Here is a 43,937-nt window from a genome sequence, read left to right on the forward strand (position 1 = left end):
ACATCGTCGTCGCCGGCCTGCCGATCGCCGCGGCCTTCTTTCGCGCGCTTGACCCCGACGCGTCCGTCGACATGCTGGCGGGGGAGGGCGATCGCGTCGCCGCGGGCGGCGTGCTGATGCGGATCGAGGGCCAGGCGCGGGCGCTGCTTACCGCCGAACGCTCCGCGCTCAACACGGTCCAGCATCTGTCGGGCATCGCGACGCTGACGCGCACCTATGTCGATGCGATGGCGGGGACGGGGGCGACGTTGCTCGACACACGCAAGACGATCCCCGGGCTGCGCCGGCTGGAGAAATACGCGACCCGCACCGGCGGCGCGCGCAATCATCGCATGGGCCTTTGGGACGCGGCGATGATCAAGGACAATCACGTCGCGGTCGCGGGCGATATCGGCGCGGCGGTCGCACGCGCCGTCGCCGCGGGGATCGACGCGGTGATTGTCGAGGTCGACCGGATCGACCAGATCGCGCCCGCGCTCGCCGCCGGCGCGACGCACCTGCTGCTCGACAACATGCCGCCGGCGACGCTGCGCGAGGCGGTGGCGCTGGTCGACGGCCGCGTGCCGACCGAGGCGTCCGGCGGGGTCCGGCTCGACACGATCCGCGCCATCGCGGAGACGGGCGTAACCTACGTCTCGGTCGGCCGCCTGACGCAGTCCGCGCCCGCGGTCGACATCGGCCTTGATTTCGCGCTGCTCTGAACGCGATCCGGCTTGCGCGCGGCGGCGGGCAGGCTAGGCTCACGCCATCATTCCTGTGGGGGAGCCACCATGGTCAAAGCGCCGTCGATCGCACGTTTCGAACAACTCTACTGGGGCAGCGTGGTGATCGGATGGGTCAACACCGCCATGAACTGGCGCACGCAGCAGGCGCTGCTCGAAGCCAATCCGATGCTGGCGAACGCGTCGTGGTTCCTGCCCGTCACGCTGCTGCTGAACGTCCTGATCGCCGTGGCGATCTGGTTCTTCATTGCGCGAAAGGCGAGCGTCGTGGCCAAGTGGATCCAGGTCGTCTTCGCCGCGCTCAGCGTTCTTGGCATCCTGTCGTTGATCTTCCAGCTTGCGACCGGACGCGCGCCTTCCGCGCTGATCGCCGTCCTTGGGATCGTCAGCTGCATCCTCTACGTCGTCGCCGCGACGATGCTGTTCCGCCCCGATGCCAAGGAATGGTTCGGCGAGGGGCGGGATATCGAAGAGGACACGCCGCTCGTATGATCGCGCGCTTCGCCATCAGCGTCGCCGCGTTGCTGGCGCCCTCGCTTGCGGGGGCGCAGGCCTATCAATGCGCCGTCCCGTCGCAGATCCCGCGTCCGCATCCGGACCTGGCGAGCGCGGACCAGCCGCAGCGCGTGCTGCCGATCGGCGGCTATACGCTCGCGATCACCTGGGCACCGGGCTATTGCCGTGCGCACGATCGCGACGCCGGATCGTCGTTCCAGTGCGGCGGCGCCAACAGCTTCGGCTTTACGCTGCATGGCCTGTGGCCGGATGGCGTGGGCAAGGACTGGCCGCAATATTGCAAATCGACCGACCTGCTGCCCCGCGCGGTGATCCAGCGCAATATCTGCGCGACGCCATCGGCGCAGTTGCTGCAGCACGAATGGTCGAAGCACGGCACCTGCATGGCCGGCTACACCCCGGCGACCTATTTCGCCAGGTCGACGGGCCTGTATGCTAAGCTGCGCTATCCGGACATGGACGCGCTGTCACGCGGGCCCCTGACCGCGGGACAGTTCGCCGAGGCGATGGCGAAGGCCAATCCGGGGATGACGGCGGACATGATGCGCGTCACCGCCAGCCGGCAGGGCTGGCTGGACGAGGTCTGGCTCTGTCTCGACAAGGCGTTCCGCTATCAGCGCTGCCCCGCGCATCAGGGCGGGCTGTCGCCCTATGCCTCGCTGAAGATCTGGCGCGGCAAGCGCTGACGCCTGCGTCACCCCGGGCGGCGGCCCAGGGTGACGGCATTCTGGATGCGGTTACGCGGCGGCGAGCGCTTTCGCTTCGACGGGAGCGAGGCGGATCAGGTAATCGAACGCGGCGAGTGCGGCGCGCGAGCCTTCGCCGCTCGCGACGACGATCTGCTTGAACGGCGTCGTCGTCGCATCCCCCGCGGCGAAGATGCCCGCGCGCGACGTCGCGCCGCGGTGGTCGACTTCGATCTCCCCGCGCGGGGTTAGCGCGACCGCATCCGTCAGCCATTCGGTGTTGGGCACCAGCCCGATCTGCACGAACACGCCCTCCAGCTCGACGCGGTGCAGCGTGCCCTCGTTGCGATCCTCGTAGGTCAGGCCGTTCACCCGCTCGCCGTCGCCGTGCACTTCGGTGGTCAGCGCATTGGTGATGACGCGCACGTTGCCGAGGCTGGCGAGCTTGCGTTGCAGCACCGCATCGGCGCGCAGCGCACCGTCATATTCGATCAGCGTGACGTGCGCGACGATGCCGGCGAGATCGATCGCCGCCTCGACCCCTGAATTGCCGCCGCCGATCACCGCGACGCGCTTGCCCTTGAACAGCGGCCCGTCGCAATGCGGGCAATAGGCGACGCCCTTGTTGCGATAGGCCTCCTCGCCCGGCACGTTCATCGTCCGCCAGCGCGCGCCGGTCGACAGGATCACGGTGCGCGCCTTCAACGCCGCGCCATTCTCCAGCCGCACCTCGTGCAGACCGCCCTCTTCGCTCGCCGGCACCAGCGTCACGGCCCGCTGCAGTGTCATCAGGTCGACGTCGTAATCGCGGACGTGGCTTTCCATCTGCGCGACCAGCTTCGGCCCTTCGGTGTAAGGAACCGACGGAAAATTCTCGATCCCCATCGTGTCGAGCACCTGGCCGCCGAACCGTTCGGCGAGCAGGCCGGTGCGGATGCCCTTGCGCGCGGCATAGATCGCCGCCGCCGCGCCTGCCGGGCCACCGCCGACGACGAGCACGTCGAACGCGTCCTTGCCCGCGATCTTCGCCGCGACGCGCGCGCCGCTGCCCGCGTCGAGCTTCGCGACGATCTGTTCGAGCTCCATCCGGCCCTGGCCGAACGGCTCGCCGTTCAGAAACACCGTCGGCACCGCCATCACCTTGCGATCCGCCACCTCGTCCTGGAATAGCGCGCCGTCGATCGCGACGTGGCTGATCCGCGGGTTGAGCACCGCCATCAGGTTGAGCGCCTGCACCACGTCCGGGCAATTCTGGCACGACAGCGAGAAATAGGTTTCGAACGCATAGTCGCCGTCCAGCGCTTGCACCTGTTCGATCAGCTCCTGCGCCGCCTTCGACGGATGGCCGCCGACCTGGAGCAGCGCGAGCACCAGGCTGGTGAATTCATGCCCCATCGGCAGCCCGGCGAAGCGCACGCCGATATCCGTGCCGGCGCGGCGGATCAGGAAGCTGGGCGTGCGCGCATCGGAACCGTCGACGACGGCGATCTGGTCGGACAGTGCTGCGATCTCGCCCAGCAGTTCGCCCATCTGGCGCGACTTCGCGTCCTCGCCCAGGCTGGCGACCAGCTCGATCGGCTGGCGGATATTGACCAGATAGCCCTTGAGCTGTTGCGTCAGGTTGGCGTCGAGCATGCGAAATTCCCGTGTTGATGTCTGGGGCAAAGAAAAGGCCCGGGAGCGGTGGTGCGCCCCCGGGCCGGATCAGTCGTCCCGGGCGGGGCGATCAGATCTTGCCGACGAGGTCCAAGCTGGGGGCGAGCGTCTCTTCGCCCTCTTCCCACTTGGCGGGGCAGACTTCGCCCGGATGCGCCGCGATATACTGCGCCGCCTTGATCTTGCGCAGCAGCTCCGCCGCATTGCGGCCGACGCCTTCCGACGTGATCTCGACCAGCTGGATCACGCCCTGCGGATCGACCACGAAGGTGCCGCGGTCGGCGAGACCCTGGCCCTCGCGCAGCACCTGGAAATTGGTCGAGATGCTGTGGTTCTGGTCGCCCAGCATGAAATAATCGATCTTGCCGATCGCGGGCGAGGTATCGTGCCAAGCCTTGTGGCTGAAGTGCGTATCGGTCGACACACTATATACCTCGACGCCCATCTTCTGCAGCGTCGGATAGATGTCGGCGAGGTCTTCCAGCTCGGTCGGGCAGACGAAGGTGAAATCGGCCGGGTAGAAGAAGAACACGGCCCATTTGCCCAGCACGTCGGCGTCCGAGACGGTGACGAACTTGCCCTGCTTATAGGCCTGGGTGGTGAATGGCTTCAGCTGGCTGCCGATGAGCGACATGATGGGTCTTTCGTTGTGGAACGTATGCCCACCAACTAGGTCGTTCGTGCCGCAGTGCAAAATGAAGAGGTTTTTGGTACGCGATCGAACAAATCGATCAACAAAGTCGGATTTGCGCGGTTCCTGCCGGTTGGCATCCTGCTGGCTGCCGCGACTGCGAACGGATCATTTCGCAAGGACGGTATAGATCGACCACAGGCTGGTGAGCAGCAACAGCGTGCCGACCATCGCCATCAGCGGCCGCGGCGCGATGCGCTTGGCGAGCACACCGCCAAGCGGCGCGGCGACCAGGCCGCCGATCAGCAGCCCGACCGTCTGCAGCGTGAACGCCGCCCAGCCGAGCGAGACGAAAAAGGCGATCGACGCCGTCAGCGTCAGGAAGAATTCCGCGGTGTTGACCGTCCCGATCGTGTGCCGCGGCGTCGAGCCCTGGACCAGCAGGTTCGACGTCACCACCGGCCCCCAGCCGCCGCCACCCGCCGCGTCGAGAAAACCGCCGACGAGGCCGAGCGGCGCGATTACGCGCGGTTCGCGTGGCTCCGTGCGTCCGCGCAGCGCGCGCAGCAGCAGATAGACGCCGATCCCGGCCAGATAGGCCATCACCAATGGCCGCGCGACGGACGCATCCACCGAGCTGAGCAAAGTCGCGCCGAGCACCGCGCCGACCATGCCGGGAATGACCAGCCGCCGGAACAGCCGCCAGTCGACGTTGCGGTTGGCGACATGGCTGATCCCCGACGCCGCGGTGGTGAACGTCTCCACCGCGTGGACGCTGGCGGAGGCGAGTGCGGGGGGCGTGCCCATCACCGTCACCATCAGCGTCGAGTTGACGACCCCGAACGCCATGCCTAGCGCGCCGTCCACGATCTGCGCGGCAAAGCCGATCGCGATGAACGGCAAGATGATCGACCAATCGAGGGCGGTAAGCATGTCGGGCATCAACGTCTCCGGCAGCCGCGACTGCGGCCTGCATCGCGCGCATCGTGGACGCGTCGCGCATATCCCACAACATAGTGCGGGTTTCCGACGGGAAAGCTGGCACGCCGTCCGCGGTGGAAATCGCGGCCGGTCGCGCCTAGATGTTGCGGAACGGTGACGAAGGGGACGCGGATGTTCGGGCGCTTGGCGGCCTATCTCGATTCGATCAGGGCGCGCGATCCCGCCCCGCATTCGCGTCTGGAGATATTGACCTATCCTGGCGTCTGGGCGCTCGGCTGGCATCGTGTCGCGCATGCGCTCTATCGCCGGCGGCTGTTCCTGCTCGCGCGGATGGTCAACCATTTCTCTCGTGCCTGGACCGCGATCGACATCCATCCGGGTGCGCGCATCGGCCGCAATTTCTTCATCGACCACGGGTTCGTCGTGATCGGCGAGACGGCGGAGATCGGCGACGACGTCACCATCTATCAATGCGTGACGCTGGGCGGGACCAGCCCGGACGACGGCATCGCCGGAAAGCGGCACCCGACGCTCGCCGATGGCGTCATCATCGGATCGGGCGCGCAGGTGCTGGGGCCGATCCTGGTCGGTCCGCGCGCACGCGTCGGCGCCAATGCCGTGGTGACGCGCGACGTACCGGCCGGCGCGGTGATGGTCGGGATCCCCGCACGGCCGACGATGGTCGAAGGCGGGGCGGTGGAGGCACCGTCGCGCTTCGTCCCTTATGGTACGCCGTGCAGCGACCTGTTCGATCCGGCGACGCAGAAGCTCGAGATCATGCGTTGTGAGCTCGAATCGATGCGCAAGCGGCTGGATGCGATGCTGGACGCGACGCCCGATGCGGAGCGTGACCGCGCCTGATGGGGATCGTCACGCCCTTTCCGCATGCGCAACAGCCCAATCAGGTCGGCTTCGATCGTCTCGAGCTTGGCCGTATCCTCGACCTGTACGGCCGGATGGTCGCGGCAGGCCATTGGCGCGATTATGCGATCGACCTGGGGCAGGATGCGGCGGTGTTCGCCGCCTTTCGCCGCGCGGCCGAGCGACCGGAGTTCCGGATCGAAAAGCGGCCCGCGCTGCGCAACCGACAGGGGATGTGGGCGCTGCTCGGCGAACATGGCGCGGTGCTGAAACGGGGCCACGAGCTTGGCCCCGTGCTCGCGCCCGTCGAACGGCGGTTGATGAAGCTCGTCGATTGAGGCCGCCGCCCGTGTCGTCACGGGCGGCAAGCATCGTCATGCCGGCTGGTGGACCGGCGGCAGTTTCACGCGCAGCGGTTGCGACAGCCAGCCGACGACCATCGCGCGCATCGGTTGCCAGAAGGCAGAGAGCGTCAGCAGCGCCGACCCGATGACGAAGGCGGTGAATGCCGCGCCGAGTTCGACCGCGCCCGCGCTGCGGAACAGCGAATAGAGCGCATAGAGGACGTAGACGAGGCTGGAGACGAGCAAGGCACGCCGGTCGACCGCGAGCGCCAGTCCCGCGAACAGAAGGTAGAGTGCGATCACGATCACCGCGATCCCCGCGCCGATATCGCCATCGAACACGCCCAGCATCTTGAAGATCGGATGCGCGATCATCGGCGCGGCGGCGAGGTGCAGCCAGAAGGCGACGTCGGCACGGCGCGTCTCGCGCTGGGGGTCGGACATGTCCCAGCGCATCGCCAGCGCGAACACCGCCACGCCGCAGACCAGCAGCAGCGGCCACACGCCCTGGCGGATGCCCGGGATCGCCGCGGTCAGCAGGCCGATCGCGACGACGACCAGCGCCGCCGCGCCCGCCGCGACGGTGATCGGCACCATGAACCGGCGCCAGTGCAGCCATGCCGCACCCGCCGCGATCAGGCCGGTGGCCGCCATCGCCAGTGCGCCCGCGGTGCCGTCGATACGCGGCCAGACACTCTCGATCCCGCCCGCGATCGCGGCCGCCACGCCGCCGACGAAGGCGAGGAGCAGCAGGATGCTGGGCAGCGCCATCCGCCGCCGCGCGGTGAAATAGAGCGCCAGCATCCAGGCCGCCGCCGCGACGAACGCGCCGCCCAGGCCGTGGCTGATGCTGAAGCCGATCTGCCCGAGCGCGGCGAGCAGCAGTGCGATCGCGATCGACACGAAGATGTCGTTGAACCCGGTGAGCAGCCGGAAATGCTCTTCGTCGACCGCCGGCGCGGCCTGTGCCGCCGCGACGTGCCGCCGCAGCGCCGCCGCGGCATCGGACGAAATCGCCCCCGCCGCCACCGCGCCGTCGATGTCGCTCTCGCTGTACATGGACGTTCTCCTTCGTTGAGGAACGGGAAGGGTGCGCCTTGTGTGTTATTTAGTCAATACACCATCTTGTGGCTGGCATCGGTAGGCCGCGATTGCGATCGGTGACCGATTGTCTCGTCGTGCCCGGCAGTCTATCGTCCGTGCGTCCTGCACCGAAGAGGATGAGATGCCGTGTCGCGCCTCCGCCGCTTTCTGCCCTGCCTCCTCGGCATGGCGGTCCTGATGCCCGGGCCGGGCATTGCTGCGCCCGAAGGGCGGATCACCGGGGTCGGTGGCATCTTTTTCAAGAGCAAGGACCCCAAGGCGCTTATGGCCTGGTACCGCGACGTGCTGGGCATCGCGGTGGAGGCTTGGGGCGGGGCGATGATGCGCTACGACGCGCCGGGACACCCGCCGGTCCTGACGCTCAATGCCTTCAAGTCGACCAGCGATTATATGCAACCGTCGTCGCGGGAGTTCATGCTCAATTTCGCCGTCGACGACATGGACGCGTTCCTCGCCCGGTTGCGGGCGAAGGGCGTGACGATCCTGAAGCAGGACGACAGCGACCCCAGCGGTCGATTCGCCTGGATCGTCGATCCCGACGGCACCAAGATCGAGTTTTGGCAGCCGAAAGCCGCCGCCGCGGCCAAATAGCCGGCCGCGCGCTCTATCCGTGCTGTAGCAAGCGGCCGATCGTCATCGCCTGCTCCGCGCCCGTCTTCGGCACGATCTCGCCGGTGCGGTCGATGATGTCGGCCCAGTGCGCCGCGACGCCTTCGGGCGACAGATCTTCGCCGCGGAGCAGCGCGCCCGGCGTCAGAGTGACGTAGCTTGCCTGAAACGCGCCCGCGCCCGCGCCGAGGATGACGTTGCTCGGCGCGTCCTCGCTGACGAGGTAGAGTGCGCCGGGCGCGACCTTTTCCGGGGCGAAGGCATCGAACGCTTCCTTCGGGAACAGCTCCTCCGTCATGCGCGTGCCCGCGGTCGGCGCGATCGTGTTGACGCGGATGTCGTTCTTCGCGCCCTCGATACCCAGCGTTTTCGCCAGCCCCGCGATGCCGAGCTTCGCGGCGCCGTAATTCGCCTGACCGAAATTGCCGAACAGGCCGGAGGACGAGGAGGTCATCAGGACGCGGCCGTAATTCTGGTCGCGAAACGTGTCCCAGCATGCCTTGGTGGCGAAGGCGGAACCGATCAGGTGGACGCGCACCACGAATTCGAAATCGGCGGGCTCCATCTTGGCGAACGTCTTGTCGCGCAGCACGCCGGCGTTGTTGATGAGGATATGGACGCCGCCCCACGCGTCCTTCGCGCGTGCGACCATGTCGGCCATCTGGTCGTAATCGGCGACATTGCCGCCGTTCGCCATCGCCTCGCCGCCGATGCTGCGGATTTCCTCGACCACCGCGAGCGCGGCGTCGGAGTGGCCGGTGCCGTCCCGCGCGCCGCCCAGATCGTTGACCACGACCTTCGCGCCGCGTTGCGCAAGGGACAGCGCATAACAGCGGCCGAGACCGCCACCTGCGCCCGTAACGATGGCGACGCGGCCCTCGAAGTGGATCGGACTGGACATGGAAAAAGGCGCTCCCTCCGTCATGGATGAAGCGCCTTCCATACCCGAGCTTCGAACGGGCGCAATGCCCGCCCGAACCGTCAGGGTCGTTTTAGCGATGCGTGCGGCGCTTCGCCTTGTGCGTCGTCTTGTGGCCGCCATCGCTCGCCTGCTTGCAGCCATCATACTGGCCCTTCTTGCAGATCGGATAGCTGTCCTTCGGCGCAGGCGCCGGATAGGCCTGGTCCGGGGTCGGGGCCGGACGGAACGTCGGCGCGATGTTCGAACCCGGCGTGCCGCCGGTGACGGCGGGCGTGGTCGGCTGGTAGCCGCCGGCCGGCGTGGCGCCAGCGTCGCCGGTGGTCATCGGCGCCTGGGTGTCGGTCTGGCCGGCGGGCGCCGCCATGTCGCTGGCGGGCGCGGGCGTTGTGGCGGGCGCGGCCTGGCCGGCGGGCGTCGCCGACTGGTCCGCCGGCGGCGGCGTCATCGTCTGGTCGGGCGTGCCGGCGGGGGCGGTCTGCGTGGTGGGCGAGCTGGTGCCGGTCTGGCTCGACGTCTGGGCCAGGACGGGGGCGGCAACAAAGGCCGTGGCGGCCAACAGAATGAGCTTCATTGCGAATCTCCTTAAAATCTGATGCGCAAGTTTGCGTAAGCGCCCCCGCCCAACGCCCCATTCCCGACTTGGGTCCTTCGTTTCGCTCCCGATTCTACCGATCCGTTCTCGGCGGTCGGAAAACGCGGATGCGCCACGCGTCCCAATCGCGGTATCACGCGCCCGAGTCGAGCGAATAGCCTGCCGAGCGCACGGTGCGGATCAGGTCCGGCCGGTTGCCGATGTTGATCGCCTTGCGCAGCCGGCGGATATGCACGTCGACGGTGCGGCTTTCGATGTCGCTGTCGTGACCCCATACCGCATCGAGCAGGCGCTCGCGGCTGAACACCCAGCCGGGATGTTCGAGGAAGTGCTTCAGCAGGCGGAATTCGGTGGGGCCGAGCGGCACGACCTCGCCGCCGCGGCGCACCTTGTGGCCGACGGTGTCCATCTCGATGTCGTCGTAGGTCAGCTGCTCGCCGGCCAGCGCAGGGCGCACGCGGCGCAGCACCGCGCTGACCCGGGCGACGAGTTCGCGGGGGGAGAACGGCTTGGTTACATAATCGTCGGCCCCGGTTTCCAGGCCGCGGATGCGATCCTCTTCCTCGCCGCGCGCGGTCAGCATGATGATGGGCACGTTCGCCGTCTCGGGCATGCGGCGCAGGCGGCGGCACACCTCGATCCCCGACAACCCTTCGACCATCCAGTCGAGCAGGACGATGTCGGGCGCCTTTTCCTTGGCGAGCAGCAGCGCCTCCTCGCCGTCGGGCGTGTGCGCGACCTCGAAATCCTCGCGGCGGAAGTGATAGATCAGCAATTCGGCGAGGGCGGCGTCGTCCTCCACCAGCAACATGCGTGCGCGGGCCATCAGCGTTGCTCCTCAGGGGATGGGGAATGGGGGCCGCCACGATGATGGTCGGCCATCTGGGTTCCGGTCGCGGCGAAATAGACCATTTCCGCGACGTTGGTCGCATGGTCGCCGATCCGTTCCAGGTTCTTGGCGACGAACAGCAGGTGCGCGACCTGGCTGATCGTGCGCGGATTTTCGACCATATAGGTGACGAGCGTACGGAAGATGCTGTCGTAGAAATCGTCGAGCGCGGTGTCGCTTTCGACGACGCGGACCGCCATGTCGGGATCGCGCGCGGCGAAGGCGTCGAGCGCCTGGCGCACCATGCTGCTCGCCATCGCGGCCATGGATGGGAGGATGGAGATCGGCTCGATCCGGTGTGCGCCGCCTTCCGCACCCTCGATCATCGGCACGCGGCGCGCGATGTTCTTTGCATAATCGCCGATCCGCTCGACGACGGACGCGATCTTCATCGCCGCCACCACCTCGCGCAGGTCGACCGCCATCGGCGCGCGCAGCGCGATGATGCGCACCGCCAGCCGCTCGACCTCGCGCTCGATCGCGTCGATCGCCTTGTCGTCGGCATCGACGCGGCGGGCGAGCGCGGTGTCGGGGCGTTGCAGCGCGAGGATCGCCTGCGTGATCGCATCCTCCGCCAGCCCGCCCATCTGCGAGATCAGGCCGCGCAGCTGGCCGATGTCGGCGTCGAACGCCTTGACCGTATGGTCTACCATTATCCGTACCTGCCGGTGATGTAATCGCGGGTCCGCTCTTCCCGCGGGTTGGTGAAGATGTCGCTGGTCGCCGCGAACTCGACGAGCTGGCCGAGGTGGAAGAACGCCGTCTGCTGCGACACGCGCGCTGCTTGCTGCATGTTGTGCGTGACGATGACGATCGCGTAGCGGCCCTTGAGCTCGTGGATCAGTTCCTCGATCTTCGCGGTCGCGATCGGATCGAGCGCGCTGCACGGTTCGTCCATCAGGATGACTTCCGGGTCGACCGCGATCGCGCGCGCGATGCACAGGCGCTGCTGCTGGCCGCCCGACAAGGCCGTGCCGCTGTCCGTCAGCCGATCCTTCACCTCGTCCCACAGGCCCGCGCGGCGCAGCGAGCGTTCGACCATTTCGTCGAGGTCGGCGCGCGCCGCCGCAAGGCCGTGGATGCGCGGGCCGTAGGCGACGTTTTCGTAGATCGACTTGGGGAAGGGGTTGGGCTTCTGGAATACCATGCCGACACGCGCGCGCAGTTGCACGACGTCCATGTCGGCGGCGTAGATATCCTCGCCGTCGAGCAGGATCTGCCCCTCTACCCGCGCGCTGGCAACGGTGTCGTTCATGCGGTTGAGCGTGCGCAGGAACGTCGACTTGCCGCAGCCCGACGGGCCGATGAACGCGACGACATTGTCCGGCGCGACGTCGATCGACACATGGTCGATCGCGCGATTGTCGCCATAGAAGACGCTGACGTCGCGCGCCTGGATCTTGGGAATTGCGGTCACCAGCGGGTCTCGAAACGGTTGCGGAGGTAGATGGCGAGCCCGTTCATCGCGAGCAGGAAGACGAGCAATACGATGATCGCCGCCGACGTCTTCTCGACGAAGCCGCGATCGACCTGATCCGACCACAGGAATATCTGCACGGGCAGAACGGTGGCCGGATCGGTGAGCCGCGACGGGGCTGCGGCGATGAAGGCGCGCATGCCGATCATCAGCAGCGGCGCGGTCTCGCCGAGCGCGCGCGCCATGCCGATGATCGTGCCGGTCAGGATGCCGGGCAGCGCAAGCGGCAGGACATGGTCGAACACCACCTGCACCGGCGATGCGCCGACCGCCAGCGCGGCATCGCGGATCGACGGCGGCACCGCCTTGATCGCGTTGCGCCCGGCGATGACGATGACCGGCATCGTCATCAGCGCGAGCGTCAGCCCGCCGACGATCGGCGCGGACCGGGGCAGGTGCATCGTGTTGAGGAACACCGCGAGGCCGAGCAGCCCGAAGATGATCGAGGGCACCGCGGCGAGATTGTTGATCGACACTTCGATGAGGTCGGTCCAGCGATTCCGCGGCGCATATTCCTCGAGATAGAGCGCGGCGAACACGCCGATCGGGAAGGCGAGGCACAGGGTCACCAGCATGGTGAGCAGCGATCCCTTGAGCGCGCCCCAGATGCCGACGCGCGTCGGGTCGGTCGAATCCGCCGCGGTGAGAAAGCCGATATTCCAGCCGACCGACAGCACGCCGCGCGCCTGTAATCGGGCGACGATCGCCTCCGCTTCCGGCGACCCGTCGCGGCGGTAGGCAATATCGATCGCGCCCGTCACCGGCACGTCGATCGTCACAGGGCGGGCGAGCAGGGTCGGATCGCGCTTCACCGCGTCGCGCACGACGATCCACGCGCCGTCGGATAGCCAGTCCGGCCCGTCGGTGCCGTAAGCGGCGGCGGCGGCATGATCGACCGCCGTCTCGAGCCCAGCCCCCGCCAGTGCGAGATCGGCGCCGCGTCCGCGCAATTGCCGCGGCGTCACCGCCAGATGATCGCGCGCCAGGTCGATGGGCAGCGCGATCAGCGTCTGGCGAAAGCCGCCGATCCCCTGCGTCAGCATCGAGGCGAGCAGCAGCGCGAGGAACCCCGCCGACAGCCACACCGCGGCGAGGCCGATCAGGCGGAACCGGCGTTCGGCGGCGTAGCGGCGACGCGTGCGACGCTGCACCGCCGCCGTCTTCCAGTCGGTCGGCGCGCGGGGGAGCGGCTCGTGCCCTTGGGCCGGGACGCCGGCAATCAGCGGCGGCTTATTCATACGATTCCCGGTATCGCTTGACGACGACGAGCGCGACGACGTTGAGCGCCAGCGTCACCGCGAACAGCGTCAGGCCGAGGGCGAAGGCGGCGAGCGTCTTTGCGCTGTCGAACTCCGCCTCGCCGGTCAGCAGGTCGACGATCTGCTTGGTCACCGTGGTGGTGCTGGCGAAGGGGTTGAGCGTCATCGTCGCGACGCCGGACGCGGCCATGACGACGATCATCGTCTCGCCGATCGCGCGGCTGACCGCGAGCAGCACGCCGCCGACGACGCCGGGCAGGGCGGCGGGCAGGATTACCTTGCGGATCGTCTCCGAACTTGTCGCGCCCATCGCCAGGCTGCCGTCGCGCATCGCGGCGGGAACGGCGGCGATCGAATCGTCCGCCATCGACGAGACGAACGGGATGATCATCACCCCCATCACCACGCCCGCCGCCAGCGCGCTTTCGGAACTGGCCCAGCTGACGCCGATCGCCTGCCCGAACTCGCGCACCGCGGGCGCGACAGTGAGCGCGGCGAAATAGCCGTAGACGACGGTCGGTACGCCCGCGAGCATCTCCAGCGTCGGCTTCATCCAGCGCCGCGTCGCGGGCCGCGCATATTGCGTCAGGTAGATCGCGCTCATCAGTCCGAACGGGATCGCCACCGCCATCGCGATCACCGTGCCGATGAAGAACGTGCCCCAGAACAGCGGCAGCGCGCCCAGGCTGGCGCCGGGATGGCGCGGGTCGATCACCTGCGGGCTCCAGTGCGTGCCGAACAGGAACTCGCCGATCGGCACGAGGCGGAAGAAGCGCGCGGATTCGTAGAGGAGCGAGGCGACGATCCCCACCGTCGTCAGGATCGCGATCAGCGACGCGGTGAGGAGCAGCAGCATCACGCCGCGCTCCACCTGCGTCCGTGCGGCGAAATCGGGCCGCACCCGCGTGAAGGCGAGCGCGCCGCCGGCAAAGGCGAGCAGCAGCGCCAGCGCGGTCGCGATCCCGTCATAGCGGCTCTGCGCCGCGGCATAGGCGGGGGCGAGCCGTTCGGCGAGATCGTGGAACGCGCCGTAGCTGCGCCCCGCGCCAAGCTCCCGCGCCTCCGACAGGATCGACGCGCGTTCGAAACCGGGCGGTGGCAGCAGCGCGGCGGCAGGCGTGGTCAGCACCGCATCGGTGACGAGCGCGGGTGCGGTCATCGACCAGATCGCGAGGAAGACGAGCGGCGGCACCAGCGTGCAGATCGCGACGAACCAGCCGTGATGCGCGGGCAGCGCGCTGAACCGCGCGACGCGCGGGCGGCGGAAGGTCGCGGCGCGCATCCGTGCCGCGAGCCAGCCGATCAGCGCGAGGCCGACGACGATGAAGAGCAGGCCGAGCGCGCTCATGCGCCGAGCTCTGACGGGTCGAGCAGCGTCTCGTGCGCGACGATCGCCGCGGCGCGTGCGCGCACCGCGGGCGATGCGGCGATCAGCCCGCGGCGGACCAGCGGCCCGTCCGGCCCCCAGTTGCGCGCATACAGATCGAGGAACGTCTTGAGCCCCGGCACCGCGCGCAGATGCGCCTTCTTGACGTACAGGTAGAGCGGCCGCGAGCCGGGATAATGGCCATCGGCGATCGTCGCATAGGTCGGCACGACGCCGTCGATCGCGACGCCGCGGACCATCGTCTTGTTCTCGTCGAGATAGCTGTAGCCGAACACGCCGATCGCGCCGGGATTGGCGGCGAGCTTCTGGACGATCAGATTGTCGTTCTCGCCCGCGTCGATATAGGCGCCGTCCTCGCGCACGCGGTGGCACAGCGCCTTGAACGCCTCCGGGTTTTCGCTGGCCAGCGCCTTGGCATGCGGGTCCGCCTCTTCGCAGCCGCGCGCCAGGATCAGTTCGGTCAGCGCGTCGCGCGTGCCGCTGGTGCTCGGCGGGCCGTAGACCTCGATCGGGATCGCGGGCAGCACCGGATTGACGTCGCGCCACGTCCGCGCGGTGTTCGGCCGGCCGCCCGGCGACGCGGCGAGCGCGCGGTACAGGTCGGCGGTGGTCAGCGCCATGCCCGGTCCGCGCCGCGATTCGGCGAAGGCGATGCCGTCGATGCCGATCGGCACCTCGACGATCTCGGTCACGCCGTGGCGCGCGCATTCGGCATATTCGCCGCGCTTCAGCCGCCGCGATGCGTCGGCGAGGTCGGGATGCGCGGCGCCCAGGCCCGCGCAGAACAGCTTCAGCCCGGCGCCCGTGCCGGTCGATTCGATCACCGGCGCGCGCGCGCGCGGATCATTGGCGACGAATTGTTCGGCGATGATCGTGGTGAACGGATAGACGGTCGACGACCCGACGACCCTGATCTGGTCGCGCGATCCGCCGCCGCCGCCCTTCGCCTGGTCCTGACAGCCCGCGAGGCACAGCCCGAGAGCGAGTATCGCGATTCGCATTCCAGCCCCGCCCGCAGGCGACTCGCTGCCGCCCCCGGCGCCCTGTGTGACGGTTGCGTTACCCTTTGATGACAGCGGCTTCGGCCGTGGCAGGGGCAGGCTTTGCCGGTTTCGGATCGGCGGGTGGGAAGGCGACGGATACGGTGGTGCCGACGCCGACCTTGCTTGCAATGTCCAGCCGGCCGCGATGCCGCTCGACAATATGCTTGACGATCGCGAGGCCGAGGCCGGTGCCCCCGATACTGCGGCTGCGCCCGGCATCGACCCGGTAGAATCGCTCGGTCAGGCGTGGGATATGCTGCGGCGGGATGCCTTCGCCCTCGTCCGCGACGGTGAAGCGCACCATGCCCGATCCGTCGACCCCCACCGTCGCCGACACGGGCGATCCGGGCCGCCCGTATTTCATCGCGTTGCCGATCAGATTGTGGACCAGCTGCGACAATTGCACCTCGTCGCCGATCACGGCGGGCAGATCGTCCTCGAACCCGATCGACACGTCGACGACGCGCTCGCCGCCGCCCGCGGCCAGCTCCGCATAGACGTCCTCCAACAACTCGCCCATGTCGATCCGCTCGTCGGGAAGGCGATATTTCTCGCCCTCGATCCGCGACAGCGAGATCAGGTCCTCGATCAGCCGCTGCATCCGCTGCGCCTCGTCGAACATCACCTTCAGGAACCGCGCGCGCAGGCCCGGGTCCTCGCCCGCTTCGTCGCTGAGGGTTTCAACGAACCCCAGGATCGACGCGAGCGGGGTTCGCAGTTCGTGGCTGGCGTTGGCGACGAAATCGACGCGCATCTTTTCGGCGGCATAGCGGCCGCTCTGGTCGACCAGATGGACGATCCGCGCGCCGTCGCTGGTTTCGCCGATTCGCATTTCCCAGCGTTGGTCGGGAGTGCCCAGCCCGACCAGCTCGATCGGGCGGCCGGGCAGCGGCGCATCGCCTGCCAGGCGATCGGCCGCGGCGGGGTGGCGGATCGCGATGCGGATGTCCTCGTCGACGATATGGCGTCCCAGCAGCGACCGCGCCGCCTGGTTGGCGCACGACACGCGTTTGCCGCGGACCAGCAGCACGGGTTCGGCGATACCGTCCAGCACCTCGTCCAGCACGCGGTCGACGTCGGGCGCGACGGGGCCGCTGGCGGCCGGCGCTGCGCTGCGGATGCCCATCGCCGCCAGTCCCGCGGCGATACCGCCGACCAACGTCACGGCGGCGGCATCGATCGACGCGCCCACCGTATAAACGGCGGCGGCGGCGACGAGGGCGATTACGAGCGCGCCGCTCAGGCGCTGGACGAATCGTGGCGGCATCAGGCTTCGCTACTCGATTTCCGGCGTGTCCGCACCGGGGCCGAATGTCGCGCGGGCTCGCGCAGGGGCCTATTCCGCGGGGTTCGGGCCGGGGGGCGTCCCGCAACGGCACGGGCGCGCCGCTTGCCAGTGGTTAGCGAATGTGAAAGGCAGTCGGGATAGGACGATGGCGATGCGCGACGATATCCCCTCACGACCCGAAACGCCGCCGGCCGTGCCCGTGCCCGTGCCCGGGGAGGCGACGACGCGTCGCCGCGTACTGGCGCTGGGCGCCGTGACGGCCGGGGCGGTGGTGTCGATCCGTCCGGCGCTGGCGCAGACGACGGGGTCGGTGCTCAATTGCGAGATACCGGTGCCCGACATCACCCGTGCCGGCCGGTACATCGATGCCGACGGCAATGTCGTCGCGGCCGGGACGAAAGGCGCGTTCCCGCCGCCGGGCCGCCCGTTCAAGGGTGAGGACGTCAAGCGCGCGCTGAACGGCGGCATGCTGCCCGGCACGACGGCGGACAGCAATCGCGCTTATGTCGCCTATATCCGCCGGTTGCAGCGCGGGACGGGGGGCTTCACCTGCTTCGCCTCGCTGCAGATGCCGCGCGGCTGAATCGCTTGCGCTACCGCGCCGCGCCGCCGGCGGCGCTGCTCGTCGCGCCGCTCGATTCCTTCACCGCCGTCTATCATCGCGCATCGGGGATCACGCATCTGCTCGTCAGCCCCGCGCCGGAAATCCTCACCGCCCTGCAGGATGCTGCACTGACCGCCGCCGCGCTGCGCGACCGGCTCGGCGAGGCGTTCGACCTCGGCGAGGAGGACGCCGGCGCGCTCGATGCGCGGCTTGCCGAACTCGTCGCCGCCGGGCTGGTCGAGGCGCTGGCGTGAAGCATACGCTGTGCTTGCGCGTCGGCCCGTTCGGCTTCCGTATCGGGTCGGACTGGCGCGCCCCGATCGACACGCTCGCCGACCTCTATCGCGATTATCCGCGCGTCGACGTGCCCGACTACACTGTCCGGCTGGAGGCGACGCGGCCGTGGCGGCGGTGGATCCGCCCGTCGGTGCGCATCGGCGGGGATTACATGCTGCCCGACGCCGCGCCGCTGCCGCTCGAGCAGGCGCTGCTCGCGGCGGAGATGGGCATGAACCTGCAACTCGCGCTCGGCGCGCGGCGGTTCCTGCTGCTCCACGCCAGCGCGGTCGAACGCGATGGGCGCGCGCTGCTGATGACGGGCGAATCGGGGGCGGGGAAATCGACGCTGGCGACGCTGCTCGCCGCCGACGGCTGGCGGTTCATGGGCGACGAATTCGCGCTGATCGAGCCGGCGACGGGCATCGCCTTCGCTTTGCCGCGCCTCGTCAGCCTCAAGAACGAAAGCGTCGACGCGGCGACGCGGGCGTGGCCGCAGGCGCGCTTCGGGCCGCTGCTGCAAGGTACGCCGAAGGGCAATATCCGCCATCTGGTCCCCGATGCGCGCGCGATCGCGGCGATGGACGCGCCCGCCGTGCCGGCACTGCTGCTATTCCCGCAATTCGGCGCGGCGGCGGCGATCCGCACCGTCCCGCCCGCGGAGGCGTTCGTCCGCCTGACGCAGGCATCGACCAATTACGTGACGCTGGGCGAGGCGGGTTTCACCGCGCTGACGACCCTCGTGCGCAAGCTGCCGGCGTTCGCGATCGACTATCCCGACGGGGCGACCGCGCTCGCGCAGGTGGAGGCGTTGTGGCCGACGCGATGATGCTGGCGCGCGCGCTCGCCGATCCGACGGCGTTGCGGCTCGATACCGACTGGACCGGGCTGATCGCCGCGGCGCGCGCCGAGCAGCTGATCGGCACGCTCGCGTGGCGCCTCGCCGGCCTGCCCGTGCCCGAACCCGTCGCGATCCTGCTTGCCGAGGCGCGCGAGGCGGCGGAGGCGGCGCGGCGCACTGCTTTGTGGGAAGCGGAGATGGCGCGCCGCGCGCTCGCGCCGCTGGGCGTGCCGGTGGTGCTGCTCAAGGGCACCGCCTATGTCGCCGCGGGGCTGGCCGCCGGGCAGGGGCGGCATATCGGCGATCTCGACATACTCGTGCCGCGCGACGCGCTCGACGCGGTCGAGGCCGCGCTGATCGCGGCAGGGTGGGAATGGGTGAAGCCCGACCCCTATGACGATTCCTACTACCGACGCTGGATGCACGAGCTGCCGCCGCTGATCCATCGCGACCGCGACCGGATGATCGACGTGCACCACACGATCCTCCCGCTCACTGCCCGGCCGCGTCCCGATGCGGCGGCGCTGATCGCGCAAGCGCGGCCCCTCGGTAACGGGCTGTCGGTACTGTCACCCGAAGGCATGATCGTTCACGCCGCCGCGCATCTGCTCGCGGACGGCGACCTTGCCGGCGGCCTGCGCAACCTGTGGGACATCCACTGCCTGTATGGCGAGGCAGCGGAGGCTGACCCGGATTTCAGCCGAACCCTGATCGAGGAGGCCGCGCATCACGGGCTGGTGCAGCCGACGGTGCGCGCGCTGCGGCTGTCGCACCGCGTGTTCGGCACGCCGATCCGCGACTATACGGCGCCCGCCCGGCTCGACCTGAAACCGCGCCCGGGCGACGGATGGTTCGTCCGCCGGTTGCTGGCTCGCGACGGCTGGGGCCGCCCGACCCGGCCGGCGACGCGATTCGCTTTTTATGTCCGCTCGCACTGGCTGCGCATGCCACCCGCCATGCTGGCGCGGCATCTGTGGATCAAATGGCATAAGCGCGCTCCACTTTCCTGATGGATTGGCGGGCGACGTTCGGCCTAGGCTGCTGCATGTCGAATCGCGCTCGCCAGTGGCTGCTCGTCCTGTCCGTCCTGTCGCTGTCGGCGTGTTCCACGCCCGATACGACGCAGGCGGCGCAGATGGTCGGGCGGTTCCATGCCGCGTACAACGGCGGCCGGATCGACCTGCTGGCGGGGATGACGAGTCCGGCGTTTCGCGCGGCCGGGGGGCCGGGAGCGTTCGAACGCATGATGGACAAGGTCCGCGCCAAGCTGGGCAAGGTGCGCAGCGCCAAACAGGTCAACTGGCGCGTCAACGTCGGTACCGGCGGCGCGACGACGCTGCTCCAGGACGATACCGTGTTCGAGCGCGGCAAGGCGCGCGAAAGCTTCGTCTTCGTCGAGGATCACGGGCATCCGGCGCTCAACGCCTACAACATCAACTCCCCCGACCTGCTCTGACCGGCTTCAGCCGCGGGCTGCCAGCGTCTCCAGCGCGGGAATGAGCGCTGTATAACCATCGATCACCGCGTCGGCGCCCAGTTCCGCGACCGGCTGCATCAGGAAGCCGAAAGAACAGGCAATCGCGGGCAGTCCCGCCGCCTGCGCCGCCTTTACGTCGAAAATCGAATCGCCGACGAACGCCGCGCTGCCGCCGCCGCAGCGGCGGATCATTTCATGGATGGGGGCAGGCGAAGGCTTGGCGTTGCCAGGCCCCATCGTATCGCCGCCGATCAGCGTCGCGAACCGCCCCATCAGGCCAAGGTCGGCCAGGACCGCGCGCGCCAGCGCTTCCAGCTTGTTCGTCACCACCGCGATCCTCACGCCCATCGCATCGAGTGTATCGAGCGCGTCGAGGCAGCCGGGATAGGGATGCGTGTGCACCGCGATATGCGCCTCGTAATAGTCGAGCAGGCGGCGGTGGAGCACGTCCAGCGTCGCCTCGTCGCAGCCGCCCGTCGCGGCCATGCCCTGCGCCAGCATGTGGCGCGCGCCCCCGCCGATCATCGGCTTCACCTGCTCGACGGCGAGTGGCGGCCGCCCGATCGAGGCCAGCGCATGGTTGACCGCGGCGGCAAGATCGCCGCTGGTGTCGAGCAAGGTGCCGTCGAGGTCGAAGCCGACGATGGCGAAAGGCGGGCGATGGGCGGTCATGGCCGTCCGCGTGCCGCGCACGGCTGGAAATGACAAGGCCGCCGTGGCACAGACGCGGCCCATGAGCACGCCCATCGCCGTCATCATCCTTGCTGCGGGCAAGGGTACTCGCATGAAGTCCGACCTGCACAAGGTGCTGCATCCGATCGCGGGCCGGCCGATGCTGCTCCATCTGATCGACAGCCTGAACCGCGCCGGTGCCGGCCGCCGCGTCGTCGTGGTCGGCGCATCGGGCGACCAGGTCGAGGCGGCGGTCGCGGCGACGGGGGTCGAGATCGCGTGGCAGCACGAACAGCTCGGCACCGCGCATGCCGCGTTGCAGGCGAAAGAGGCGCTCGCCGGTTTCGACGGGATCGCGATCGTCTGTTTCGGCGACACCCCCTTGCTCGCGACCGGGACGGTGGCGCGGCTCGCGGCGCGGCTGGAGGCGGCGGACGCGCCGACCGTCGCGGTGCTGGGGTTCCGCCCCGCGGACGCCCGCGCCTATGGCCGGATCGTCGCCGATGCCGACGGCACGATTGCCAAGATGGTCGAGTTCAAGGACGCGAGCGACGCGGAGCGCGCGGTCGACCTGTGCAATTCGGGCGTCACCGCGGTGCGCACGCGCGATCTGTGGCGGCTGCTGGAGGCGGTCGGCAACGACAATGCGGCGGGCGAATATTACCTGCCCGACATCGTCACGCTCGCGATCGCGCAAGGTGGGCGCGCGGTGTGCATCGAAACCAGCGAGGACGAGGTCGCCGGCATCAACAGCCGCGGCGAACTGGCGGCGGTCGAGGTGGGCTGGCAGGCGCAGCGCCGCGCCCAGGCGATGGCGGACGGTGCGACGCTGATCGCGCCGGAGACGGTGTGGTTCAGCCACGATACCGTGCTGGGCCGCGACGTCGTGATCGAACCGAACGTCGTCTTCGCGCCCGGCGTGACCGTGGCGGACCAGGTGACGATCCACGCCTTCAGCCACCTGGAGGGTGCAACCGTCGCCGAAGGCGCCGAGATCGGCCCGTACGCCCGCCTGCGCCCCGGCGCGGTCGTGGGACGCAAGGCGAAGGTCGGCAATTTCGTCGAAATCAAGAAGGCCGTGCTGGGAGAGGGCGCGAAGGCCAATCACCTGTCCTACATCGGCGATGCAGAGATCGGCGCGGGCGCGAACATCGGCGCAGGGACGATCACCTGCAACTACGATGGCTTCTTCAAGTACAAGACGCAGATCGGCGCGGGCGCGTTCATCGGGTCCAACTCCGCTCTCGTCGCGCCGGTCACGGTCGGCGCGGGGGCGATCGTAGGGGCGGGATCGGTCGTGACCGCCGACGTCGAGGCCGACGCCCTTGCGCTCGTCCGTCCCGAACAACGCAGCAAGCCGGGCTGGGCGAAGCGGTTCCGCGAAAGAATGACCGCGCGCAAGGCTGGCAAGTGATATCACGCTGTGATATCACCCGCGCATGCGTACGTTGATCGATCTTCCGGACCGTGACATCGAGCGGCTCGATGCACTGGCGCGTCAACGCAAAGTGTCGCGCGCCTCGTTGATCCGCCAGGCCGTGGAGCGTCACCTCAACGACAACGATGCTAACGGCTGGATTCGGCGTGGGGCGGGCTATTGGCGGAATCGCGACGACATCGGCGATCCGATCGAATATCAGCGCGTCATGCGTGAAGATCGTGACCCGGTTTGATCGTCGCCGGGTTTGATCGTGGCCCAGCCTTTCTTCGACACGAACATCCTGATCGATTGGTTACTGGATCGCCCGCAGGCCAGCGAGGAGCTGGCGCGTTATGCGAGCCATCGGATAAGCCGGATAGTCTGGACGGAGATACTGGCTGGCGAGCCGCAGGCGCAGCGGCCCACTATTCATAGGCTTTTGTCCGGGTTCGAAATCGTCGAGATCGACGCGCAAATCGCGGCGGCGGCGGCGGATATACGGTTCGATACGCGCATGAAATTGTTGGACGCTATGATCCTGGCGACGGCGCGCGTCCACGGCGCCATGCTGATCTCTCGCAATACGAAGGATTTTCCGGCAGGCATGCCGGGCGTCCGTGTCCCCTATACCCTCTGAAAGCAGATCGATCTATGTGTGGCATCGTTGGAATCGTCGGTAACGAAGACGTCGCGGACCGGCTGCTCGACGGCCTGAAGCGGCTGGAATATCGCGGCTACGATTCGGCGGGAATCGCCACCGACGTCGACGGGGCGATCGAGCGTCGCCGCGCGTCGGGAAAGTTGGTCAATCTGGCGAACGAACTCGCCGCCCATCCGCTCGCCGGGACGACGGGCATCGCACACACGCGCTGGGCGACGCATGGCGGCCCGACCACGAACAACGCGCACCCGCATGCGACCGACGAGGTCGCGGTCGTCCACAACGGCATCATCGAGAATTTCAAACCGCTGCGCGACGAGCTGATCGCGCGCGGCCGTGTGTTCACCAGCGAGACGGACACCGAAGTCGTCGCGCATCTGGTCAGCGAGCAGGTCGAGGCGGGGCTCGACCCGGTCGGCGCGGTGCGCACGATTCTGCCGCGGCTGCACGGCGCCTTCGCGCTCGCCATCCTGTTCCGCAAGCACCCGGACATGCTGATCGGCGCGCGTCTCGGCTCGCCGCTTGTCGTCGGGTTTGGCGATGGTGAAACCTACCTCGGCTCCGACGCGCTCGCGCTCGCGCCGCTGACGCAGCGCATCGCCTATCTCGACGAGGGCGACTGGGTCGTCTGCACCCAGGACGGCGCGCAGGTATACGATCGCGACAATAAGGCCGTAGAGCGACCGATCACCATCTCCGGGGTCACCGGCGAGCTGATCAGCAAGGGCAATCACCGCCACTACATGCTGAAGGAGATTTACGAACAGCCGATCGTCGTGGCGCAGACGCTGCGTTCGTACCTGCAGCGGATGGAGGATCGCGTCACGCTGCCGATTCCCGAATTCGACCTCGCCGGCATCAAGCGCGTGACGATCGTGGCGTGCGGCACCAGTTTCTACGCCGGCATGGTGGCCAAATATTGGTTCGAGCAGTTCGCGCGCGTGCCCGTCGACCTCGATGTCGCATCCGAGTTCCGCTATCGCGCGCCGGTGATGGAGCCGGGCGGCCTGATGATCGTCATCAGCCAGTCGGGCGAGACGGCCGATACGCTCGCCGCGCTGCGCCACGCCAAGAGCGAAGGCCAGACGATCGCCGCGGTGGTCAACGTGCCGACGAGCAGCATGGCGCGCGAGGCGGACCTGCTGCTGCCGACGCATGCCGGGCCGGAGATCGGCGTCGCATCGACCAAGGCGTTCACCTGTCAGCTCGCGGTGCTCGCCGCGCTCGCTGCAAACCTCGCCCGCGCCAAGGGCAAGTTTAAGGACGGCGAGGAGCGCGAGATCGTCAAGCACCTCGCCGAGACGCCCGCCGCGCTCAATGCCGCGCTCGCCTATGACGAATCGATCCAGGAGATGGCGGGCGTCGTCGCCGCGGCGCGCGACGTGCTGTATCTGGGCCGCGGCACCGACTATCCGCTGGCACTGGAAGGCGCGCTGAAGCTCAAGGAGATCAGCTATATCCACGCCGAAGGCTATGCTGCGGGCGAGATGAAGCATGGGCCCATCGCGCTGATCGACGAGAACGTGCCCGTCATCGTCATCGCCCCCTCGGGCCCGCTGTTCGAAAAGACCGTCAGCAACATGCAGGAGGTGCAGGCGCGCGGCGGCAAGGTCGTGCTGATCAGCGACTATGACGGCATCCAGGCGGCGGGCGAGAACTGCGTCGCGACGATCACCATGCCCAAGGTCCACCCGCTGATCGCGCCGTTGGTCTATGCCGTTCCGGTGCAGCTTCTCGCGTATCACGTCGCCGTCGCCAAGGGGACGGATGTCGACCAGCCGCGCAACCTCGCCAAGTCGGTGACGGTGGAGTAGCCGCTCGCCATCATCCCGACCCTGCGCTAGGGCCGCGGTGATATCGTGTGCATTTCGAGGATGACCGGGACGTGGAGAGCGCAGCGCCGCTGGTGGCGGGGATCGAACTGGGCGGCACCAAGATCGTCTGCCTGCTCGCGCGCGGCCCGGAGGACATCGTCGACCGCGTCCAGCTTCCCACCGAACATCCGGCAGACACGTTGCCCGCGATCGAGCGCGTGCTTGACGGGTGGCGCGGGTTCGACGCGCTCGGCATCGCGAGCTTCGGTCCCATTTCGATCGACCGCCACGCTGCCGATTACGGGCAGATCACCTCGACTCCGAAGCCGCACTGGGCGGGAACCGACGTCGCGAAGCGCCTCGGCAGTCGGTACGGCGTGCCGACGGGCTTTCACACCGACGTCGTCGGCGCCGCGCTGGCGGAGGCGCGCTGGGGTGCGGCGGCGGGCCTTGCCGACGTCGCCTATGCGACGGTCGGCACCGGCATCGGCGTCGGTCTGATCGCCGGCGGCAAGCCCGTCGATGGGCTGACCCATTCCGAATTCGGCCATATCCGGCCTGCGCGCATGCCGGGCGACGACTGGGTCGGCGTCTGCCCCTTCCATGGCAGCTGCCTGGAGGGGCTCGCCGCCGGGCCCGCGATCGGCGCGCGGACGGGGATCAAGGGCGAGGACGTGCCCGCCGATCACCCGGTCTGGGATGCGGTCGCGCATGTGCTCGGCCAGATGTGCCATATGCTCGTGCTGACCGGCGTGCCGCGGCGCATCGTCATCGGCGGCGGCGTGATGGTCGGCAATCCGCACCTGTTCCCGCGCGTCCGCGCCGCGATGGTGCAGAGCCTTGCCGGCTATATCGCCCTGCCGGAAATCGCAGCGGATGCGTTCGTCGTGCCGCCGTCGCTCGGCAACAACGCAGGGCCACTCGGTGCGATCGTGCTCGGCGCGCAGGCGCTCGCCGAACGCAAGACGTCGTTTACGACGCTTTAACCGCATCCGCTTACCCCCTCGTCATCCTGATCGAGGGGAATGTTTTGATGACCGCCCAGACCCTGCCCGCCGAGGCGAAGCGGCTTCTGATCGTCGACGACGAACCGGCGATGCATGACAGCTACGCGCGCAGCTTCGCGCCCGCGGGCGGCGGCAACGACGGCGCGCTCGACGCGATGGCCGCCGAGCTGTTCGGCGACGATGCGGTCAGCAGCGCGACGGACGACGATGCCCCGCACTTCGCGCTGACGCATTGTCACCAGGGACTGGATGCGGTCGCCGCGGTCGAGGCCGCGCTCGCCGCCGGTACGCCCTATGCGGTCGCCTTCATCGACGTTCGCATGCCGCCGGGCATCGACGGGCGCGAGACCGCGCGCCGCATCCGCGCGCTCGATCCCGAGATCAACCTCGTCATCGTCACCGGCTATTCCGATTTCTCGCCGATCGAGATCAGCAAGGCGGCGGGCCCCGCCGACAAGATCTTCTACATCGCCAAGCCGTTCGAGGTCGCCGAGGTCGTGCAGACCGCGACTGCGCTCGCGCGCCGCTGGGAAGTCGACCGCGAACTGTCCGCCGCACGTGCGTTGCTCGCGCAGCAGGTGATGCAGCTGGAAGAACAGGGGCTCGAACTCGCCGCCAACGAAAGCCGCGCGCTGCACATGGCAACGCACGATTCGCTGACCGATGCGCCCAACCGCCTCGCCTTCCTACGCGCGCTCGGCGAGCGGGCGAAGCGCCCCGGCCTGTTCGCGACCGCGATGTTCGACCTCGACCGGTTCAAGCTGGTCAACGACACGCTCGGCCACCTGGCGGGCGATGCGCTGATCCGCGAGATCTGCACGATCCTCAACGCCACCGCACCCGAAGGCGCGATCGTCGCGCGGCTGGGCGGCGACGAATTCGGCGTGTTGTTCGACACGCCCGGCGAAGAGGCCGCGGTGATGGCCTGCGACCGCATCGTCGCGGCCTGCACCGGCACGCACCAGGTATTCGGCAATTCGGTGCAGAGCGGCGCGTCCGCGGGTGTCGTCGTCGTCGCGGGCGACGGCTGCGACCCGATCGACGCGCTGCGCCGCGCCGACCTCGCGCTCAACGACGCCAAGCGGCAGGGTCGCGGCGTCAGCCGCCTGTTCGACGAAAGCATGGACGAGGGCATCCGCTTCCGCCGCCGCGTCGAGGCGGGCCTGGGCCAAGCGATCGAGAAGGGCGAACTCAGCCTCGTCTACCAGCCGATCGTCAGCCGCGATGCGCTGGAGGTGCTCGGCTTCGAGGCGCTGGTGCGCTGGAACACCGCCGAATACGGCCCGATCAGCCCCGCGACCTTCATCCCGATCGCCGAGGAATCGAACGTCATCCACGAACTGGGCGACTGGATCCTCGACCAGTCGCTGGCGATGCTGAAGATTTTTCCGGGGCAATACGTCTCGGTCAACTTCAGCCCGCGCCAGTTCCGCCGCCACAATTTCGTCGGCCATATCATGGAAAGCGTCGAACGCGCCGGCGTCGTGCCGAGCCGCGTGCAGATCGAGATCACCGAAACCGCGATCTTCGACGATGCCGAGCGCGCTGCCGAGACGCTGTACCGCCTGCGCCAGATGGGTTTCCGCATCGCGCTCGACGATTTCGGCACCGGCTATTCCAGCCTCTACAATATCCGCAAGTTCGCGCTCGACAGCCTGAAGATCGACCGCAGCTTCATCGACGGCATGGGCCGCGAGCGCGAAAGCGCCGCGATTGTCCATTCGATCATCCACCTCGGCCGCGCGCTCGGGCTGGAGGTGATCGCCGAGGGCGTCGAGACGGAGGCGCAGGTGCAGGCGCTGCGCATCGCCGGGGCCAGTCACCTGCAGGGTTATTTCTTCTCGCGGCCCGTTCCGGCCGATCAGGCGATGGCGCTCGCGGAACGCCGTTTCCTCGGCGAGGATCTGTCCGCCGACGCGGGCATGGCGCCGGCGGCGAGCGGAACGCACGGATGACCCGCGCCGCCCGATGGCGGCGCCCGTTCGGCCACGTCCGCTCCCGGCGTGCCGTGGGCCCCGCCTCGCTCGGTGCAAAGCTCGTGCTGATCCTGACGATCGTCGGCCTTGCCGGCGCGCTCGGGATCACCCTGCTGCTCGCCAGCGTCATCACGCCCAATTTCAACGCGCTCGAGGCGAAGGCGATCGAGGGCCATGTCGACCGGACGCGCGCCGCGCTGGCCGATTATGCCAGCAAGGTCGAGAACGCGGTGCGCGACTATGGCGACTGGACGCAGAGCTACGACTATATGGCGCGCCCGACCGCCGCGTTCGAGCGCGACAGCTTCTCGCCGCTCGCGATGAGCAACCTGGGGGTGCAGGGCATGGCCTATGTCCGACCCGACGGCAGCATCCAGATCGCGCGCTGGCTCGACCCTGCCAGCGGTGCGGAACGCGACGACCTGCGCGGCGCGCTGATCCGCACGATCGCGCATACCGACCTTGCCCGTGCGGTCGGTCGCAGCAATTCGGGCCGCTTCTACGCGCGGCTTGGCCCGGCGGTCGCGGCGATCGGCGTCGCGCAGGTGCGCCGCTCCGACGGCACCGGCAGCCCACGTGGCTATGTGCTGATGGCGCGGCAGATCACGTCGACGCAGATGTCGAAGCTGTTGCAGCTCGACGCGCGCATCGACCTCGCCCCCGCCGGCGACACCCCCGTCGTGACGCCGGGCAGCGCCACCGCGCAGATCGCGGTGCCGATCCGCGGCGCGGACGGGCATGCCGTCGCCACCACCCGTTTCCGCATCGTGCGCGACGTGTCGCTGCTCGGCCGGCGTATGCTGCTGCTCGCGGTCGCCGGATCGACGTTGTTGCTGCTGATCGTGCTGATGGTGCTGCGCCGCACGATCGCGCGTCTGGTGCTCGCGCCGCTGCAACGCGTCGAACGCCATATGCAGCGCGTCCGCGCCTCCGGCTCGATGGCGCTGCTGGAGGATGACGGGCGGCGCGACGAATTCGGCTCGCTGGGCCGCAGCCTCAACGCGATGCTGTCGCAGCTCAAGGACTTGCGCGAACAGATCGAGGTGCAGAGCTTCGCGCTCGGCCGCTCCGAAAGCGCGGTCGCGGTGATGCACAACGTGCGCAACGCGCTCAATCCGATCAGCACGATCCTCAGCCAGGGCATCGCGCAGACGCCGCCCGTCGACCGCGCGATGGTCGACCGCGCGCTCGACGAACTGGCGAAGGATGATCTGCCCGCCGGCCGCCGCGCCAAATTGTCCGCCTTCGTCGCCGCCGCGCTCGCCGCGGAAGGGGCCGCGCGCGAGACGATGCGCGGCGAACTGCAGGTCGGGCGCGAGGCGATGGCGCATGTGCTGGAGATCATCGGCCAGCAGCAGAAACAGGCGCACGAGCGCCCGACGCTGGAATTGTGCGATCTCAGCGAAATCATCGCGCGCAACGCGACGATCGCGCGTTATTCGCAGGATGCGTCGATCGCGTTCAGCTTTCCCGCGGACCCGCATTACGCGATGGCGAACCGCGTCATCCTCAGCCAGGTGATCGGCAACCTGCTCGGCAATGCGGCCGAAGCGATCGCGGCGAGCGGACGCGGCAGCGGCTCGATCGCGGTCACCGTCGTCGATGCCGACGATACCGTCACGATCCGCATCCGCGACGATGGCGAGGGGTTCGACGCGGAAACCGGTGCGACTTTGTTCCAGCGCGGCTTCTCGACCCGCGCACACAAGTCGGGGGGGCTTGGCCTTCACTGGTGCGCCAATTCGATGACTGCGATGGAAGGCGCGCTCCGCCTCGAAAGCGAGGGCAGGGGGCGCGGTGCCACCGCCGTGCTGACGCTGAAGCCCGCCGAGGCCGCATTGGTCGCGCGCGCCGCCTGACGCGCGCGCGTCGCCGGCTCAGGCGGCGCGTTCCGCCCGACCCGCGGACCCCATCTCGTCCAGATAGGGCGCGACGATGCCGAGCGCGCGATATCGCCGCTGCGTCGCCTCGGGCAGGTCGGCGAACGGGCCGATCCGCCCGCGACAGCCGGGTGCGCCGCACGCGCAGGCCATCGACCAGTCGCCATCGGCGAGCGTCGTCGAATAATCCCACGCCACCTCCTCGCCCGACTCGATCGTCGCCAGTGCGACCAGGAAGACGCCGTCGTCGGTGAAGCGCAGGCCGGCGTTCGGCGCGCAGCTGTGGTTGATCAGATCGTCGATCCGCCCCGACGGGCCCATGTAGCGGTCGCGCGCGATCTGCAGGAAACGGTCCGCCGCCCCGCTCAGTCGACCCGGCACGCGCGTCGCCGGGACGGTGGGGCCGGAAAAGCGCAGCATCGTCTCGCCTGCCGCGAACCCCTGCATCGCGAACACCGCCTTGCCCAGATGCGTCTCGCGCACCGCGAAGGGGTTGGCGGGGACGTAAGCGTCGAGGATGCGCCGGCCGCCCCGCCGCATGTCGAGCGCGCGCAGCGGGCTGATCGTCGACAGGCCGACCATCGCCCAGACGCTGGCATGGCACAGCAGCTCGACGAGGATGTAGGCATATTCGCCCACCCCGAACCCGTGACTGCGCACCGCGACGAACAGCGCCGCCAGATCGCCGAGCGTCCACAGACCCCAGGCGGGGGAGCGTTCGCGGGCGCGATCCTCCCACACGCTCGCCCAGGTCGGCCAGAAGCCGAGCGGCACCGCCGCGACGACGAGCATGTGCGCCCAGAACGTCTCTTTGAGCGGCAGCCACAGGATGATCGCGGCAAGGCTGGCGGCCATGCATACCGTCTCTGTCGTTGACGGCCGCGTCCAGCGCGACCGCCGCCACATCGCCAGCGTCACGACGATGCATGATATCGCGGAAAAGGCGAAGACCAGCCCCTGCGGCTTGCCGGGGTTGACCGCGAGATAGGTCGCCGCCTCGATCCCCGTCGCCACCGCCCAGATCAACCAGGATGCGCGGCTCGGCTCGACCAGATGCCGGCGCAGCCCGGCCAGATAGATGCCATAGCCCGCCAGGCTGAGCATCATGGCCACGAGGAACCACGGTTCGACCGACATTCGCGTTGTATCTGGCCCCCGCCCGAATTGGTTACCAAATCGTAAACGAGCTTGGCGAATCCGTCGAGGGGGTGCGGGCAAGGCGTACGACGGCGCGGTTCGACATGTCCGAACCGATGTCCCAGCGATGAAACGGCGTGACGTCCTCGTCATTCAGGCCGATGCGGCGGCATCCCGCTTCGTACGCGCTCGCCGGAACGAGCGGTTGCGGATCGGCGCTACAACGGCAGGCTCGGCTGCACAGGCTCCGCTTGCGTCTCGTCGCCCTCGCGCACGATTCCCGACAGCGTCAGGCCGAGCAGCCTGATGCCCCCGGCAACGGGCAATTGCGCGTCGAGCAGGTCCAGCCCGATGCCCAGGAACCTTGCCTTGTCGGGCACCGGCTGGCTTAGCGAGCGGGCGCGGGTGATCGTGTGGAAATCGGCGTGGCGCAGCTTCAGCGTCACCGTCCGCCCGCGCGCCGCGGACCGGTCGACGCGGGCCCAGGCGGCGTCCGCGATCGTTTCCATCGCCGCATGCAGCGCGGCGCGGTCGGACAGGTTGGTCTCGAACGTCCGTTCCGCGCCGATCGATTTCGAAGGACGGTTGGAACGCACCGGCCGATCGTCCACGCCGCGCGCCGCGCGGTACAGATAATCGGCGTATGAGCCGAAATGCGCCTGCAGGAACGCCAGCGGCCGGTCGCGCAGGTCCGCGCCGGTCTGGATGCCCAGCCGCTCCATCTTCTGCGCGGTGACCGGGCCGACGCCGTGGAATCGCTTCACCGGCAGGCTGGCGACGAAGGCCGCACCCTTGTGCGGCGGGATGACGCACAGTCCGTCGGGCTTGTTCTGATCCGACGCCAGCTTCGCGATGAATTTGTTGTAACTGACCCCCGCCGAAGCGGTCAGCCCCGTGTCCGCACGGATGCGGGCGCGGATGTCCTCTGCGATCGCCCTCGCGCTGCCGAGGCCCAGGCGATCCTCGGTCACGTCGAGATACGCCTCGTCGAGCGACAGCGGCTCGATCAGGTCGGTGTAATCGGCGAAGATCGCGCGGATCTGCAGCGAGATCGCCTTGTACACCTCAAACCGCGGGCGGACGAAGACCAGATCGGGGCAGCGCCGGACCGCGGTGGACGACGGCATCGCGCTGCGCACGCCGAACGTCCGCGCCTCGTAGCTTGCCGCGGCCACCACGCCCCGCGCGCGCGACCCGCCGACCGCGACGGGGCGACCGCGCAACGCCGGATCGTCGCGCTGCTCGACGCTGGCGTAGAAGGCGTCCATGTCGACATGGATGATCTTGCGCTGGACGGGCGGGGCGGCGTCTTCGGCCATGTGATCCCGTTTCGTTCCAAAAGCAGCACAGATCAAGGCGGATCGCAGGATCGCTGCTAAGATTCTGGCATGGCAGACAAAACCGGCGGTACGGCGTTGATCGTCGTCGACATGGTCAACGCACTCGCCTTCGACGGCGGCGATCGGCTGCGCAAACCCGCGGAGGCTGCGGTCGCCCCGATCCTCGGCTTGCGCGATGCGGCCGATGCGGCGGGCGTGCCCGTCATCTACGTCAACGACAATGGCGGCGCCTGGCATTCCGAACGCAGCAGATTGATCGAATCGGCACTGGCGGACGAGGCCGCGCCCGGCCATCGCCTGACGCTGGCACTGTGTCCGCGGCACGACGATTATTTCATCATCAAACCGCAGTTTTCGGGCTTTTACGCCACCAATCTACCCGTCCTGCTGCCACAACTCGGCGTCAGCCGACTGGTCCTGACCGGTATCGCCGCCGATATCTGCGTCCTGTTCACCGCGGCGGACGCGCACATGCGTCACTATGATCTTTGGGTCCCCGCCGACGCGGTGGCCGGCGAACACCCGGAACGGACGCGCTGGGCGTTGGAGATCATGGCGAACAGCATGGCGGCGGAAACGCGGCCCACCCGCGCATTGACGCTGAAGGAATGGCTGGACGCGGCCGATTAGCCGGCGCGTCGGCGGCCGCGCCACCATTTGGCGCTGATGGCCAGCAGCTGGCGCGTACCCGCCATGATGCGCATCACGGCAAGGTGTGTTATTCGTATGGCACACATTTCGCATGGGCCTTTCATGCCCTCCGGTCGGGGCGGCGAAAAAAGGGAGCCATGCCGATGCGTACGATCGTTCAACTCACACTGGCCACGTTGACGATGGCCGTGGCGGCGACACCCGCGTTTGCCGGGCAGGCATCACCGCGTCTCTATGCGGCGTCCTATGATGCGCGTCGCGACGTCTATTGCCTCCGCCTCTATGCGGACGGGCAGGCGGCTGATCCCCGACCCAACGTCAGCGGCACGGCGTGCCAGGCGAAAACGGCATGGGCGCGGGAAGGGGTGTTCATCGCTGACGGGCGAGCACCCGCGCGGGTCGCGACACGCTGATTTTCGCGCGACGGCCCCCGTGGGGCAAGATCAATAAATCCGGAGAAATGGTCGGGAAGAGAGGATTCGAACCTCCGGCCCCTGCCTCCCGAAGACAGTGCTCTACCAGGCTGAGCTACTCCCCGACGGAGTCCGGTCGTTCAGCTTTCGGGAGCCGACCGGTTGGCTTGGAGGCGCGCCTATACGCACGCTTTTTTCGGGATGCAAGCGCCGAAGATAGCATCTTGCGCAATCGGCTTCTTGGCCTAGGCATTGACCGGGTGAATGCCCTCGAAGCCTGTGCCGCGGCGCTCGTCGTCGCCAATGTCGCGCTGGTGGCGCGCCGCAGCATGTGGAACTATCCCGTCGCGCTCGTCGCGGTGGCGATCTACGGCATCGTGTTCGCAGAGGCGCACCTGTACAGCGACGCGGCGCTGCAGGGCTTCTTCTTCGCGGCCAACCTCTACGGATGGCGGAACTGGGCACACAGCCGCGCGGAAACGGGCGAGGTCGTCGTCGAACGGCTCGCCGCCCCGGCACGGCGCGCCTGGGCGGGGGGCGGGCTCGCCGTGTGGATCGGCTGGGCGACGCTGATGCACCGGTATACCGACGCCGCCTATCCGTGGTGGGACGCCGCGCTCGCCATCGCCTCCGTCGTCGCGCAGCTGCTCCAGGCGCGCCGCGCGATCGAAAGCTGGTGGCTGTGGATCGCGATCGACCTGGGCTCGGTGCCGCTCTACCTTGCGAAGGGGCTGTGGTTCACTGCCGCGCTCTATGTCGTGCTGCTCGCCATCGCGGTCGCGGGCCTCGTCGACTGGCATCGCGCGCTGCATCGCCGCCATCGCATGGTGCCCGCGTGAGGACGCGCTCGATCTGCCTGCACGGTCCGGAAAGCACGGGCAAGTCGACGCTGGCGCCGCGCCTCGCCAAGCATTTCGACACGCGCTGCATCGCCGAATTCGGCCGCACCTATTGCGAGGCGTTCGGCACCGACCTGACGATGGCCGACCTGGTCGAGATCGGGAAGGGGCATGACGCGAAGGTGCGTGCGGCGCTTGCCGTGCACGACTATCCGGTGATCCTCGACACCGATCCGCTGATGACCGCGGTGTGGGCGGACATGATGTTCGGCCGCCGCGATCCCTGGTTCGCGACATGGCACAATACCGCCGACCTGTACCTGCTGCTCGACATCGATCTGCCCTGGGTCGACGATGGGACGCGCATGTTCGGCACGGCCGCGGCACGGCGGCGCTTCTTCGAGCTCAGCCGCGTCGAGCTGGAGCGGCGCGGCGTGCGCTGGGCGCTGATCGGGGGGCAAGGGTCGCAGCGCTATCTCAACGCGCTGCGCGCGATCGAGACGCTCAGCGGCGACTAGCGCGAAGGGCGGCGGTGCTGCTAGGGCGCCGGCATGACCCCGCTCAAGACCATTCGTAATTTCTCGATCATCGCGCATATCGATCACGGCAAGTCGACGCTCGCCGACCGGCTCATCCAGCGTACCGGCGGCCTGTCGGACCGCGAGATGTCGAGCCAGGTGCTCGACAACATGGAGATCGAGAAGGAACGCGGCATCACGATCAAGGCGCAGACGGTGCGCCTCGCCTACACCGCGAAGGACGGCGAAACCTATACGCTCAACCTGATGGATACGCCCGGCCACGTCGACTTCGCCTATGAGGTCAGCCGCAGCCTGGCCGCGTGCGAGGGCGCGCTGCTCGTCGTCGATGCGGCGCAGGGCGTCGAGGCGCAGACGCTCGCCAACGTCTACCAGTCGATCGAGCACGATCACGAGATCGTGCCCGTCATCAACAAGATCGACCTGCCCGCCGCCGAGCCCGAGATGGTGCGCAAGGAGATCGAGGACGTCATCGGCCTCGACGCGTCCGAGGCGGTGCTCGCCTCCGCCAAATCGGGCATCGGCATCGACGAGATACTCGAGGCGATCGTCACCAGAATTCCGGCGCCAAAGGGCGATCCCGATGCGCCGCTGAAGGCGATGCTCGTCGATTCGTGGTATGACCCGTATCTCGGCGTCGTCATCCTCGTGCGCGTGATCGATGGCGTGCTGAAGAAGGGCCAGCAGGTCACCTTCATGCAGGCGGGCACGCAGCATCTGGTCGACCGCGTCGGGTGTTTCCGGCCGAAGATCGAACAGCTGACCGATCTCGGGCCAGGCGAGATCGGCTTCATCACCGCGCAGATCAAGGACGTCGCCCAGGCCCGCGTCGGCGACACGCTGACCGATGCGAAGAAGCCCGCCGCCGAAGCGCTGCCGGGCTTCAAGGAAGTGCAGCCGGTCGTGTTCTGCGGGCTTTTCCCCGTCGATGCCAACGACTTCGAGAAGCTTCGTGAGAGCATTTCGAAGCTGCGGTTGAACGATGCGAGCTTCAGCTTCGAGATGGAGACGTCCGCCGCGCTCGGCTTCGGTTTCCGCTGCGGCTTCCTGGGCCTGCTCCACCTGGAGATCATCCAGGAGCGGCTGACGCGCGAATACGACCTCGACCTCATCACCACCGCGCCGTCGGTGGTCTACGAGATCGAGCTGACGCACGGCGGCGGGCATATCGAGCTGCACAACCCGGCCGACATGCCCGATCCCAACAAGATCGAGAGCATCGCCGAACCGTGGATCGAGGCGACGATCTACGTTCCCGACGAATATCTCGGCAGCATCCTGAAGCTGTGTCAGGATCGCCGCGGCATCCAGAAGAACCTGACCTATGTCGGCGGCCGCGCGCAAGCGACATACGAGCTTCCGCTCAACGAGGTGGTGTTCGATTTCTACGATCGACTGAAATCGCTGTCGAAGGGCTATGCCAGCTTCGATTATCATCAGATCGGCTACCGCGAGGGCGACCTCGTCAAGATGAGCATCCTCGTCAACGAGGAGCCGGTCGACGCGCTGAGCATGATCGTCCACCGCGGCACCGCCGAGGTGCGCGGCCGCGGCATGTGCGAGCGGCTGAAGGAACTGATCCCGCGCCACCTGTTCAAGATTCCGATCCAGGCGGCGATCGGCGGCAAGGTGATCGCGCGCGAGACGATCAGCGCGATGCGCAAGGACGTCACCGCGAAATGCTACGGCGGCGACGCAACGCGCAAGCGCAAGCTGCTGGAAAAGCAGAAGAAGGGTAAGCTGAAGATGCGCGAATACGGCAGCGTCAGCATCCCGCAGGAAGCGTTCATCGCCGCATTGCGCATGGGTGACGAGAATTGATCGGCCGCCCCGGCCGGCATTGGCCGGGGCGATGATCGCTTACATGTAATTCTGCGGATCGGGGCTGGGCATGGTGCACGCGCGGCTGTGACCGCGCTTGCACGCACGCACCTGCGCGCGCCAGTCCGCCATCGCCATCGCATAGGCGCGCTCGCGATCGACCTGCAGCGCGGCATCGGCGGCAATCACCTGGCGCCGTGCACGCATCGCCGCGCGATAACGGCGCACGTCGGCGCGGTATTGCGCGCTGTCGGCGGCGTTGACTGCGGCAACCGCATTGTCCTGCAACTGGGCCTGTGCGGCGACGTCGGCATTGGCGGCTGCGACGCCGGGCGCCGTCTGCGCGGCGATGGCGTTGCTGCGTGCGCTGTCGTTGTCGCGGCCGAGGTCGGCGTTGAGCGGCGTGCTCGGACGGTCGGCGGGATTGGTCGCCTGCATCTGCGCGAGCGCCGGAGCGGCGGCGAGCAGCGCGGTGGCGAGGAGGAGGGGGCGAAACATGGCGCAAACTCCTTTGTCTGGACTGCCCGCGACAATGGGTAACGGGCCGCGTCGGTTCCCGGATCGGCGCGTCGCGATCGCCGGTGCCGGCGGATCGGCAGCCAGGACATCGTCCCCATCCGGCCGATGCCGGTGGTCGCGCTATCGCTTCTTAAGCAATGCGGATCATAACGGATGGCGAACGGGGGGTTTTGTGGACAATCACAGACGAATGCCGCGTCTGCTGCGTGCGATCGGCAGCGCAGTGGGCATGCCGCAGGATGATGCGGCGCTGCGCCGCGATCTGCTCGATACGATGATGTTGCGTCCCGTCGGCATCCTTACCGCCAGCCTGTGCGTCATGCTGATGAGCGGCGCGGCGGCGTGGACGACGCGGGCGGGCTGGGCCTGCGCATGGTTCTGCGCCGATGCGCTGATCCTGTCGATCCGCATGGTGCCCGCGATCCGTGCGTCGCGATCGGGCGCCCGCGTGCCGGAGGCGACCGCCTACGTCATCATCGTATCCGCCTGCGTCATGTTCACCATCTTCGGCATCGGCTGCGCGGCCAGTTTCATGACCGGGATCGAGGAATTGCGCATCGCCGCGACACTGGCGATCCTGGGGCTGGTCGGCGGGCTGGGGCCGCGCTGGGCGGCGTTTCCGCGGTTGGGCATCGGTCTGGTCGTCGTCGCGTCGGTGCCGATGATGGTGGCGATCGGCACGCTCAGCCTGACCGTCGCCGGCCTGTTCGTCGTTCTCGTCGTCCACGCCGCCTCGCTGACGATGCAGAACAATCGCGCGTTGCGCGCGACCCTGGCGGCGGAGCGCGCGGCGCGGCGCTTGGCGGAAACCGATGCGTTGACCGGCCTGCTCAATCGCACCGGCCTCGACGCCGCGCTCGCCTGCATGCCGCAGACGGCGGCGGCGCTGCTCTTCCTCGACCTCGACGGGTTCAAGGCGATCAACGACCGGTACGGCCATGCCGCGGGCGATCGCGTGCTGGCGGAGGTCGGCGCCCGCCTGTGCGCCGTCGCCCCCGGCCATGCCGTCGCGCGGCTCGGCGGCGACGAGTTCGTGATCGTGCTGTCGGGCGAAGGCGCCGCCGCGACCGCGGCGGTCCGCGCCGCCGCGCGCGACCGCGTGACGCGGCCGATCGCGCTGCCCGAGGGCGACGTGCGCGTCGGTGTCAGCATCGGCGCGGCCGCCGGCTTGCTGGCCGATGGCGCCCAGCCGCTTTTGGCGGACGCCGATGCGGCGCTCTATGCCGCCAAGCGCCGGACGAAAAGGCGGGCGGCGGTGCGCCCCCGCGCTGCGGCGGCATGAGCTCGGGTCGGGGCGGATAACGCAGCGCCGACCGACCTCGAATCAAAAAGGGCGACCCGTGCGTGGTGCCGCCCGGGTCGCCCTATCGACGATCGCTTTCCCGCCGATCAGCCCTTGCGCTTCGGGCGGAACGGCTTCGCCTGATGGCGCGGGGCGCCGCCCATGTTGCCGGCGCGCGGCGCGCGCGCGGCATTGTCGCCGCCGCGCTGGCCACCGCCGCTGCGCTGTGTCGCCTCGCGCGGGGTGCCGTTGAAAGGCTCGATCGTCAGGCTGCCCTCGTCATTGTCCGGGTTGGCGGTGCGGCGGACGCTGGACAGGAAGCGATCGGCGACCCCGCGCGGCAATTCGAACATCGTGTCGTTCGGATTGATGCGGATCGCGCCGATTTCCGACTTGGTCACGTGCCCGCGGCGGCAGATCAGCGGCAGGATCCAGCGCGGATCGGCGTTCTGGCGGCGGCCGATGTCCATGCGGAACCAGACGGTATCCTCGAACCCGGGGCGCGGCCCCCGCTCGCGCGGGGTCTGCGGCGCGGCGCCCGCGTCGAGCAGCTCCTCCGCCTGCGGCAGCGCGGCACGGTGCATGTGAACCAGTGCCGCCGCGATATCCTCCGCCGACTTTTCCGCCATCAATCGCTCGGCGAGTGCACGATCCTCGTCATCCACCTCCACCGGCGCGAACAGCGTGGCGAGCAAGCGCTCTCGGTCGGCTGCGCGGATATCCTCCGCACTCGGCGCCGCGATCCATTCCACCGGGATGCGCGCCTGGCGCAGCATCATGTCGACACGTCGACGGCGCGGGTAGGGGACGATAAGGACCGCCGTGCCCTTCTTGCCGGCGCGGCCGGTACGGCCAGAGCGGTGCTGCAGCGTCTCGGCGTCGCGCGGCAGCTCGACGTGGACGACCAAGGTCAGGCTGGGCAGATCGATGCCGCGCGCGGCGACGTCGGTCGCGACGCAGACGCGCGCACGCCGGTCCCGCAGCGCCTGGAGCGCGTGATTGCGCTCCGATTGCGAATGCTCGCCAGATAGCGCGACGGCGGCGAAACCGCGCTCGACCAGGCTGGCGTGCAGGTGACGGACGTTATCGCGCGTCGCGCAGAACAGGATCGCGGTTTCCGCCTCGTGGAAGCGGAGCAGGTTGATGACCGCATGCTCGATGTCCGCGGGCGCGACGGTGATCGCCTGATAGGCGATGTCGCCGTGGCCGCGCTCTTCGGACATCGTCTCGATTCGCAGCGCGTTCTGCTGATACCGACGCGCCAGCGCGACGATCGGCTTGGGCATCGTCGCGGAGAACAACAGGGTGCGGCGCCCTTCGGGCGTGCCGTCGAGAATCTGCTCCAGGTCCTCGCGAAACCCCATGTCGAGCATCTCGTCCGCCTCGTCGAGCACGGCGACGCGCAGCGCCGACAGGTCGAGCGCGCCCCGCTCGAGGTGATCGCGCAGGCGGCCGGGCGTGCCGACGACGATATGCGCGCCATGGTTCAGGTTGCGGCGTTCCTTCGACGGATCCATCCCGCCGACGCAGGTCGCGATGCGCGCATGCGCGCCGGCGTACAGCCATTGCAACTCGCGGCTGACCTGCAGCGCCAGCTCGCGCGTCGGCGCGATGACCAGCGCGAGCGGCGCGGCGGGGGGCGCGAGCGCGTCATCGACGATGAGCTCGCCCGCCATGGCAAGGCCAAAGGCGACGGTCTTGCCCGACCCGGTCTGGGCGGACACGATCAGGTCGCGGCCGACCGCTTCGGGTTCGATGACGGCGGCCTGGACGGCAGTGGGGGCTTCATAGCCGCGCGCGACGAGCGCCTCGGCGAGCACCGGGGGAAGGGAGGAAAAGGGCATGAGAAGGACCTAAATGGGGGCCGGCGCCTTAGCGGCAAGGGGCGCGGGAGGAAAGGGTATGGTTGCGGCAATATCACCGCAATGTGGCGATGGCAGGGCGGCGATATGACGTTGCCCGCCGCCACGCTGGTCCGCCTCGCACGCGAGGCAGAGGTTGAACAGATGTGTGCGGAGACGCCGGCGCTGCGTCGCGCCTTCGCGCAGCTGTCCGCTGCCTACACGATGCAGGCGCTGCGTCAGAGTGCCTGCGCGGCGGCCCAGCCGCTCGCCCAGGCCCATTGGAAATTGTAACCGCCCAGCCATCCGGTCACGTCCACCGCCTCGCCGATCGCATGCAGGCCGGGGACGCGGCGCGCCTCCATCGTCTGCGACGAGAGGTCGGCGGTGCTGATGCCGCCCACCGTCACTTCTGCCTTGGCGAAGCCTTCGGTGCCGTTGGGATGGAACGGCCAGGCGGCGAGGCGCCGCTCCGCCTCGTCCAGCTTGCGGTCGGGCGTATTGGCGAGCTCGCTCGCCAGCGCGATCCGTTCGGCCAGCACCTCGGCGAGGCGATCGGGCACGTGCTGGCCGAGCTGGCGGCGCAGCGTGCTGCGCGGCTGCGCGCGCTTCGCTTCGATCAGCCAGCCGGCCGGCGCGTCGGGCGCGAAATCGATCGCGATCGGGGTGCGCGGGCGCCAGTAACTCGACGCCTGCAGGATCGCGGGGCCGGACAGGCCGCGGTGGGTGAACAGCGCCGCCTCGCGGAACGCCGCCTTGCCCGCAGATGCGACGACCTCGGTGGCGACGCCCGACAGCGAATGGAACAGCGCCTCGTCCTCGCCCAACGTCAGCGGGACGAGCGCGGGACGCGGCTCGACGACCTTCAGGCCAAACTGCCGCGCCAGGTCGTAGGCGAAACCGGTCGCGCCCATCTTCGGGATCGACGGGCCGCCCGTTGCGATCACCAGTCGTGGCGCGGTGACCGTGCGGCGGGGCAGGGCGACGCGAAACCCGTCGCCATCGTGCGCGACCGACGCGATCGGGCTCGATAGCGCGATCTCGACCCCGCCGATTTCGCATTCCCCCACCAACATCGCAACGATCTGCCGTGCCGATCCATCGCAGAATAGCTGCCCCAGCGTCTTTTCATGCCACGCGATGCCGTGCCGCTCCACCAGCGCGATGAAGTCCGACGGTGTGTAGCGGCCCAGCGCCGACTTGGCGAAATGCGGATTGGCGGAGATATAGCGGTCGGGCGTGGTGCCGATATTGGTGAAATTGCACCGCCCGCCGCCGGAGATAACGATTTTCTTGCCCGCCGATTCGGCATGATCGACCAACAGGATGCGCCGCCCGCGCTGGCCTGCGACCGCGGCGCACATCAGGCCCGCGGCCCCGGCCCCGAGGACGATCGCATCATAACGGTCTGTTGGCATGGCGCGGGCGCTTAGCCGATGCGCGGGGCGGCGTCGATGGCGGCGGCTTGCGGTGTCGGCGCCGCTGCGCGAAGGCAGGGGGAAAGGAGACGGAAGGATGCGGCTGAGATCGCTGTTGTTCGTGCCGGGTGACCGGCCGGAGCGGTTCGACAAGGCGGCGGAAAGCGGCGCGGATGCGATCATCCTCGACCTCGAGGATTCGGTCGCGCCGGCCGCGAAACGTGCGGCGCGCGAGGCGGTGTCGCGCTATCTCGCCGCGCCCGCGCGCGTGCACCGCTTCGTGCGGATCAATCCGCCCGCCGATGGGACGCTCGACATGGATCTCGCCGCGATGCATGGCGCCGACGGCGTGATGCTGCCCAAGGCGCAGGGTGGGGATGACGTGGCGGCGCTGGCCGCGGCGATGGGCGAACACCGGTTGCCGATCCTGCCGGTCGCGACGGAAACGCCCGCGGCGATATTCCGCCTCGGCAGCTATGCCCGCGTCGCCGACCGGCTCGCCGGTTTGACCTGGGGTGCCGAGGATCTTCCCGCCGCGATCGGTGCGCGCAGCGCCCGCGAGGCGGACGGACGCTATACGCCGCCTTACGAGGTCGTGCGGACGTTGGCGCTGATGGGCGCGCATGCCGCGGGCACGCTCGCCATCGAGACGGTCTATCCGGCGTTTCGCGATCTGGAGGGGCTGGCGGCGTATGCGGCGCGCGGCGCGCGCGACGGGTTTACGGGGATGATGGCAATCCATCCATCGCAGGTGCCGACGATCAACGCTGCCTTTACGCCCGATGCCGAAGCGGTCGCGGCGGCGCGTGCGGTGGTCGCTGCCTTCGCCGCCAATCCCGGTGCGGGAGCGCTACAGCTCGACGGGCGGATGATCGATGCGCCGCATCTGAAGCAGGCGCGGGCATTGCTGGCGCGCGCAGGCGAGGGGGCCTGATGCGCGAACAGCGGCCGGCGGATCGTACCGCCGGCCGCCGTCCCTCATTTGAAGCCGAACGGCTTAGCGGCAGCGAACCTTGCCGCGATCGATGTTGCGGCCGAGCAAGGCGCCGCCCCCGGCACCGAGCAGCGTGCCGAGCGTGCCGCCGCCGAGCACGTTGCCGAGCACGCCTCCGCCGACCGCACCGACCACCAGTCCGGTCGTACCGTCGTTGCGGCGGCAGTAAGCGCGCCCGTCACGGCCGCGATAGATACGGTCGTCGCGGGTCAGCGCGCGCTCGCGATAGCGACCCGGACGATAATCGCGCGAGGCGTCCCAATCCTGGCGATCGCCGTGCCATTGATAATCGCGGTTGTAATCCTGCGCCTGCGCGGCGCCGGTCGTCACGGGTGCGGCCAGAGTCACCACCGCCAGCGCGGCAAGAAAGCCAGTCTTCATCGGGAATCTCCTCAGGGGGCGATCCGCGTTAAACCGGTCCGGATGCTTTTGGTTGCTTGGACGCCGCGTGGCGCCATTGCGCTATTTGGTTTTGACCAGCCAGGGTTTGACGCGCCCGGTCGGTTGCCGTGCGCCATCGAGCCGTTCGGCGCGCAGCAGGGCCACCGGTTTCAGCAGCAACTGGCCACCCATGCCGCCGCCCGTCGGCAGCGCCAGGATGCGCCGGACCACCGGCATGCCCGATACGACATGGCCGAATGCCGCATAGCCCGGCGACGTCGCGCTCGCGTCCATGCTGGGCATCGCGCCAACGGTTATGAAGAAGTTGCCGCCCGCCGAACTCGGGTCGCCGCGCCGCGCCATCGAAATCGTCCCGTCGACATGACGCAGCCCGGTCTGCCGCGTCGTCTCGAGCGGAAAGGGAGGGAGGATGCGCCGGGCATCGGTACGGATGCCGCCCTGCACGAAACCGAACTTTGGCGCCAGCCGGCTGCGCGCGCTGCGGTAGAAGCTTGCGCCGTCGAACCGGCCGTCGTCGACATAGGCCAGGAAATTGGCGACGGTCGCGGGCGCGCGGCGCGCCTCCAGCGCAACGACGATCGGACCGTAGCTGGTCGTCAGGCGTACGCGCACCACCGCTAGCTCGCGATGCACCGTTGTCTTTGCCGGCGCAGACGTGGATGCGGCCAGCAGCGGCAGCGATGCAAGGGCCAGACGGCAGCAGAACGAGGTTATCATGGGCTTTGGCGCTAGGCGGCAGACCCTTGGACGACAAGCCCACCCGCACTGGCAGATTGCGTTTGACAAAATGACGGATGCGTTTTTTGCACTTGATCGCATGTGTGCTGCAGTGCACAAAGAGCGGGCCTTTCAGGCATCCTCTCCTAAAAACTTTCCGGCCGGTCGTTGACCGGCCTTTTTTTTGTGCGTACGCCTCTGCCCGCCCAGACCGCGCCGTATAACTATATATGGAGCGGAGCCGCCGGTGAGACCGGCATCGGTACGGTTCGGGTCGGGGGATCGAGCGCGGCGTTCCGCAAGCCGCTGCTCTCCCCCGCCTTTCATATCCAGCGTTACCTTCGCTGATTGCAGCGCATCCGTCTCCGAATCTGTGCCCGACGCTCGGAAGGGGCTGGTGACCCGCCCACTATAGACGCTGTGGCGAGTAGCGGCACGGATATATCCGGCCGGCACCACGCGCGGGCT

Annotated in this window: 47 protein-coding genes and 1 tRNA gene (1 of these 48 running past the window's edge); 26 read left to right on the forward strand and 22 right to left on the reverse strand. The window is 68.6% G+C overall.

Annotated elements, in window-relative coordinates:
• The 3 genes from nadC to DM480_RS11745 all read left to right on the forward strand — a co-directional run.
• Window positions 1-701, forward strand: the 3' portion of a protein-coding gene (nadC, locus tag DM480_RS11735; RefSeq protein ID WP_115379250.1) for a carboxylating nicotinate-nucleotide diphosphorylase. 145 nt of this gene lie to the left of the window's left edge; the window shows 701 of its 846 coding nt (coding positions 146-846); its start codon lies off the left edge, out of view; the stop codon is at window positions 699-701.
• A gap of 69 nt (window positions 702-770) precedes the next feature.
• Window positions 771-1,214, forward strand: coding sequence for a hypothetical protein (locus DM480_RS11740; protein WP_115379252.1), 444 nt, complete (start codon window positions 771-773; stop codon window positions 1,212-1,214).
• Complete coding sequence (locus tag DM480_RS11745) at window positions 1,211-1,924, forward strand: ribonuclease T2 family protein (protein ID WP_115379254.1); 714 nt, start codon at window positions 1,211-1,213, stop codon at window positions 1,922-1,924. The genes DM480_RS11740 and DM480_RS11745 overlap by 4 nt, the downstream gene beginning before the upstream one ends.
• 51 nt (window positions 1,925-1,975) lie before the next feature.
• Here DM480_RS11745 and ahpF read toward each other — a convergent pair whose 3' ends face one another.
• The 3 genes from ahpF to DM480_RS11760 all read right to left on the reverse strand — a co-directional run bounded on the left by ahpF (window position 1,976) and on the right by DM480_RS11760 (window position 5,153).
• On the reverse strand, window positions 1,976-3,559 hold the full coding sequence (ahpF, locus tag DM480_RS11750; RefSeq protein ID WP_115379256.1) for an alkyl hydroperoxide reductase subunit F: 1,584 nt from the start codon (window positions 3,557-3,559) through the stop codon (window positions 1,976-1,978).
• 91 nt (window positions 3,560-3,650) lie between these two features.
• Window positions 3,651-4,214 carry an alkyl hydroperoxide reductase subunit C gene (gene ahpC / locus DM480_RS11755; RefSeq protein WP_115379258.1) on the reverse strand — a complete coding sequence of 188 codons (564 nt, stop codon included), beginning with the start codon at window positions 4,212-4,214 and terminating at the stop codon, window positions 3,651-3,653.
• A 165-nt stretch (window positions 4,215-4,379) separates the two neighbouring features.
• Window positions 4,380-5,153 (reverse strand): sulfite exporter TauE/SafE family protein, encoded by a 774-nt coding sequence (locus DM480_RS11760; RefSeq protein ID WP_115379260.1) that lies wholly within the window; start codon window positions 5,151-5,153, stop codon window positions 4,380-4,382.
• A 171-nt stretch (window positions 5,154-5,324) separates the two neighbouring features.
• Here DM480_RS11760 and epsC point away from each other — a divergent pair, with 171 nt between their 5' ends.
• Window positions 5,325-6,014 (forward strand): serine O-acetyltransferase EpsC, encoded by a 690-nt coding sequence (epsC, locus tag DM480_RS11765; RefSeq protein WP_115379262.1) that lies wholly within the window; start codon window positions 5,325-5,327, stop codon window positions 6,012-6,014.
• Window positions 6,014-6,352 carry a DUF2794 domain-containing protein gene (locus DM480_RS11770; protein ID WP_115379264.1) on the forward strand — a complete coding sequence of 113 codons (339 nt, stop codon included), beginning with the start codon at window positions 6,014-6,016 and terminating at the stop codon, window positions 6,350-6,352. Before epsC ends, DM480_RS11770 begins: the two co-directional genes overlap by 1 nt.
• Before the next feature lie 36 nt (window positions 6,353-6,388).
• Here the strand turns inward: DM480_RS11770 and DM480_RS11775 are convergent, their stop codons facing one another.
• Window positions 6,389-7,417, reverse strand: a complete 1,029-nt coding sequence (locus tag DM480_RS11775) for a hypothetical protein (protein ID WP_115379266.1) — start codon at window positions 7,415-7,417, stop codon at window positions 6,389-6,391.
• Window positions 7,418-7,588: 171 nt separating this feature from the next.
• Here DM480_RS11775 and DM480_RS11780 point away from each other — a divergent pair, with 171 nt between their 5' ends.
• Window positions 7,589-8,053 (forward strand): VOC family protein, encoded by a 465-nt coding sequence (locus DM480_RS11780; RefSeq protein WP_232833978.1) that lies wholly within the window; start codon window positions 7,589-7,591, stop codon window positions 8,051-8,053.
• A gap of 13 nt (window positions 8,054-8,066) precedes the next feature.
• Here the strand turns inward: DM480_RS11780 and DM480_RS11785 are convergent, their stop codons facing one another.
• The 9 genes from DM480_RS11785 to DM480_RS11825 form a co-directional block, all read right to left on the reverse strand.
• Window positions 8,067-8,972 carry an SDR family NAD(P)-dependent oxidoreductase gene (locus DM480_RS11785; protein ID WP_115379268.1) on the reverse strand — a complete coding sequence of 302 codons (906 nt, stop codon included), beginning with the start codon at window positions 8,970-8,972 and terminating at the stop codon, window positions 8,067-8,069.
• 91 nt (window positions 8,973-9,063) lie between these two features.
• Complete coding sequence (locus tag DM480_RS11790; protein ID WP_115379270.1) at window positions 9,064-9,564, reverse strand: hypothetical protein; 501 nt, start codon at window positions 9,562-9,564, stop codon at window positions 9,064-9,066.
• Between the two features lie 154 nt (window positions 9,565-9,718).
• Complete coding sequence (gene phoB / locus DM480_RS11795) at window positions 9,719-10,411, reverse strand: phosphate regulon transcriptional regulator PhoB (protein WP_115379272.1); 693 nt, start codon at window positions 10,409-10,411, stop codon at window positions 9,719-9,721.
• Window positions 10,411-11,127 carry a phosphate signaling complex protein PhoU gene (phoU, locus tag DM480_RS11800; protein ID WP_115379274.1) on the reverse strand — a complete coding sequence of 239 codons (717 nt, stop codon included), beginning with the start codon at window positions 11,125-11,127 and terminating at the stop codon, window positions 10,411-10,413. The genes phoB and phoU overlap by 1 nt, the downstream gene beginning before the upstream one ends.
• Window positions 11,127-11,894 (reverse strand): phosphate ABC transporter ATP-binding protein PstB, encoded by a 768-nt coding sequence (pstB, locus tag DM480_RS11805; RefSeq protein WP_115381241.1) that lies wholly within the window; start codon window positions 11,892-11,894, stop codon window positions 11,127-11,129. Before pstB ends, phoU begins: the two co-directional genes overlap by 1 nt.
• Window positions 11,888-13,189 (reverse strand): phosphate ABC transporter permease PstA, encoded by a 1,302-nt coding sequence (gene pstA, locus DM480_RS11810; RefSeq protein WP_115379276.1) that lies wholly within the window; start codon window positions 13,187-13,189, stop codon window positions 11,888-11,890. Before pstA ends, pstB begins: the two co-directional genes overlap by 7 nt.
• On the reverse strand, window positions 13,182-14,558 hold the full coding sequence (gene pstC, locus DM480_RS11815; RefSeq protein ID WP_115379278.1) for a phosphate ABC transporter permease subunit PstC: 1,377 nt from the start codon (window positions 14,556-14,558) through the stop codon (window positions 13,182-13,184). The genes pstA and pstC overlap by 8 nt, the downstream gene beginning before the upstream one ends.
• Window positions 14,555-15,598 carry a substrate-binding domain-containing protein gene (locus tag DM480_RS11820; RefSeq protein WP_115379280.1) on the reverse strand — a complete coding sequence of 348 codons (1,044 nt, stop codon included), beginning with the start codon at window positions 15,596-15,598 and terminating at the stop codon, window positions 14,555-14,557. The genes pstC and DM480_RS11820 overlap by 4 nt, the downstream gene beginning before the upstream one ends.
• Before the next feature lie 58 nt (window positions 15,599-15,656).
• Window positions 15,657-16,907 (reverse strand): ATP-binding protein, encoded by a 1,251-nt coding sequence (locus DM480_RS11825; RefSeq protein ID WP_115379282.1) that lies wholly within the window; start codon window positions 16,905-16,907, stop codon window positions 15,657-15,659.
• 172 nt (window positions 16,908-17,079) lie between these two features.
• Between DM480_RS11825 and DM480_RS11830 the strand changes: the two genes are divergently transcribed.
• From DM480_RS11830 to DM480_RS11850, 5 genes are read left to right on the forward strand one after another with little or no spacing between them, the layout of a single operon-like run.
• The gene (locus tag DM480_RS11830; protein WP_232833979.1) at window positions 17,080-17,511 is read left to right on the forward strand and encodes a hypothetical protein; all 432 of its coding nucleotides are present in this window, start codon (window positions 17,080-17,082) and stop codon (window positions 17,509-17,511) included.
• 5 nt (window positions 17,512-17,516) lie between these two features.
• Window positions 17,517-17,786 (forward strand): HPr-rel-A system PqqD family peptide chaperone, encoded by a 270-nt coding sequence (locus DM480_RS11835; RefSeq protein WP_115379284.1) that lies wholly within the window; start codon window positions 17,517-17,519, stop codon window positions 17,784-17,786.
• Window positions 17,783-18,637: an HprK-related kinase A gene (locus DM480_RS11840; RefSeq protein ID WP_115379287.1), complete on the forward strand. Its 855-nt coding sequence runs from the start codon at window positions 17,783-17,785 to the stop codon at window positions 18,635-18,637. The genes DM480_RS11835 and DM480_RS11840 overlap by 4 nt, the downstream gene beginning before the upstream one ends.
• Window positions 18,622-19,659, forward strand: a complete 1,038-nt coding sequence (locus DM480_RS11845; protein ID WP_115379289.1) for a nucleotidyltransferase domain-containing protein — start codon at window positions 18,622-18,624, stop codon at window positions 19,657-19,659. The genes DM480_RS11840 and DM480_RS11845 overlap by 16 nt, the downstream gene beginning before the upstream one ends.
• Before the next feature lie 35 nt (window positions 19,660-19,694).
• On the forward strand, window positions 19,695-20,105 hold the full coding sequence (locus tag DM480_RS11850; RefSeq protein WP_125471513.1) for a hypothetical protein: 411 nt from the start codon (window positions 19,695-19,697) through the stop codon (window positions 20,103-20,105).
• A 6-nt stretch (window positions 20,106-20,111) separates the two neighbouring features.
• On the opposite strand, the gene DM480_RS11855 is transcribed toward DM480_RS11850, so the two are convergent.
• A complete protein-coding gene (locus tag DM480_RS11855) occupies window positions 20,112-20,798 on the reverse strand; it encodes an HAD-IA family hydrolase (RefSeq protein WP_115379293.1) in 687 nt (228 codons plus the stop codon).
• A 61-nt stretch (window positions 20,799-20,859) separates the two neighbouring features.
• Here DM480_RS11855 and glmU point away from each other — a divergent pair, with 61 nt between their 5' ends.
• The 7 genes from glmU (at window position 20,860) to DM480_RS11890 (ending at window position 29,535) form a co-directional block, all read left to right on the forward strand.
• Complete coding sequence (gene glmU / locus DM480_RS11860) at window positions 20,860-22,212, forward strand: bifunctional UDP-N-acetylglucosamine diphosphorylase/glucosamine-1-phosphate N-acetyltransferase GlmU (RefSeq protein WP_115381246.1); 1,353 nt, start codon at window positions 20,860-20,862, stop codon at window positions 22,210-22,212.
• Window positions 22,213-22,237: 25 nt separating this feature from the next.
• A complete protein-coding gene (locus tag DM480_RS11865; RefSeq protein WP_115379295.1) occupies window positions 22,238-22,471 on the forward strand; it encodes a CopG family transcriptional regulator in 234 nt (77 codons plus the stop codon).
• 18 nt (window positions 22,472-22,489) lie between these two features.
• Window positions 22,490-22,855 carry a type II toxin-antitoxin system VapC family toxin gene (locus DM480_RS11870; protein ID WP_115381248.1) on the forward strand — a complete coding sequence of 122 codons (366 nt, stop codon included), beginning with the start codon at window positions 22,490-22,492 and terminating at the stop codon, window positions 22,853-22,855.
• 14 nt (window positions 22,856-22,869) lie between these two features.
• A complete protein-coding gene (glmS, locus tag DM480_RS11875) occupies window positions 22,870-24,693 on the forward strand; it encodes a glutamine--fructose-6-phosphate transaminase (isomerizing) (protein WP_115379297.1) in 1,824 nt (607 codons plus the stop codon).
• 71 nt (window positions 24,694-24,764) lie between these two features.
• On the forward strand, window positions 24,765-25,679 hold the full coding sequence (locus DM480_RS11880) for an ROK family protein (RefSeq protein ID WP_115381250.1): 915 nt from the start codon (window positions 24,765-24,767) through the stop codon (window positions 25,677-25,679).
• A 47-nt stretch (window positions 25,680-25,726) separates the two neighbouring features.
• The gene (locus DM480_RS11885; RefSeq protein WP_115379299.1) at window positions 25,727-27,655 is read left to right on the forward strand and encodes a putative bifunctional diguanylate cyclase/phosphodiesterase; all 1,929 of its coding nucleotides are present in this window, start codon (window positions 25,727-25,729) and stop codon (window positions 27,653-27,655) included.
• Window positions 27,652-29,535, forward strand: coding sequence for a CHASE4 domain-containing protein (locus tag DM480_RS11890; protein ID WP_115379301.1), 1,884 nt, complete (start codon window positions 27,652-27,654; stop codon window positions 29,533-29,535). Before DM480_RS11885 ends, DM480_RS11890 begins: the two co-directional genes overlap by 4 nt.
• Before the next feature lie 18 nt (window positions 29,536-29,553).
• On the opposite strand, the gene DM480_RS11895 is transcribed toward DM480_RS11890, so the two are convergent.
• Together DM480_RS11895 and dinB are read right to left on the reverse strand one after the other, a co-directional pair.
• Window positions 29,554-30,693 (reverse strand): SET domain-containing protein, encoded by a 1,140-nt coding sequence (locus DM480_RS11895; protein WP_115379303.1) that lies wholly within the window; start codon window positions 30,691-30,693, stop codon window positions 29,554-29,556.
• Between the two features lie 218 nt (window positions 30,694-30,911).
• Entirely contained in the window at window positions 30,912-32,012 is a 1,101-nt protein-coding gene (dinB, locus tag DM480_RS11900) for a DNA polymerase IV (protein WP_115379305.1), read from the reverse strand.
• Between the two features lie 69 nt (window positions 32,013-32,081).
• Here dinB and DM480_RS11905 point away from each other — a divergent pair, with 69 nt between their 5' ends.
• Together DM480_RS11905 and DM480_RS11910 are read left to right on the forward strand one after the other, a co-directional pair.
• Window positions 32,082-32,663: an isochorismatase family cysteine hydrolase gene (locus tag DM480_RS11905; protein ID WP_115379307.1), complete on the forward strand. Its 582-nt coding sequence runs from the start codon at window positions 32,082-32,084 to the stop codon at window positions 32,661-32,663.
• Between the two features lie 164 nt (window positions 32,664-32,827).
• Window positions 32,828-33,097 carry a hypothetical protein gene (locus DM480_RS11910; protein WP_125471515.1) on the forward strand — a complete coding sequence of 90 codons (270 nt, stop codon included), beginning with the start codon at window positions 32,828-32,830 and terminating at the stop codon, window positions 33,095-33,097.
• A gap of 48 nt (window positions 33,098-33,145) precedes the next feature.
• Here DM480_RS11910 and DM480_RS11915 read toward each other — a convergent pair.
• Window positions 33,146-33,222, reverse strand: a tRNA-Pro gene (locus DM480_RS11915).
• A 135-nt stretch (window positions 33,223-33,357) separates the two neighbouring features.
• Between DM480_RS11915 and pnuC the strand changes: the two genes are divergently transcribed.
• Genes pnuC through lepA form a run of 3 tightly spaced genes read left to right on the forward strand, consistent with a single transcriptional unit; the run spans window position 33,358 to window position 36,296 of the window.
• Window positions 33,358-33,936, forward strand: a complete 579-nt coding sequence (gene pnuC, locus DM480_RS11920) for a nicotinamide riboside transporter PnuC (protein ID WP_157968792.1) — start codon at window positions 33,358-33,360, stop codon at window positions 33,934-33,936.
• Window positions 33,933-34,454 carry an AAA family ATPase gene (locus DM480_RS11925; RefSeq protein ID WP_115379312.1) on the forward strand — a complete coding sequence of 174 codons (522 nt, stop codon included), beginning with the start codon at window positions 33,933-33,935 and terminating at the stop codon, window positions 34,452-34,454. Before pnuC ends, DM480_RS11925 begins: the two co-directional genes overlap by 4 nt.
• Window positions 34,455-34,487: 33 nt before the next feature.
• Window positions 34,488-36,296, forward strand: a complete 1,809-nt coding sequence (gene lepA / locus DM480_RS11930) for a translation elongation factor 4 (protein WP_115379314.1) — start codon at window positions 34,488-34,490, stop codon at window positions 36,294-36,296.
• A gap of 39 nt (window positions 36,297-36,335) precedes the next feature.
• Here lepA and DM480_RS11935 read toward each other — a convergent pair whose 3' ends face one another.
• On the reverse strand, window positions 36,336-36,794 hold the full coding sequence (locus DM480_RS11935; protein WP_232833980.1) for a hypothetical protein: 459 nt from the start codon (window positions 36,792-36,794) through the stop codon (window positions 36,336-36,338).
• A 211-nt stretch (window positions 36,795-37,005) separates the two neighbouring features.
• On the opposite strand from DM480_RS11935, the gene DM480_RS11940 reads away from it, so the two are divergent.
• The gene (locus tag DM480_RS11940; RefSeq protein WP_232833981.1) at window positions 37,006-38,097 is read left to right on the forward strand and encodes a GGDEF domain-containing protein; all 1,092 of its coding nucleotides are present in this window, start codon (window positions 37,006-37,008) and stop codon (window positions 38,095-38,097) included.
• 107 nt (window positions 38,098-38,204) lie between these two features.
• On the opposite strand, the gene DM480_RS11945 is transcribed toward DM480_RS11940, so the two are convergent.
• Entirely contained in the window at window positions 38,205-39,941 is a 1,737-nt protein-coding gene (locus tag DM480_RS11945; protein WP_115379316.1) for a DEAD/DEAH box helicase, read from the reverse strand.
• 105 nt (window positions 39,942-40,046) lie between these two features.
• Between DM480_RS11945 and DM480_RS11950 the strand changes: the two genes are divergently transcribed.
• Window positions 40,047-40,232 carry a hypothetical protein gene (locus DM480_RS11950; protein WP_125471517.1) on the forward strand — a complete coding sequence of 62 codons (186 nt, stop codon included), beginning with the start codon at window positions 40,047-40,049 and terminating at the stop codon, window positions 40,230-40,232.
• Here the strand turns inward: DM480_RS11950 and DM480_RS11955 are convergent.
• On the reverse strand, window positions 40,178-41,356 hold the full coding sequence (locus DM480_RS11955) for an NAD(P)/FAD-dependent oxidoreductase (protein ID WP_115379320.1): 1,179 nt from the start codon (window positions 41,354-41,356) through the stop codon (window positions 40,178-40,180). The genes DM480_RS11950 and DM480_RS11955 overlap by 55 nt on opposite strands.
• A gap of 97 nt (window positions 41,357-41,453) precedes the next feature.
• On the opposite strand from DM480_RS11955, the gene DM480_RS11960 reads away from it, so the two are divergent.
• A complete protein-coding gene (locus DM480_RS11960; RefSeq protein WP_115379322.1) occupies window positions 41,454-42,290 on the forward strand; it encodes an HpcH/HpaI aldolase/citrate lyase family protein in 837 nt (278 codons plus the stop codon).
• A 63-nt stretch (window positions 42,291-42,353) separates the two neighbouring features.
• Here the strand turns inward: DM480_RS11960 and DM480_RS11965 are convergent, their stop codons facing one another.
• Entirely contained in the window at window positions 42,354-42,731 is a 378-nt protein-coding gene (locus tag DM480_RS11965; protein ID WP_115379324.1) for a glycine zipper 2TM domain-containing protein, read from the reverse strand.
• 81 nt (window positions 42,732-42,812) lie between these two features.
• Window positions 42,813-43,469 carry a peptidylprolyl isomerase gene (locus DM480_RS11970; protein ID WP_115379326.1) on the reverse strand — a complete coding sequence of 219 codons (657 nt, stop codon included), beginning with the start codon at window positions 43,467-43,469 and terminating at the stop codon, window positions 42,813-42,815.
• Window positions 43,470-43,937 lie beyond the last annotated feature (468 nt).

The sequence above is a fragment of the Sphingomonas sp. FARSPH genome (assembly GCF_003355005.1).
Lineage (GTDB): Bacteria > Pseudomonadota > Alphaproteobacteria > Sphingomonadales > Sphingomonadaceae > Sphingomonas.

Bases quoted from the DNA above. Each gene is read 5' to 3' on its own strand.
- DM480_RS11740 (WP_115379252.1), top strand. From the start codon at position 771: ATGGTCAAAGCGCCGTCGATCGCACGTTTCGAACAACTCTACTGGGGC.
- DM480_RS11745 (WP_115379254.1), top strand. From the start codon at position 1,211: ATGATCGCGCGCTTCGCCATCAGCGTCGCCGCGTTGCTGGCGCCCTCG.
- ahpF (WP_115379256.1), bottom strand. From the start codon at position 3,559: ATGCTCGACGCCAACCTGACGCAACAGCTCAAGGGCTATCTGGTCAAT.
- ahpC (WP_115379258.1), bottom strand. From the start codon at position 4,214: ATGTCGCTCATCGGCAGCCAGCTGAAGCCATTCACCACCCAGGCCTAT.
- DM480_RS11760 (WP_115379260.1), bottom strand. From the start codon at position 5,153: ATGCCCGACATGCTTACCGCCCTCGATTGGTCGATCATCTTGCCGTTC.
- epsC (WP_115379262.1), top strand. From the start codon at position 5,325: ATGTTCGGGCGCTTGGCGGCCTATCTCGATTCGATCAGGGCGCGCGAT.
- DM480_RS11770 (WP_115379264.1), top strand. From the start codon at position 6,014: ATGGGGATCGTCACGCCCTTTCCGCATGCGCAACAGCCCAATCAGGTC.
- DM480_RS11775 (WP_115379266.1), bottom strand. From the start codon at position 7,417: ATGTACAGCGAGAGCGACATCGACGGCGCGGTGGCGGCGGGGGCGATT.
- DM480_RS11785 (WP_115379268.1), bottom strand. From the start codon at position 8,972: ATGTCCAGTCCGATCCACTTCGAGGGCCGCGTCGCCATCGTTACGGGC.
- DM480_RS11790 (WP_115379270.1), bottom strand. From the start codon at position 9,564: ATGAAGCTCATTCTGTTGGCCGCCACGGCCTTTGTTGCCGCCCCCGTC.
- phoB (WP_115379272.1), bottom strand. From the start codon at position 10,411: ATGGCCCGCGCACGCATGTTGCTGGTGGAGGACGACGCCGCCCTCGCC.
- phoU (WP_115379274.1), bottom strand. From the start codon at position 11,127: ATGGTAGACCATACGGTCAAGGCGTTCGACGCCGACATCGGCCAGCTG.
- pstA (WP_115379276.1), bottom strand. From the start codon at position 13,189: ATGAATAAGCCGCCGCTGATTGCCGGCGTCCCGGCCCAAGGGCACGAG.
- pstC (WP_115379278.1), bottom strand. From the start codon at position 14,558: ATGAGCGCGCTCGGCCTGCTCTTCATCGTCGTCGGCCTCGCGCTGATC.
- DM480_RS11820 (WP_115379280.1), bottom strand. From the start codon at position 15,598: ATGCGAATCGCGATACTCGCTCTCGGGCTGTGCCTCGCGGGCTGTCAG.
- DM480_RS11825 (WP_115379282.1), bottom strand. From the start codon at position 16,907: ATGCCGCCACGATTCGTCCAGCGCCTGAGCGGCGCGCTCGTAATCGCC.
- DM480_RS11830 (WP_232833979.1), top strand. From the start codon at position 17,080: ATGCGCGACGATATCCCCTCACGACCCGAAACGCCGCCGGCCGTGCCC.
- DM480_RS11850 (WP_125471513.1), top strand. From the start codon at position 19,695: ATGTCGAATCGCGCTCGCCAGTGGCTGCTCGTCCTGTCCGTCCTGTCG.
- DM480_RS11855 (WP_115379293.1), bottom strand. From the start codon at position 20,798: ATGACCGCCCATCGCCCGCCTTTCGCCATCGTCGGCTTCGACCTCGAC.
- glmU (WP_115381246.1), top strand. From the start codon at position 20,860: ATGAGCACGCCCATCGCCGTCATCATCCTTGCTGCGGGCAAGGGTACT.
- DM480_RS11865 (WP_115379295.1), top strand. From the start codon at position 22,238: ATGCGTACGTTGATCGATCTTCCGGACCGTGACATCGAGCGGCTCGAT.
- glmS (WP_115379297.1), top strand. From the start codon at position 22,870: ATGTGTGGCATCGTTGGAATCGTCGGTAACGAAGACGTCGCGGACCGG.
- DM480_RS11885 (WP_115379299.1), top strand. From the start codon at position 25,727: ATGACCGCCCAGACCCTGCCCGCCGAGGCGAAGCGGCTTCTGATCGTC.
- DM480_RS11890 (WP_115379301.1), top strand. From the start codon at position 27,652: ATGACCCGCGCCGCCCGATGGCGGCGCCCGTTCGGCCACGTCCGCTCC.
- DM480_RS11895 (WP_115379303.1), bottom strand. From the start codon at position 30,693: ATGTCGGTCGAACCGTGGTTCCTCGTGGCCATGATGCTCAGCCTGGCG.
- dinB (WP_115379305.1), bottom strand. From the start codon at position 32,012: ATGGCCGAAGACGCCGCCCCGCCCGTCCAGCGCAAGATCATCCATGTC.
- DM480_RS11905 (WP_115379307.1), top strand. From the start codon at position 32,082: ATGGCAGACAAAACCGGCGGTACGGCGTTGATCGTCGTCGACATGGTC.
- DM480_RS11910 (WP_125471515.1), top strand. From the start codon at position 32,828: ATGCGTACGATCGTTCAACTCACACTGGCCACGTTGACGATGGCCGTG.
- lepA (WP_115379314.1), top strand. From the start codon at position 34,488: ATGACCCCGCTCAAGACCATTCGTAATTTCTCGATCATCGCGCATATC.
- DM480_RS11935 (WP_232833980.1), bottom strand. From the start codon at position 36,794: ATGTTTCGCCCCCTCCTCCTCGCCACCGCGCTGCTCGCCGCCGCTCCG.
- DM480_RS11940 (WP_232833981.1), top strand. From the start codon at position 37,006: ATGCCGCGTCTGCTGCGTGCGATCGGCAGCGCAGTGGGCATGCCGCAG.
- DM480_RS11945 (WP_115379316.1), bottom strand. From the start codon at position 39,941: ATGCCCTTTTCCTCCCTTCCCCCGGTGCTCGCCGAGGCGCTCGTCGCG.
- DM480_RS11950 (WP_125471517.1), top strand. From the start codon at position 40,047: ATGACGTTGCCCGCCGCCACGCTGGTCCGCCTCGCACGCGAGGCAGAG.
- DM480_RS11955 (WP_115379320.1), bottom strand. From the start codon at position 41,356: ATGCCAACAGACCGTTATGATGCGATCGTCCTCGGGGCCGGGGCCGCG.
- DM480_RS11960 (WP_115379322.1), top strand. From the start codon at position 41,454: ATGCGGCTGAGATCGCTGTTGTTCGTGCCGGGTGACCGGCCGGAGCGG.
- DM480_RS11965 (WP_115379324.1), bottom strand. From the start codon at position 42,731: ATGAAGACTGGCTTTCTTGCCGCGCTGGCGGTGGTGACTCTGGCCGCA.
- DM480_RS11970 (WP_115379326.1), bottom strand. From the start codon at position 43,469: ATGATAACCTCGTTCTGCTGCCGTCTGGCCCTTGCATCGCTGCCGCTG.